This is a genomic window from Aliiroseovarius sp. B-4, from assembly GCF_056857795.1.
Genome location: NZ_JBSXNV010000026.1, coordinates 1 through 57,671 on the forward strand (window position 1 = coordinate 1; position 57,671 = coordinate 57,671).

Genomic DNA, 57,671 nt, shown 5'->3' on the forward strand with positions numbered 1-57,671 from the left:
ATAACTCAGATGCCGCAGATGATGCAGCGGCACAGGCAGCAGCAGAAGCGGCCGCTCAGGCAGCAGCAGAAGCAGCGGCTCAGGCAGCAGCAGAAGCGGCGGCTCAGGCAGCAGCAGAAGCGGCGGGTCAGGCAGCAGCAGAAGCAGCGGCTCAGGCAGCAGCAGAAGCGGCGGCTCAGGCAGAAGAAGAAGCGGCGGCTCAGGCAGCAGCAGAAGCGGCGGCTCAGGCAGAAGAAGAAGCGGCGGCTCAGGCAGAAGAAGAAGCCGAAGAAGATACCGGAGTTAACGAGGAAACCACCACTGAAGAAGAAGCCGAGCCGCAACCCGGATCGGATTCGGGATCGTCAGTTGATAGCTACACACTTGATTTTGCCGAGATCGCCGGGTCAGATGCCCTGCGCGACGACAGCTATATCTCTGAATCCGGCGGTGAAAGCGCACTTCGCTTGGACGGCGATGGTGACTATGTCGACCTTGGTCGCCTGACCGAGTTCGAAGAATCCAACACGATCGCGTTCTCGATCGACTACAGCCGGGATGAAGCTGACGGCAGCACGTCTCGCCTTGTTTGGAACCACATGAAGACCGGCCTGACGTTGAAAGACGATGGATTGGCCGTTCACGTTGCGACCGCTGATGGTTCGTTCAAGGGGTTCAAGGTCAAAGATCTTGGTCTGAATGATACTGATGAACACAATATCGTCGTCATGTTGGATGCCGACGAAGATCGTCTTCAGATCATCGTGGACGACACCGTCGTATTGGACGAAACCGACACCGATTTCGACATTGTCGGTGCTGGCGGAAACGAATGGGGCTGGAGCATCGGCAGTTCGACAAAACGCTGGTTTGACGGAGAGGTCACGGCATTCAGCGTCGATGACGATTTCACGTTTGTCGATGACGGTAGCCAATATGTGGATGACGCCCCGCTTCTGGGATGATCCATCCAACACATGAACAGATTAAAACCGGCGACAGTCTAGTCGCCGGTTTTTTCGTGCGTGGTCGGCACTGTTCACCCCGGTGCTTATTAGTTTGTGATAGACCCGCGCAGCACGCGGGCCTCGCGCAGGAGGTCTGAAAATGGGTTCGGTTTGTCGGAAAGGCCCTATATTCGACCGCCCAGACTTCTGCGTAACATTCCCAGGAAGTTTCGTAGGTTCCTGGTGACAGTATTTTGGCGACTCATCGCCATTAGATGCAGTCCCCGATAGCGTGGAATGGGCTTGCCCAATATCCAAAGGGCCGCCAACCGCGCAAGAAGGGCGCGGCGTCGGTTGGTCTGGCCCGGCTGCATATTCTCTAACTGGTTGCGGTCGAATGAACTGACTGCCAGCGCATCGTCGGATACGGCGTCTTGCAGCAGGTTTTCGCCCCTCTCGGTGCGGGTGACAATCAGGCTGATACCGTCTTGTTCCTCGAAAAGCGGATAGCCTTGCGCGTCACAACTCCAAGCATCCGCGCAAACCAAATCGGCTGCCACTCCCGTGCCATCTGCACAAATCTTGCACCGATGCTGCACATGAGAAGACAGGACCCCGCCCCAGGAGTCGTGGTAGCTCATCGACCGCGTGTTGCCGTCATGCAGCGTGGCCGTCGCGCGGCCCGGCCATCCGTTTCCGCGATATCGGAATGCGCGGACGTTATCGGGGTTTGTGCCAAGCGCTTCCAACACCTTTTCGCTTCCCAAGAGGGAGGGCACACCCGCACAGAAGAACGAGACCATGAAGGGGATCTGCGCATCTATGCGTGGATCGACCCTGGCCAATGCGCGCAATGCCACGATATCACATGGTTTCCCGACAAAGGCGAAGGACTTTCCTGTCGCCAGGTGACGATCCAGTTCCGCCAGCGGCGTCGACGGCGCATAGCGAGAGCCCGCTGCCGCCAGCACGTCGCTGCCCGTATCGCTGAGAATCGTGACGTTTGCTGTCGGAAGTTCGTTGCTGGGACCGATCTGGATGACATGATCAACCTGCCCGCTGTCCAGAAGATGGACCAGAACGGCGGACAAGGCACCGCCCGAAGACGCAGCAAACCGCAGGTCTTGATCGACCGCATGGCCGGTGCGCATCTTCAGGTAGGGGCCCCAGATCACATCGTCCACCCGGTTTTCGGCATCGACGGTTTGACCTATACCGGGGCAAATCAACGCAACGGTTTCTTCCTCGCGGGCAGACAGGGGTTCGCTGATCTGCGGTCGCAAAAACCCCGGGTCTTGCACTGCCATGGTGATTTTGGATGGCGCCACCGCGGCGCATCCGCCACAGCCTGAACAAAGGTTTCCCCGCGCAACACGCGCCAAGGTTCCTGATCGTTTCACGAGCTCATCGCGCGCTTGCCGCTTCATTATTGGTTCTCTCAATGATCTTTGCGTGTTAACGACGGCCCCAGTTAAATGAAGTATTCGCCCGAAAAAGGGTATGTTTGAAGTAAGACGTCAAATCAGCGGTTCCATACATTGCTAATTTATCACAAAATGCAGCGAATTCAGCGTTTGATGTGATTGGGATGAGCGACCTGTAATCCCTTGATTGTTTGAGATCAAACAAACTCAGTCAATGGTCAACCACCAAAGCATCCGGATGCCGCTTTGGAAACTGACATCAAAAAGGCCCAGAGCTTGAAATATCGCCGTGATCAGAAGCTACTATATCGACGCGAGTCTCCGGACAACCCTGATCGATCCGTTCCAGAAACACTTCTGCATGAGCCACCCAAGGGAAGTTCCAAATGGAATTCTCAAAGAGTCCTGGCAGAGGCGAAGCACGGGCTTCCGGTCATTCTTGCGTTGCTGTTTCTTGTCACCTTGCTGATCCCAGTACGGGTCCGGCTGGGACCCTTGCTCTTGTTCCCTTATCGGATGTGGCTGCTGTTGTTGTTCATTCCCCTTTTGATAGCGCTGCTCCGCGGAAGGGCGGGGCCGATCTTGATTGTGGACTGGTGCATGGTCGGGGCGGCGATCTGGGCGGTCATATCCTTGCTGGCCAACCATCCGGTTGGGCTGATCATCGAACCCGCTGGCGCACATACAATTGAGTTTCTGGGTGCATATCTGCTTGGACGCATCACGATTAGATCTGCGGATGATTTTCATCGTATTGTCAAAGTGTTCTTTATGATCGTGCTGATCATGTTGCCGTTCGCTCTGATGGAAAGCATCCTGCATCGCCCGATTCTTCTTCAGTTGATCGGGCAAAACAGCGTGGCGGTGGATATCGGCACGCGTATGGGCTTGCGGCGGGCGCAGACCGCTTTTGAACATCCGATCCTTTTTGGCGCGTTCGTCTCGGCTGGTCTGGGGCTGGTCTGGTATTCCTATGCTTTTGGCGGGTCTGCCCTGAAGCGCATATTCGGAACCTGCGTGATCGGCGTTTCGACCATGCTGTCGTTGTCTTCGGGTGCCTTGATGGCATTTGCGGTGCAGACCGTATTCATTGCGTGGGAATGGGCGCTGAAATCCTACAAGAGGCGGTGGGCTGTGTTCGGTTGGGGGGCGGCAGCGGCATATGTGCTGATCGACCTGTTTACGACGGCGTCACCGTTTCACGTCTTGGTCCGGTATGCGACCTTCAGTATGCAAAGCTCTTACAACCGCATTCTGATCTGGCAATATGGTATGCAGAATATCTGGGATAATCCGCTGTTCGGGTTGGGCTTGAACGACTGGGTTCGCCCCAGATGGATGAGCGCGAGCATCGACAATTTCTGGCTTTTGATTGCGATGCGCTACGGCTTGCCGTTCTTCATTCTTGTGGTATTTGCGCTGATTCTGCTAATCTGGCGCATCAGCAGGATGCCCATGCCCAATCCGTCGGACCGGGCGGCGCGGGCTGCATTTTTGACAACCTTTGGCGGCATTGCTCTTGCCGCCGGCACTGTGCATTATTGGAACGGAGTATTTTCTTTCATAATGTTTTTGATCGGATCGAGTGTCTGGATGATCAGCGGCGGCGTCTCGCACTCCAGCCAGTCAGATCAATTTACAAAGAACGACCAAGGGCCAGCGCGTCGCGCGCCAGGTTTGAAATCCGGAGATATTACGAATGCACGTTCTTATAACCGCCCCAAGGCTTAATGGTGAGGGGCTGGGCGAGGTTCGCAAGTCATTCCAACTGGTTGAGGCATTGGCACGGAAAATTCCGCTGACCGTATTGGCGTTTGAAAACGGCAGCGGAACGCCATTGGCGCAACAGCTACCCGATTGCGAGGTCATCACCTTCGACCCCCCCGCCTGGGTCAAGCGGCGCAACCGGTTGGCGGCGATGCTGAAGCCCGAGGTTTTCGTGTTCAATCACATGGTTCTGAATTGGCTTCGCAGCACGGGCCGGACGTTCGATCTGGCCCATCAGATGCTGCCCGCCGGTGCCCGATATCCGACCGTTCTGCGCAAGACGGGTATGCCATATATCATCGGGTCTGTCGGGGGAAGTCTCAGCACACCCGAGGCGTTTCGCGACGAAGTCAATTCCGAAAGCTGGTTCGCGCGGCTTCGCTTCTTGGACCAGTTTCGGTTCCGCCATGATCCGTGGTTGCGTGCCAGCTATGCCCAGGCCGAAATCGTTCTGGGCGTCGCACCTTACATGAAAGACATTCTGGCCGATCTCGAGATCGCGCGGTTTGAACCTTTCATGCGACAAGGCATCAGAAAGCTGGCCCCGGAAACGAAAAGGGACAGTGTCGAAGGTCAATTGAAGCTTCTTCACGTCGGGCGGGTGGTGCGAACCAAGGGCTTACGTGACTGCATCCGCGCCATGGCCCATTTGTCCGATCACCAAGGCATCACGTTGACCAGTGTCGGCGATGGCGAGGACTTGGAGGCTTGCAAGGCCGAAGCGAAAGAACTGGGTGTCGCCGATCGTGTCCGGTTCGAAGGCTTCCAGCCGCGCGAGCGTGTCGAGGAATATTATCGCAACAGCGACGCTTTGCTGTTTCCCAGTTTCCGGGAATCGATGGGCGGTGTGATCTTCGAGGCGATGAATTGGGGGCTTCCTGTGATTACCGTCGCACGGGGAGGGCCAGATTGGATTGTGAGCGAGGAATTCGGTCTGAAGGTCCCCGTCGAAACGCCCGAGCAAATGGCCAAGGACCTTGCCGCGGCCGTCCTGACCCTGGCCAAAGACCCCGAACTCAGAACGCGCATGGGCCATGAGGCACGGGAATACCTGAAGCGAGAGGCCACCTGGCCCGCAAAGGCGGATATCCTGATAAACCTGTATTCAGAAGTCCTTGCGGCCAGAAGTTGAAACTACACAGCGCCCGGTAACAGAAATCATCGCGAGGCACCCCATGAGCGCCACCCAATACAACGACCTTCTTCTGCATGTCGGGTATCCGAAAGCCGGGTCAACGTCGTTGCAAAGAAGGCTGTTCACCAACCCCTCATCCGGCTTTTGCAGCCCGTGGGGGCAACAGGCCCCGATCCTGATCGAGCATGTCCGTGTGACGGATACGTTTGTATTTGATGAAGCCGTGGATGAGCTGCGCGCCACCTATGACGAGGAAATCAAAGAGGCGCGGAGCAAGAACCTTACCCCGGTTCTGTCTTTCGAACACCTTTTGGTTGACCCGATGGGGGGGCAGGTTGACCGACGCGAGGGCATCCGGCGGATGTCCACACTGTTTCCCGGTGCCAAGGTTCTGCTGATCATCCGAGAGCAAAAATCCATCATCCTGTCCGCATACCTGGAACATCTGCGGCGCGGGTTTGCGACCAAGCTCGACCGGTTTCTGGGCATCGACAAACGCCGAGAGCCGGGCTTTGGCTGCACATGCCCATTGGATCTGTTCCTGTATGATAGGTTGATTTCCCATATGTTCGAGCATTTCGGGAAGGAAAACGTGCTGGTCCTACCGTTGGAGCAGCTTGGCAGCAGTGCTTTCCTCGAACAGATCTATAGTTTTGTCGGGCAGCCATTCCAACAAGACGCCGTGAAAAGGATGCAAAGCAAGCAGCGGCAGGCGCGCAAAAGCGATTTCGTCTTCCTCAGACCGCTTAACCGCATCGGGATGAGCAGATATATGACCCGCGACCGGGACAGTCTTTTGCGCAAGGCCGCTTATGGGTTGAATCTTGCGCTCAATCCATTGACGCCTGCAACCTTGTATAACCGCAACCGGCGCCTGATGAAGCAAAGGATCGCGGGGCATGTTGGTGACTATTTCGAGGATAGCAATCGTCGGACGTCTGAGTTGACCGGGATTGATCTTGCATCGCTCGGATATCCAGTTGGCAAACTACCAACCTCCAAAACCCGCAGTAAGAACAATGATCCGAAGACCTGAATTGATGCTCAGACAAGCCCTCCTGATTTTGGGTAGCAATATCTTCGGTGAGCTCAAGTTGGAATGATATTTAACGGCAAGTGGTCAGGAGAGTTTACAACGCCTGTCAGATCATTCTGAGGTGCTTTCTGAAGCCAGCGCTGGATGGACAGATTTGAGATTTGAAAAACGGCGTGTTTCCGGTTCGTCTTATCACTTGTCAGATCGATATGACGAAGAAGCCTCAGAGGTCGAAAGACGCCGCCGATAAGGTGGTCAGAATGTCGTTTCGGCAATCACGGCCTTCCGGGAAACAGCATTTATTCTGCAAATCCATTGACCCATTCCTGACGACGTTGCCAGACCTCATGCCAAACCCTGTGTGTTTCGCCTCGGCCGCGTCGGACCCAAACTCGGCCGAAAAGATATCGGGACAAAGGGTATGCGGCGAATAACAATCTGGCAACCGGCTGTTGCCAAACCGGAAAGTAGCGATTCATCAACTCGCCCTTGGCTCTTAAGACCTTTACCTGACGGTCTGCACGAACCGTTTCAGATATGCCACCGTAATGAATGATTGTCGCATCTGGTGTCACCATAGGTGCCGCACCCAGGCTACGCCGCGCTCTCAGACAAAGGTCGGCTTCTTCCCCGTACATGAAGAATGTCAGATCAAACCCGTTAAGGGTTTGCCAATCATCCGCTCTTATCAGAAAAAAACATCCACTCACGATGTCCACCTGCCGCTGGGTGCTGCGATCCCAACCACCATAAGCTTCGGCGTTAAATATAGGGCTGCGTGGGAATATCCCGGTTAAGCCGGTGGTTCGGCAAAACACACTCCAGAACGTGAACTGCCGCCAACAAGAGGACGGATTCAAAGACATGTCGTCGTAAAGAGTGCGTCCCCCCCAGATTCTTGCGCCCGGCTGTTGTTCTGCGAAGTTAAGCAACTTGTCGATTGCATGGTCCAAAACCACGGTATCTGGGTTGAGCAACAACAGATAATCACCCTTGGCGTGCTCGGCTGCCAAATTATTGGCCTTTGCGAATCCGTGATTTTCCGTTTCCGCCATTAACACACAATCGGAAAACTCCGCTGCAATTGCATCTGCTGACCCGTCGGTCGAAGCGTTGTCAACGACAATGAGCTCATAAGAAACGGTTGTTTCTTTTTTTATTGAACGCAGACATGCCAGAGTTTCGGCGCGCGTGTTGTAGCTGACGACAATAATTGACAGTTTCGGCATACGGTGGTTGTTCCTGCTCTCGGGCGGATAACCTCATTCGCTTGTTGGCGCGACAATGATAGCTGTTTGCAGAGGGCGCATACAGAGCCCTAGAGCGGCACAAACCTTGGCATACGCGGCAGCGATGTGTTCATGAAGTCGATCAGGCGTGCATCTGCGTCCGCTTCGGTTTCATCTGCACGGATGGGGGTGACATAACGCACCAATGCACCGTCTGTCCGGCCCATGGTGATGCTGTCGATGACGACGCCGATCTTCGCGGTGAAATCGTTGGTTTGGCGCTTACCGCGCTGTTCAAACCAGTAATAGACCAGTTGCTTGTTCATTTCTTTCTGAATGACCGCACGGTTGACGTTGAAGCTGCCATAGGCCGGAACGTTCGTGGTAACTTTGGTCGGTTCAAGGCTGAACACCTCCCACCCGCCGACGGGCAGGCAAACTTCGGGCGAATGGATCCCGCTGCCTTCGGTCTGTTTGTCATAGAAGGCCACGAACATGTTGACGAAATCGGGCGATCTCGGTGCGACATAGGTGATGTTCAGGTAATCACTTGCACCCAGCACCTGTTCAACCTCTGGCTCCAGCCGCTCTGACGTGCCTGACCAGTCGTCAAATTGGCGTGGGAACAGCGTGAAGGGTTCACGGTCCATTTTGATGGTTTCGCTTCCTTGCAGGGTCATCCAACCAACGGACACCGCCATCGTCAAAGCCGTGGCCGTGGCCATTGCCATGGATGGCTGGATGCCAAAAAAGCGTCCGGCCACACTCCCAAAACCCTGCGTGTCCAGGTCGATCGCTTCGCTGAGCGGTTTCGGGTCACGGGTCATGCGTTGCAAAGCGATGGCCATAAGAAACAGGATCAGGATGCAGATGACGAAAATGACCCAACCCTGGAAGAAATGCAGAAACCCTTCAGCTTGTTCAATGCCGTAACGGTCCACAACCACCCCGATGATCCCAATCCGCACCGAGTTCATGACCACGGTCAACGGGGCGGCCGACAGCAACAACACCGCCTTGTGCCAGATCGGACCGCGATAGAGGATCGCGAAAAGATACGAAAAGCTGAGGATGGGGAAAAGATAGCGCAGACCGGAACAGGCCTCGGCGACCTGCAATTTATAGACACCAAGGTCGATAATATTGCCTTCCAGAAAGACGGATACGCCGGCAAGGCTGACGAACCAGACGCCCAGTTCCGAGGAGATATACTGCAACAGAATGGTCATCTTCCAGTACAGAAACTGTGGCAGCGGAAGCATGAACACCAGGTGCACAACCGGCAACTGATGGGTTCGACCGCGTTTCCAGCCAAACACCACCAACACCACGCCGCCTGCCCATATGATCATGGCATAGGTGACGATGTCAGGAATGCGGGTCAGGTTGCCCAGAGTGGCAATCGCCAATGCCACCAGAATGACGGCAATTCCGGGCCAGCGGTCCCGCACAGTCAGATCGGGCAGGGGGGCTTTGCGCAATTCCCGTAAGAACAGGTAAAGCGAGATGATCGGGATCAGGGGGCCATGGCTGTATTCAGGTGTCGACCAGGCTTTCAACAGCGACAGAATACCGATCCAGAACACCGGAATCGAGCTGAGGATCAGGACGACAAACCAAAAGACCCCGGCAATGTTCAGGTTTGGAAATATTTGGGTGGGTTGATGTAGTTTGTCACTTGTAACGGACATGGATCCCGTTCCTCAATATCTTGGTCAGCAATTGGTCAAACAGAGTCTGTATAATATGGTAACGTTTTTAGCAGACTTTCCTGGGCCAAGCCTACTGAAAATCCATTTCTTCTTACAAAAAAGGGCATCCTTCACTGGAAAGTGAAAGAAGTGTTCGCAAACCGGAAACGATCGGGTAACCAGAACACGATTAATACGCCTGCCGGATCATTGCCGCCGGTCGGGGACGGTCTTGATCAATTTGCGGCCTCTGTTCTGGCTTCGTTCAACCGCGCCACCTCTGCGTCGATGGTGGCCGCGAACTCGGGCAGGTTCTCGGGGTTCAGCATGGCTTTGACTTTGTCGAACTGGGCCAGCGCCTCTTCCGTCCGGTTTACAGCGGCATACGCCATCGCCAGATGATATTGCACCGTCGTATTGGTTTCCAGCTTCTGAGCGGCGGGTTCCAGATATTCGATTGCCTCGTTGAAGTTTTGCAGGCGATAGGCAATCCAGCCGTAAGTATCCTGGAACGGGGCGACATCCGACCCGCGCAATCGGCGTGCGACAACATAGGCACGTTCAAGGCTATCCGTATCTTCGCGATGATCTGCCAAAAGGCTGGCAAGGTTGTTGGCAACGATCTGGTTGTTGCTGTCGGCAGCATAGAGTTGTTCATAGATCGCTATTGCACCATCAATGTCACCGGCCGTTTCAAGCTCTCCGGCCTCGATCCACATAAGCTCTGCGTTGTCGGGAAGTTTTGCGCGAGCGGCCTTCAAGGTCGCCATTGCCGCGTCCTGATCGCCATTGCCGCGATGCAGACGATACAAGGCGACCCAGACTTCTGGTCGTTGATCGTTTTCGTCCAGCAATCCGTCAAAGATGGACTGTGCCTCGGCCATGCGATTGCTTTGCACAAGAATGGACGCCCGCACAAACCGCAGAACCGGCGCGTCGGGAGTCACCCCAAGCAACCCATCGACGTGAGCCAGGGCTTGATCGGTGTCACCCTGTTCCAAAAGGCGACGAATGATCGCGATATCGGCGGAATCAACGCCCTCGGTGTCAGCCGAGACGGCTTCCAGAAACGCGTCAAGCTCGTCCTCGCGGTTCTGTGCAGACAGCATCTGGGCGGTCAGATTGTTGGCAATTTCCGTCGTCTGTTCGGTGTCCAGTCCCCGCAAGGTCCGTGCAACATGTTCGCTGCGCCCCCAATCCTGCATCTCGATATAAAGGCTGCCCAACGCTGCCAGAAGTCTGACGTGGTTTGGTTGCACGCGCAACGCACCTAACAGGGCATCCTCGGCGGGACGAAGCTTGCCCTGATTGACCAGATGCCGGGCATAGCGCAGACTTTCTTCGGAACCATTTCCGGAATTCTCGACGGCAAGTGCCAGCATTTCCGACATCAGTTCCTTGTTGCCGTCGCGTTCATGGGCACGTGCCATCAGGGTCATGATTTCGGGGTCGTTGGGGGTGTCGGCCAGCGCCGCGCGCAGCGACACAATGGCGTCGCCTGTCTGGTCGTCTTCGATCAACCATTCAGCCCGCCGCTTCAATGCTTCGGAATGTGTGGCGTCTCGTTCCAGCACCTCCTCGATCAACGCGCGCGCACCGACCGGGTTGCCTGTGATATCAAGCATGCGCGCCAAGCCAACCTTGACATTGTCCGTCGCGTCCGATGGTTCTTCGGTCTCAAGGATATTCTGCATCTCGGCGATCGCCTCATCCCGTGCGCCGATATCGAAATTGATCGAGGCGCGCAACGACCGATAGACGGGCTGAAGCCCTCCATCTTCAGCAATCAGCTTATCAAGTTCTGCCTTGGCGGCGTCGTTGCCGCGAAACTCGACCATAAAGCGGATCAGCGTCGCTCCGTCCTCGGGATTTTCATCTTGGGGGTCAACACGATCGCGGAGCAGAGCTTCAGCCTCATCCACGTTGCCGTGCGTAATGTGCCATTGCACCAGCGCCGCCAGGATCTGCCTGTCTTCCGGGAAAGTTTCAACCATTTGTGTCAGCTGATCTTTCACGGCAGTGGATGCGTTGGTTGTATACAGAATGCGAAGCCGTTTTTGCAGAAGTTCAAGGTTTTTGGGGTCTATTTCCAGCGCGTCGTCCACGGACGCCAAGGCGTTGTTCCAGTCCTTCATCCGGATATAATCGTCGATCAGCAATCGGCGCAGACCCAGATGTGTGGGATCTTGCTCCAGCAGGTCAGTGGCGGCGGATTTTGCTTCGATGCGGGCGGTTTCGTTTCCGGCGATCACCGCATCACGATAAGCAAGCGCCGCGACAGCAATTCGAACTTTCAGATCGTCGGGCGCAAGCGTGGCTGCATATTCTCCGTGGCGGCGCAACTCGTCCCAGTTTCCATTTTCCAAAGCCATTTCCGCCAGAGATATCCGGCCTTCCAGGTCATCAGGATATTGCTCGACGAGCCGAAGATACTGGCTATACGCCTCGGCGATTTCACCAGCGTCCCACTGCATCTTGGCATAGGTCAAACGTGCTTCGCGGTGTTTGCCGTTCAGGCTGAAAACGTTCTGGAACTCGACGCCCGCACGTGCAGTATCGCCGTTTTCAAGATGCTCAAGCGCTGCCTTGTAATGCTCTTCGGCGCGTTCTTCGGATGTTTGACAGCCTGCAAGAACGGTCAGGGTGAAAGCGAGGAAAATACCTGGAAGGAAACGAAGGGTCATGGATGTCACAAAGCTCTGATAATTAGGGCACGCGCGCGGCGTGCAATGCGTCAAATGTGTTTATAACACATCTCTATACAATGTCTTTTCACGAAAACAGGCAAGATCGGCGCAGACAATCGCTGTTCTGTCCGGCGTCATATTACTGTCAAAAGTGTTACAGAAATAAAAAAGGGCCGAGAAATCGGCCCTTTTTTCTGACGCATGATCGTGCTGATCAGGCGGCTTTTTTACGCTTGCGCGACAGTGCGCCAAGACCGGCCAGACCGCCAAGCAGCAGGAAGCCAGCAGCCGGCAGCGGAACTGGTGCGACCTTGAAGCTCTTGATGCGGAAGTTGTCGAAGATCCCGTCAGCAGCGACCGTAAACGACGTCGCAACCGGCTTCCCGAAGTAATAGGGGTTGCTGTTGGATTCATCGGCGACTTTAACGCCATTGACATAAATGTCAGCGTCATCGCTTCCGCTGAAATACGAGAATGTCACCGACACCAGGCGCACCGCACGGTCGAAGGTGAATGTAATGGCTTCATCAACAAGCCCATCCAATTGCGAATTGGAGTCGAGAAACCCGGTAACACCAAGACCCGCAGAAGTCTGAGTCAGATAGTCATTGGTTGGACCCCAACGCCACGGGTCGATATTGCCCGAAACCGTTCCCGACGAGAATGAGCCATACTGGCCCAGCGAAGTCACGTCGCCCCCGGTTCTTAGATCAACAACCGTTGCAGCACTGGCGGCGGTCGCCATCATGCCCACAACAGCTGTAGTTGCTAGAAGTTTTTTCATACTCTTACCCTTCTTATGAATTGCTCAAATAAACCCAAGCTCACTCGTTCAAAAAATACACCACCAAGGAAAAGCTATCATGTGATAAAGCCGGTGTCACTCAGAATTTAGGCAATTTTGTGCCGAATAAGGCAAGAATGAGACTTTTCAATTGTATAGTCGTGGCTTGTTCGGGCGGTAGGTTCAAACTGTATACGAAAACGAAACAATGAGTGCGTGATTACTGGGTTTGCTGGACAACCGTAGGCAGGCCATCAACGCCCTCGACAATTGGATAACGAGGCTGTTTTCCACCGGTTTTTCCTTCTGCATCAAAGCTCTGCTCTCCAAACTCGGACCGCCGCACCCAGCCCGTCAGTGATGTCCCATGATAAGTGAAATCATCAGCCCAGTCTGTTCTGGGAAACACAACAGGGTCAAAGATTTGACCGTCCCGAGCTGTGCGCACCAGTCTGGTGATTCGCATATCTGCCTCTGGCCCCGGTGAGTAGTAGCGCGTTTCATGATCGGGAAGCAGAACCGACAGGAATGCCGGTGCGCTGTCATAGACCCCGTTGTAAGCGATCACTGCAATATCGACCCGACTGGATGACACATCATCCGATCCGGCGACAATACTGGGCCCCTGCCAGCCAATCGTGATCCGCGCCGAGGTTCCGGTGTCGTCCAGTGGTGCGATAGTGACCTGCCTGCGGTCGCCGCGCAAAAGCACCCAATTGAAGGTCAGGGGGCGGCCATTGGGGTCGACGGTGTCTTTGGCGGACAAAACCATTTCGCGTTTGTAGCGATGACTGCGCCAAACACGCGCGATCGCTGAAGGCGTATCAAACAACCGTTCGGACAGACCATCGCCAAACACGTCGACCCCCGGTTGGTTCTCGGGTTCCTCCAGAACCGACAGTTGGACCATCGGCGGGATATTGTCAGGCAGTATGGCGTTGGCGAGGGCAACCAATCGTTCAAGGTTGATCCCCTCAGCCGGGAACGCCGTGGGGTGGGCGACAGCGGCCAGATAGGCCCCACGTTCGCGCACCTGATTGCGACTTCGACGAAACACCATCTGAACCGTCGATGCCAACAATCCCGTTTCCATCAATCGCGCCTTTGTATCGGGGCGAAATGCGGCAAGGATCATCGCCAAGGCTTCCAAATGCGGTTGATCCGAGCCGGACGACCCCTGAGAAATGATGTAATAGGGTGTATTGGCCGGAAGCATGTCCTTTCCGCCGGGTTCATGATCTCGATAGGACGGATAGACGTGGATCTGCCCGTTCACGTAATTCTGATATAGGGCCTCGGCCCCACCGGGCTGCATCCCTGTCAGAACCATTCGCGGCAGGGAGCGCGCAAACGGGCCAGCCGTCAAAGCGGTCGAGGAATTGCCGATCACCGGGACATCGAACAACAGTCCGACGGCGGCGCCATAATCTATATTCTGATCCCGCAACACCGGGTGATACAGCAACTCGGTCAGCTGTGGGTGAGCCTTCACATTCAATCGGGAATGGCCCCGATCGCGATTGTCGTACAGGTCGCCGCGATTGCCTGCCGCCTTGCCCTGCGCGACCAGTTGCGCAAGCAACTGATGGCCGCGTTTTTTCTTTTTGGGCCCAAGGACTGGGGCGTTGGTCAGGGTGGGAAATGTGACCCGGACGGTCGGGCGGTCGGTCAGCGGCGGTGGGGGCAGATGCACCGGCGCAAGATAGGCGACGCCGCCATTGACCACCACAGGGGCGGGATCGGTTTCGCCCAGGCTCCACGCCTCGTTCTGCGCCCAGGCTGGCGAAGCGACGGACAGAAACAGCCCTGCGACAAGGACCGGAACGGGGGATATTTCGCCAGCCGCCCACATGACATCACCGATCCAGCAGAGGGCGGTGGCCGCGCAATCGCCAGCCTTGCCCCACAGCCATAGTCATCAGGAATGGCCCCGTGATTTCATACACCCGCGAGGGCGCATCCAACGCGCCGCCATCGGCGACGTGAAACAGCTCGAACAACCCCAGCGCGGCAAGTCCCGACAGGGCCAACCAGATATCCGATAGCGATCCGCGCTGGCCGTTGATGATCCAGATCACCCAGCCGGGGGCGGTCGGGTCTCCGACCCGGGGGTGCCCGGACGATGTTGCACAGGTCAGATCGGTCGTCGGCGTGGCTGGCATAAGATGCGGCTTCTCAAATAAAATAGAACAGAATCACAAGGTAATGTGGTCATAATACTATAAACGCGGGCTTTTGCCTTGTGCCGACATGGCATCCGCCCGCCATCGACCACCACGGGGATAAGCCACGACCATGAACGCCTTGGATACTTATGACGTTGACACGGTGGTTGCGGGGGGTGGCGTGATCGGCATCGCGATTGCCCGCGCGCTGTCTCTGGCCGGGCGCGAGGTCTGGCTGCTTGAGAAGAACGCCCAGATCGGCGAAGAGACCAGCGCCCGCAATTCCGAAGTCATCCACGCAGGCATCTATTACGACCAAGGCTCGTTGAAAGCGCAGCATTGCGTGCGTGGCAAGGCGCTTTTGTATAGGTATTGTGCCGACAGAGGTGTGCCCCATCGACGTTGTGGCAAGCTGATTGTTGCAGCTTTGCAAGACGAGGTGCCGCGCCTTGCGGGCATCGCCGAGCGCGCCGCGATGAACGGCGTCAGGGACCTGCGACCCCTGAGTGCCGCCGAGGCGTTGGAGATGGAACCAGAGCTGAACGTGAAGGCGGCGCTGTGGTCGCCGTCGACCGGGATCGTGGACAGTCACGCCCTGATGCTGGCCCTGCTGGGCGAGGCCGAGGCACACGGCACCACGACCGCCCTGCGCGCACCCATCACCAGTGGGGCGTTGGGGTCGGATGGTCGGATCACCCTTGAAATCAATGGCGATGAACCTCTGCGGTTGCGTGCGCGGTCTTTCGTGAATGCCGCCGGGCTGTGGTCTTCGGAACTGATGCGCGCCATCGACGGCCTGCCGCCGCCGCCCGAACTGTCCCTTGTGAAAGGCAACTATTTTCGGCTGGGGCGCAAGCCACCGTTTTCGACCCTTATCTATCCGGTGCCACGTGATGGCGGGCTGGGCGTTCACCTGACGCTGGACATGGGGGGGCAGGCGAAATTCGGGCCGGACACAGAGTGGTTGGGGTCAAACGATCCCGCGCAGATCGACTATGCCGTCAGCACCGACCGGCGTGGTGCGTTTGCGGACGCGATCCGGCAATACTGGCCCGCGATCACCGATGCCGACCTTGTTCCCGGCTATTCCGGGGTTCGCCCCAAGTTAGCGGGTGCTGCGTATCCAGATTTCTGTATCAAGGGGCCAAACGATCACGGCCTTGGGCAGCATGTGTTTCTTTATGGGATTGAATCACCCGGCTTAACCTCTTGTCTTTCGATCGCACAACATGTCGCTGATCTGCTGACCGACGAGGGTTGACCGGGGCAGGTCGTTTGCATCCATCGACCACACATAATCAAGTTATACACGGGCAGCATTCAGAGGACATCGGTGACAAGATACTTGCCGAAAAGCTGTGAGGCGCTTATTAAAAAGAGATGCTCGGCGAAAAATTATTGTTGCCAGAGCACTGTTTAACAGCGCGAAATAGATTTTAGAACACTTTGTTGTCAACCCGAGGTCTTACCATGCATACATCCGGTGCCGTCAATCCGTCGAGAATTCAGCGAGCAATTGCGACCCGTGTAGCCTCGGTGATCCGGGGTGGTGCTCTCTAGCATGGGACAAGAGTCACATTCAGCGCGTATCGCATTGTTTTCACTAAGAAATAATGAGAACCACGTTTCCCGTTCACACGGCTATGAATTTGAAGATGCGATTGCTCGGGGCTTGGATGATGCGACGCTTTTCACTCCCGATCCCCTGCAAATGTCGTGGCCGCTTATCAAAGCCAAGCGATATCTGTCAGCACGCGTCGGGAAGGCGCTGCAATTGCCATCAGGGCTGAAGTCGGTCGAATTCTCGCAGGACTATGACCTTTTCTTTTACAGCATCGCACATCTGGAAGACCTTCATTTCCTGTCTTCCCTGAAAGGTTGGAGGACCCGGTCTTCCAAGGCGATTTGTTGGATACAAGAGCTTTGGCTACAGCGGCTGGACCAAATCCCCGCCCTTGTGGATCAACTGAATACGTTTGACCATGTGATCTGCTCGTTTGTCGAAACAGCACAGGTCTTGCGCGAGCGGTTGAACGTTCCGGTTCTGTATCTGCCGTGGGGCGTGGACATGATGCGCTTTTGCCCCTATCCCAATCCACCGCACCGCGCAATTGACATGCTGAGCATCGGCGTGGGCCATGCGAACACTCATAAAGCCCTGATTGATTTTGCGGACAAAACCGGGACGTTCTATTCGTATGAAACAATCTCTGGCCGTGCGATCATGCAGGACTATCGCGCGCACAGAGATAACTACATCGGACAGCTCAAAAGGGCGAAATACTTTTTCTCATACATCGCGAAAGTGGAACGGACCGAAGAGCGTGGCCGGCAGGTCGAGTTCGGACTGCGGTATCTGGAAGGCTTGGCGGCAGGTGCCGTTGTGTTGGGAAACCACATCGACAGCGATGCGTTCCGAAAGCATCTGGGTTGGGAAGACGCCGTGATCGAGACACCGTATGATTGCCCGAATATCGGCGACATCATCGCCGCGCTTGAGAAAGACCCAAAGCGGCTTGCCAAGATCCGACAGCGCAATATCACCCAATGCTTGAAGCACCACGATCATCTTAACCGATGGGAAAAGGTGTTGGAGCTTGCCGGGTTGCCCACGCACCCCAAATTGGAGGCTCGTCGTGCCGCGTTGGCAGAACGCGTCAAGATGGCAGAACAGACAAAAGAGAAGGCGACCACCTAAGTGATCGCCTGACCTGTCGGTCCTGTTTGACGGGTTGCTAACCGACGACGCGGAATTCTTCGTCCAGCCGTCCTTCGGCAACCAGCGCTTCCAATTGAGCCAATCGCTTGTATTTGCGGCCCTCGAAATCGTCGGTCACAAGACCATAGGACTTGACGGCGTCATACAACTGTTGTGCCCCGCGCTTGGCGTCCCAGATCGGTTCAAACCCCGGGATCAACCGTTCGATCTTCGCTGAACTGACGCGATATGATCGGTTGTCCGGTCCCGCATCAGACGCATAGTCGATCTCGGACCCATCGACGGTGTCGGCCACAATCTCGGCCAGTTCCTTGATCTGATAGTTGTTTTCCGTGCGGCAGACATTGAAGGCCTCGCCCCGGATCGCGTCGGCATCGGCATCAAGAGCAGCCAGGAAGGCGCGGGCCATATCCTCGACATGGATGATGGGCCGCCACGGCGTGCCATCCGACATCATCATGATCTTGCCGGTGGTGAACGCGTGCGCAATCAGGTTGTTCAATACAATATCGAACCGCATTCGCGGACTGACCCCATAGGCGGTGGCAAACCGCAGGAAGACCGGGCAGAAATCGTCATCTGCCAACGGTTTCAGATCGCGTTCTGCCAGCACCTTGGACACGCCGTAATCGGTCTGCGGGTTCAGCTTGCCGCCTTCGTCCACCAGGCCTTCGCCCGCCTTGCCATAGTTCGAACAGGACGAGGCAAAGACGAAGCGGGACACGCCTGCCTCTTTCGCGCAGCGTGCGACATGCACGGTGCCTTCGTGGTTGATCGCCTGGGTCAGACCGGGCCGCAACTGTCCCAACGGATCGTTGGACAGCGCGGCCAGATGCACGACTGCATCAAAACCCCGCAGATCATCGACCGTCAGGTCGCGAATGTCCTTGCCCAGATTGGGGATGTCGGGCAGATCGCCGCCCGGCGGAAAATCAGCCTGATCAAAGAGATTTATATCGCACCCAGTCACCTGGATTCCCGCCGCGGCCAATACCGGGGCGGTGACCGTCCCCACGTAGCCGAGATGCCCCGTTAGAAGAACCTTCCGTGTTTTCCCATGTTGCCCAGGGTCTGTTACCATTTTTCCACATCTCCTCAAGCCGGCGTTTGTCCGCCAGGTGATCCATACAATACCAGAAACCCGGATGGCGGTATGCCATCAATTCACCCATTTCCATGAGCTTGGGCAGCGGGCCTTCTTCCCACATGATTTCGTCGCCGTTCACATCTGCGACCGCTTGGAACACTTCTGGTTCCAGAACAAAGAAACCGCCATTGATCCAATCCACGGCAGTTTCCGGTTTTTCTTCGAACCCGTTGACCTGCCCGTCCTCTTCAACCGACAAATGTCCGAAAGTTGTCAGGGGACGCACCATGGTCATGGTGGCGAGTTTACCATGTGATTTGTGATACGCGACCAATGCGTCGATATCGACATTCGAGACGCCGTCACCATAGGTCAGCATGAATGTCTCGCCGCCCAGATAAGGCTCAAGCCGCGCAAGACGGCCGCCGGTCATGGTATCAATACCGGTATCAATCAGGTCGATGGTCCAGGGCGGAATGGGGGCTTGATCATGTCCGTTCCCCTCGGGTTCGCCAAACAGTTCTCGATTGGCAAAATCCACCCGCAGATTGCCGCTATACTGGCACAGATCAGACACGTATTTCTTGATCTGGTCGCCCATATAGCCAAGCGCCAGCACAAAATCATGATGCCCATAGGTCGAATAATGCTGCATGATGTGCCACAGGATCGGTCGGTTCGCGACCTCGACCAGCGGTTTTGGTCGGACGCGGGTTTCTTCGATCAATCTCGACCCTTTACCACCCGCAAAAATTACCGTTTTCAAAATTACCTCCTCAAGAAATCTTAACCAAATGAAACCTGACCGCCGCCGAAAATTTGCTTAAGTCGCTTGACTGTATCGACGTTCCAAACCGACAGCACAACTATTGGAGCGATAACCGTCTCTGGCAACGTTTTTTTGCCGTGAATGCTGTGCGTGTGACGCTTAAGCGTAAAATTCGTTGGGGGGGCGCGAAGGTCGGTTTTGTGCATGACTAAACGCTCAATTGTTTTTTCAGGTGATCGGCCAACCGGAGTGACAACTGAACGATTGTCAATGTTGGATTGGCAAAGCCGCCCGAGGCAAACACCGATGATCCGCCGATATAGAGGTTGTCCTGATCGTGAACCCTCAGGTTTGCGTCAACAACTCCGGTGGCAGGGTCGGCGCTCATCCGTGTGCCGCCCATGTGATGCCAACTTGCGATGACCCCGTCGGCGGGCAGCGGCAGGTTGTCGTCCAACACCCAGTCGAACAGGCGCACACGCCCGATATCCAGATCCGCAAACGCCTGCGCCAATGCCTGAACCGAGCGTGCGATGGTCTTTCGGTCGATCCCAGACCTTTGCCAATGAAGCACCACTTTTGGGATGCCAAGCGCGTCCTTTTCGTCGCCAAGCGCCACGCGATTGTCGGCGGTCGGTGCCTGTTCCCAATAACCCATGATGCGCGCACCGCAGACCAACTTCTTGTCGCCCATCAGCCGTTGGCCCAGCTTGGGCGCGATGCACAGAAGGTCTGCGATCAGGGCACGCGTGCCGGTATAGGCATTTGGGTTCACCTCGAACGAGGCATTGAGCACGCCGTTTTCCCGTTGCGCCGCGGGGCTGAGTGCGAAACGTGCCTGCCCCTCCTCGTCCGGTCCAAGCGCGTCTGCGTCGGCGATGACTTCGGCGACGCTCATGGTGAAATGCTCCATCCAATAGCGGCCTATCCCATCGTGGTTCCGGATGATCTTTCTGTCGTTCTGTTCGTTTATCCACAGAAGCAAACGCGAGTTTTCGATGCCCCCGGCGCAGAGCACGAAGTAGTCGGCTTCGATGGTCCAGCGTGTGCCTTGCATGGTCTGAACGGTTGCGCTTTGAATGCGGCCCGCATCCGATGTCAGGTTGGTCAGCGCCGTGTTCAGGACAACCCGCAGGTTTTCGCTGGAATCGGCATAGGGGCGGTATTTCTCGCCAAACCTGACGGGCGGGCTGTATTCGAACTTGGTGCGACGTAGAGTATCACCAAGAGCCTGATCGTTAAAAATTCCGGGAATTTCCAGAACCTCGGCGGCGGGTTTCAGGTAAGGTAGCAGAGCGTCCGACGCGATCGGCCAGCCGGTCCCGGGGGCCACGGGGTTTTCCTGAAAATCCGATGGATCAAGCGGACGGCAGATGCCACCCCAATGCCCCGACGTGCCGCCAAAATAGCGCAGCCGGGCGTATTCGAGGTCGAAATACTCGTCCCCTAGAACGGCGCCCTGATAAAGCGCCTGCGAGGCATCCTCGACCTCTTCCCCGCCTGCTTCGACCAGCAGGACATCAATGCCGGCCTCGGCCAGTTCATGTGCCAGTGTCATACCAGCAGGGCCAGATCCGAAAATGCAGACCCGCGCTGTTTCGATGTGGGTTCGGGGGAAATCTTTGGCATTGATAAACATCTGAAAACCCTCCCTCGGACTAAAATGGACGCCACGTTCGCTGTTCAGGCGTGCTTTGCTAAAATAATATTGTTATAAAACGACAAGTTGTGCTTTGTTTCCCTGGCGCCATCAAAATATCGGGCGTCCGGCTCTTCAATTAAAATTACCCTGGCCCACCAGCGTCCACTGTTGAAGGTGGCATTCTTTGGACCATGCGACCTTTAACGTAGCATACTCTTGCGGAAACAGGAAATTGCCAACATCCGCAATAGTATAGCGGTTGAACGAACACGCCAAACTGGTCCGAAACGCGCATCTACATCTTTTCAATCACCTGACGGGCACCGCGTTCGCCGGATTTGAACGCCTCGTCCGTCCACTGATAGCCCCATTCACCGAACCGACCGACATAGTTGATATCGACGCTGTTCAGCCAATCATGCACGATCGGCAGCGCGGTTTCGCGATCGAGGTCGAAGATGATGTTGGCGTGCGGAATCAGGCGGGCGTCGGTGTGCAGGATTTCTTCGTCCTCGCGGATCAGGCCGATCTTCACCAAATCGTCGATCACCGGCTGGATCAACTCGTCCGGGGTGACATCGACGGGGCGGTATTTGTGCGAATAATAGCACTCGGCCTGGATCGACCCGCAGCCCGGCGGGCACGTCTTGTGTGACATCTTGTGCGGGAAACTGAGGCGGGTGAAGCAGATATCTTCGTCATAGATATAGGTCCAGGTGGCCGGGGTGAAATCGTCGCGCGCCAGCCCGATATTGACGGTGATACAGGTGGTGCAGGCCAGTTTGGCCGCCGCCTCGCGCACGTGATCGGGTGCGCCTTTGACCATCGGGATCAGGTCGGGCAGGGGGATCGACGACACCAGGTGGTCGTAGCTTTCAACCACGCCATTGGCAAATTCGACGGTCCGCGCCTTGGGGTCGATCGCGATGACCTTATGTTCCAGCCGCATGTCGGTCTTTTCCATGAACGGCTTGAGGTATGAGATGAACCCGCCCTCGGTCGGATAGCGGAAGTCCGAGATATAATGCACATCCGGCGTTTCAGCAAAGACGGCGCCGCGGATGACCTCTTCCATCGAGGGGCGATACAGGCGCGGACCCATCCAGACGGTGCTCATCTGGTCGGCATCGACGGTGTGGTATTTCTTGCCGTAGACGGCGGGGAAATGGGTGGCGAAGGTCTCGCCAAACACTGAAATCAGCCATTCGAGGTAATTGGCAGGCTTCTCGACGACATCTTTTTTCGATGCTTCGATAAAGTCCAGGATGCACTGGGTCTTCAACTCGTCTGGCAGGTTGTGCAGGTTGGCCTGCGCAGGGTGCTTGACCCATGCGCCGTGATAATAATTGTTCACATAGGCGTTCAGCTTCTCGAACTTGCCGTCCACGTTGTCGGAAAACAGTTCTTGAAACCGTCCGTCCTTGGAAAACGAGATATGCGGGCCGTCATCGAAGATGAACCCGGTGTCATGCACGAAGGTCGCGGTGTGTCCGCCGGGATAGTCGTTCTTGTCATACATACGCGTTGAAATACCCGCGCCATGGAAATGATGGGCCGCGCCAAGACCGGCCATGCCCGACCCAAGAATGACAATGTTCTGATCGCTCATATCGCTTGTTCTTTCTTCAATTCGTGACGCCACCAGTCGATGGTATCGGCCACTCCTGTTTCCAAATCGAATGTCGGGGTCCAGCCCAGTTCGTCGTGCAGACGGGTGATGTCGGCTTCGACCAGAGGCGGGTCGCCAGGGCGGGCCTCGCGCGCGCCAAGACGGATCAGGTCGGCGGCGCCGGTTTGGCGGCCAATCTCGTTGATCAATGTCGCCAGGGGGATCGCCGCGCCGCTGCCGATATTCACCGGTCCGGTCAGATCGCTTTGCAGAAGGCGCACCATCGCGTCGGCCACGTCGTCCACATGCAGAAAATCGCGGGCCTGCTGGCCATGGGTGCACAGCGCCTCGCGCCCTTCAAGCAGGGAGACGACCACATCGGCCGCCAATCGTCGTGGGTTTTCGCCCGGCCCATACAAAAAGAACGGTCTGGCCCATGACCCGGACAAGTCAAGCGTGTCGCACATAGAGCCGAACGCCGAGAACAGTGCCGCCTTCGCCGCGCCATAGGGCGTGTCGGGGCGCAGGGGGGTGGTGCGCTCGTTCAGTGTGACGGGCTGGCTCCAGTCATATTCCATGCACGAACCGCAGAAGGTGACGCGCGTGCCGCCGGCGTCCGCAAAGGCCGCCAGCAGGTCGATTGAACGGCTGAGCCAGCGGAAGTTCTCGCGCGATTGCTGGTTGCCCGGCCCCATATACCACGCCAGCGCCAACAGATGGCTGGGTCGGTGTTGCGTCATCACCGCGTCAATATCGGCGGCGTCCGCCAGATCGGCCCGGATCCAAGTGACGCCATCGCGCGGGGCAGGGGGCGTGTCGCCGCGATAAGTGCCGATGACCGCAAACCCGGCATCGGTCAGTTTTGGCAGACACGCAGCCCCGATAAACCCGGTCGCCCCGGTGACGAGGACTGTCTGAGCATTGTTCAACTTCGAATCCATGAAAACCTAATTTGCTGCAAAATGGGGTTATTTAAGGGCTATTCAGCGATAAGCGGCCATTGCGCGTCTTTTTCGCTGACAACCTCGACGGGGATGGGCCAGTTGATCCCAAGGGCCGGGTCGTCATACCGCAACCCGCCCTCAACCCCCGGTGTATAGAACTCGCTTGCCGAATAATAGGCTTGCGCGCCATCTGTCAGGGCAAGATAGCCATGGGCGAACATCTCGGGCACATAGATCGCTGTGCGGTTTATGGCCGACAGTTCGATCCCGAAATGCTGGCGAAAAGTGGGGCTGTCGGGGCGCAGGTCAACGATCACGTCATAAAGAGCGCCCGAGATGCAGCGCAGGAACTTGGCCTCGGCCGCTGGCGGGGTCTGGTAATGCAGCCCGCGAATTGTGCCCTTCTTTTCGTTGAAAGACAGATTGATCTGGGCAATGTCGGGCTTCAGCCCGTGCGCTTTGAACTCGTCCGCGCAGAAAGCACGGGCGAAATGGCCGCGATCATCGGATATTTCTTCCAGATCGACGACAAACGCACCTTTAAGGGGGGTTTCGTGAAATTTCATGCACCTGTCCTGTGTTCAATAACTTTTCCCGCCAGTGCTAGGCTGGCACTTTTCCAAATTGCTTTTTCATCACCCGGCGACGAAACGCTTCGCTGGGACGATCAACGATACTGTAGAAGAAAACAGAAACGACCGCGACGGCCAATGGTAAAATCAATTTTTCGGTCGGTGTCAGCCCGCCGCCCATCAGCTTTGTGACCAATGCGATCACCGGGAAGTGCAACAGATAGACAGTGTAGGACAGGTTGCCGAAATGCGCGTCCAGCCATCCCGATTTCTGCCGCACGTTCCAAGCAACGAAGGGCAGCAGCAACAGCATCAAAGCCATTGTCATCCATTCTTCGTTGAACGGGCTGGGTCGGGTTTTGATGAAGAATGCGCGAAGCGTGTCATTGGCAAAAAACACCGCGATGACGATGATAAACACCAGCGTTGACAGGGTGACGAACCGTTTGCTGAAGGTGGTATCGCGGATTGCGAGCAGCATTCCAGCCGCAAACATCGGCAGGTAACACAGCACGGTTTTCAGGCCGATGGTCAGATACAGCCACCACCCAACAACCGCACCCAGCATTGACAAAGTGATCACCACCCAGGGCGACCAAACCCTGACCGCGACCAACGTGAACGGCAAAAACAGATAGAACTGAAGCTCGATATCCAGCGCCCACGATACGTTCAGCGCATCCAACCCGTGCGAGGCGACGCCAAACAGCGGAAGGCCCGCAAGGAGTTGATATGGCGTGTTGCCCGTCACCAGACCGGTGGCAAGAATGCTCAACACCACAGCCGCCGCGTAAGAGGGCCAGACGCGCAGAAAGCGTGACAGGTAAAAGACGCGTAAGGGCTGCGGGTGATGGGCATATTTGTTCAGATACATCAACGACACCCAATAACCGCTGAGCATGAAAAAGACGAAGACCGCAGGTTCGCCGACATTCAGGGCCGAGATGTGACTGAGCATTACGAACCCTGCCAACACGAGGCGAAAGAATCCGGGGCCGAAAGCGTTTGCCAAGGTCATCACTTGGGTCCTATCTGATAATCTTGTTCAGACCCTTCAGGCGCGGGTCAGATGTGCCGCCAACCGAAGCGACAACTGCACAATCGTCAGGGTCGGATTGGCGTAACCCCCCCCGGTCGGATACACTGATGATCCGCCAATATAGAGGTTCTCTAACCCGTGCACTTTCAGGTCTTTGTCCGTGATGCCGCGCGCGGGATTGCGGCTCATCCGAGTGCCCCCCATATGATGCCAGATCGCCATCATACCGTCATCCGGAATCGGGCCATCATCGACAATCCAATCGGCCAGACGCACACGGCCTTTGCCGGTTTGGGCCAGTTCATTGGCAAATATTCGTACTGTCTCTACGATTGTGGTCCGATCCGTTTCACTGCGGCGCCAATGAAGCTCCGGTCGTGGGATGCCGAACGCATCGCGGGCCGAGGACGCCAGCACCACGCGGTTTTCCGCGACCGGCGCCTGTTCCCACTGCCCCTGCAAACGCGCGCCGCAGACAAGCTTTTTCCCCAACGCTTCGAATAGGCGCGATCCAAGGGCCGGGGCGATGCAGGCGACATCTGCCACCAACTTTTTTGTGCGGCTGTAAGAATATCGCTCGACCTGAAGCGCAGCGTTGAAGACGCCGCTTTGATCCTGCCGGGCGCGGGTCAGCGAAAAGGTTGCCTCGTCATTATAGAAGAAATCCGGGGGCAGGTCTTCAAACAGCACTTCGCCCAGCTGTGCGTGGGGATGTTCGGTCCAGTAGCGCCCGATCAGATCGTGGTTGGGCACAAGGGCGTTGTTGTTCTGGGCGTTAAGCCAGAGCAGAAGACGTGAATTTTCGATCCCACCAGTGCAGAGCGCGAAGGTGCGGGCAGGCAGGCGAAACTCCTCGCCGCCGCGCCGCTGAAGCCGGGCTGCGGTCAATCGCTGCCCGTCGTGGTCAACCCCGACCAGCGTGCTGCCCAAATAAGTCGTCAAATTGGCGGATTGCGCGATATCGGCGTAATATTTCTCGTTGAACACGACTGGCGGGCTCCACTGAAACCGGGTCTTGCGGATCGTGTCGGTATAGGCCGCGTCTTGGAAATCATTGGGGATTTCAAGAATTTCACAGGCCTCGTCCAAAAAAGGAGAGATATCGCCGATGTCGATTGGCCAGCCTGTGTTGTCGTCAGCGCCCCGCGACAGGAAATCTTCGGGCTCCAACGGAATGCAATGGCCCGCCCAATGGTTCGATGACCCACCAAGCATCCGCAATCGCGCGTTATCAAGATCGTGGTAAGGATCCCCGACCACAGTGCCTTCGTACTGTTCCTGTGACCAGTCGTCATATTCCAGGCTGCCAGCCTCGACCAATGCGACGCGCTGGCCAGAGTCAGCCAACTTGATCGCCAGGGTCATTCCCGCCGGTCCAGACCCGATCACGCAAACGTCGACCGGATCAACCGAAGTCGATACTGGCGACGTTTCGGGAACAAACACTAGATGTCGTCCTTTCTGAGAACCCAACCATTTCGGGTGTTCAGCACAGCCCCACCCACCATCAGGCAGAGCGGTAAATGGATAGCGAGCCGAAGGAACGACCGGCGTTTGATGCTGGAAGCCAAGTTCTTTTTCTTCATGTCAAATAAATGTTTCAAGTTAATAACTGTATGAAGTCTATCCACCAATCCATTAGAAATCAAGATATTAGCGCGCGCAAGCCTGTTACATATATAACATAATCATCCTTATCAGCCATACATGATGTGGCAAATCCGATGAACAGCGGGTTCGGCTCTATGTATTTTCAGCCAACCGCCGCACAAATTTCTCGCCGGTATGTGCATTGAGATAGCGGCGCGCGGTTTTCAGATATCCACTGTCTTTCAGGTTACGGGCATTGCGGTAATGGATCGTATAGATCTCTAGATCTGTGGGCAAGGAACGCCCGCGCAGTTTGCCGCCCAAAATAAAATGCTGTTCCTCTGGCAGGATGTTCCAGTCAAGCCCCGCCCTGCGAATAGCGGCAGGCAGGGTCATCTGGTCAAGATACGGTCGGCGTTTTTCCAATGTCTCGACGCTGTCGACTATCTGCGCGGTGTCATACCAGACATCCGGGAAACGTCCCTGGCCCGTGTCGTGTTCGGGAAAGGCCACAAGACCTGCACTGAAATAAGGAATGACAGCCCCCTTGCTGCGGCGCATCAGCGGGTAACGCTCAGACGGGATCGGCATGTCAAGCGCGCCATAGATGACATCCCAGACCGACTGTTCTGCCCACAGCATCGAGGCGGCCATGGAACAGGACACGTGCCCCTGCTTGACGATATTCTCGGGCGTGTTGTCGCGGATAAACAACACATCCGAATCCACGAACATCGAGAAGGCGCTGTCGCGTTTTTCCAACGCGGCCAACATTTTGTTGCCATGCGGATAAGCAGGGTCAAAGCGATCTTTGGTTGAAAAGGTCCGCAGTTCTGCCCCCATCATTTCGTGGGCTCGATGCACTGCCGGGTGCAGGTCGTCATAACGGTGTTCAGGGCAGTAGCCCACGGCCTTCACCGTGGCCGGGAAATGAGTTCGGATCGAAGCCAGAAGGTTGCACGCCATGATCTCGTAATCCGGCGGTTCGACGATGTAGAAAATCGTCAGATCGTTGGTGTCCGGCACAGCCCCCACTCGTGAGATCCTATTTCAATGCCTGATTGGGGTCGATGCCGACCTGTTTGCACATCCGGTCCGCATAAGACCCTTCAAGCGGTGCATTCTTGCGCCACCACGGCTTTGTGCCGTTGGTATACAGGTGGACCGACAGGGTGTTGTCGGTGAAATGTCCCTCGACCCGGCCATAGGGGTCATAGAAGATGTCATTCAGCTGGAACGGCACCGGATACAGGTAATCCGGGCTGAGCGCCCGTTTATAATCGCCGGTCTGCTGGGCAAAGTAGGTGAAGGCCTGCGGACCAAAGGCCGTGCGTTCGGCCTTGTAAATCCGCACGGCAAGCGGGTCGGACGCAAACCGTTCCAGCTTGCGCTTCTGGTTCTTGTTGAACCAAGGCGGAGCCTCGGGCAGGTTCTCATAGTAATCCAGCAGCATGTCGATCAAATCGCCCTGCGCCGGGATAGAGACCACGCCGCAATTCAGCGCGCCGCGAAAGCCGTGACCGGCATAGATATGCTTCATGTCGTCAGGAAACGGTTTGTGGCAGAAAGCGTCGCAGTCAATCCAGATCGCGTCGGTCTTCTTGATCATCTTATAGCGAAAGACGTTGGACAGGAATGACGCGCTTGTCTGGTCGACGATGGACATATCAATATCCATAATCTCGGACGCGGGGCGAATTTCGACCCCTTCGGGCGCGTTTTGCACATCATCCGTGCAATAAAGCGTGGTTGGGTGCCCGGCCAGAATATGCGATTTCAGGCAAAGCTGATTCAGGTAATGCAGCTTGTCCCCGATCCAAAGCGATGCGACGGGGCGCCGGTTCAGTTCTGCCATGAAAAACTCCGCTTTGATTGGCCGCACCCATGCGCAGGCCCAGTCTCGTTCGGGTTTAGGAATGGCCATTTTCCCCTGAACTGTCCAGTGCCTTCGTGCCAAACTGCAGCCCGGATTGCAGGCGACGGCCTTGATTTCCCTACCATCCGTGATCTGTCCGTGGCAGGTTTGGCAGGTAAAACCCACCGGCTTGGCCCCAATCAAGCCAAAGCAACGAGCAAAAACAAACCGACATGACCAAGCCAGAAAGCGGCATATCAAAATTGAAGTCACAGGCAGTTGTTTCGGACATATTCGGGACGGTCGATTTTCCGCTGAAACCGAACAGAAGTCCGCATGGACGTGTGACCGCCGTGTCGATGATGAAGGACGAAGGGCCGTTCGTGCTGGAATGGATCGCCCATCATCTTGCGATCGGCTTTACCGATCTGGTGGTTTTTACCAACGACTGTTCAGACGGAACCGATGATATGCTGATCCGGCTTGAAGAGCTGGGTCTGGCCCATCACCGACGCAACGTGATCCCGGACGGCATCCGGCCTCAGCCCTCGGCGTTGAAACATGCTCAGTTGGATCCATTGGTGGGGGCCAGCGATTGGGTGCTGGTATTTGATGCCGATGAGTTCCTGTGTATCCGCCACGGCGATGGGTCGCTGGACGGGATGATTTCTGCCGCACAGGACGCGGGCGCGAACGGCATCGTCATCACCTGGCGCATCTATGGGTCCGGCGGCGTTCACGACTGGTCGCGCGCCCCTGTCACCGAACAATATGTGCACGCCGCCCCGCCGATGTGGAACAAGGGCTGGGGCGTCAAGACACTGTTCAAATTCGATCCAGACTACTGGAAACTTGGCATCCACCGCCCGAAGATCAAGAACAAGCATCTCAAGACCGATTTTCCGGACAGCGTGGTCTGGCTGAATGGCTCTGGCTTGCCGATGGAGGATTATTTCAAATTTCGTGGCTGGCGGTCGATCGTGCGCACAGTTGGCTATGACTGGGCACAGATGAACCACTATGCGGTCAAATCCATCGACAGCTACGCGATCCGCAAGTTTCGCGGCAACGTGAACCTGAAAAAGGACAAGTATAACGCGGACTACTGGGCGCTTCAGGATCGCAACGAAGTCGTGGACGAAAGCGCGCTGCGCCACGCCGGTCGCCGCCGCGACATCTTTGACACGCTGCTGACGGACCCGGTGCTTCACAAGTTGCATTTCGCCGCCCTGGAGCGGGCCGAAGCACGCCTGGCAGAGTTCAAGGGCACGGAGGCCTATGTTGATCTGGTCGCCGGGTTGAAAGAGGCGTCAAAAGTCCCGATCACCAAGATCGACGCCAAACCCCCCAAACCGCGCGACCCTGCCCGCATCGCCGCCCTGATGTCCGAGGTCGAAAAGAAGCGCAACACCAAGCCCAAATCCGAACGCCGTCACAGCGCGCACCCGGATTGGGGCAAAGCCAGCGATCTTTATGTGCGCGGGCCGATTGATCTGGACACCGACACACCGGTCGAGGTCTTCGAGAACCGCAAGCTGAAGATCCCCGCCGACCCGCGAGTGTTCACGCCCGCCACGATTCAGTTGATCATGGAGGGCAAGTTTGAACGCAACGCTGCGCGGCGTATCCCGAAATTGCTGAACCCCGGTGCCACTTATCTTGAAGTCGGCGCCGGTATCGGTTTTCTGCCCGCCGTGATCGCCCGTGAACAACCCGGCGTCACGGTGATCGCTCAGGAAGAGGTCCCTGCCCTTGCCCAAACCGCCGCGCGCATCTGGGACGTGAACGGGCTTTCGCAGGGGCCGGCGCTGACGCTGACCACCACACCGCTGATCCAGCCCGATGATGCCCCGGACGCGGCGTCAGGGCTCAAGGCGCTGCTTGAGGACCACAAATGCAGCGTTCTTGTCGTGAATGACCCGCGCATGACCCCTTTGATGTTGGAAGCTTCCTTGAAGGCGGTGCCTGACACGCCACCCAAAGCCATAATCCTTGGCGCGCGCGCATTGGGCGACCAGTTGAATGCAGATGACGCGACCTTGGTGCTGACCACGCAGGGCTATGGCGTTTTGAAAGAAAACCCTCTTGCCGCTGCGTTGTTGTTCTTGCACCGCTCGGCGGTGCCGGAACAAGACAGGACACGGTGATGCAAGATACAGACGGCCCGCAGGCGTTGGAGATCGCAAAGCTGACACAACAGCTTGAAAAGCTCATGCGGCGCCAAGCCAGAAACCAACGCGCCGCCCATGCCAAGGGGCTTTTGCAAGGCATCTGTTCGATGCTGAAACCCGGTGATGTCGTTCTGGACTGCGGCGCAAATATCGGCGAAGTCACCGTCCCGCTGGCAAAGACAGGCGCCCATATCCACGCGTTCGAACCTGACCCCTATGCGTTTGGCAAGCTGTCGGATGCGACCCGCGATTTGGACAACGTCACCCTTCATAACGCGGCTGTTGGAACGAAAACCGGCACGATCAACCTGATGCGGGCCGAGAATTTTGGTGACAACCCGCGCGGTGCGTCGGTCAAAAGCACAGTGATCAGTGGTGGGCGCAAGATTGACGAAACGACCGAAAACACTCTTGAAGTGCCGCTGATTTCACTTCCCGATTTCCTGGCCGATCTGACCGCAAAACATGGCCAGATCGCGTTTCTGAAAATGGATATCGAAGGGGCCGAGCTTGAAATTCTGGAAGCGATGCTGGCTGACGGGTTGTTTGACAAGATCACTCTGACCGTCGCTGAAACCCATGAAAACAAGTTCAAGGCGCTGCGCGACCGCTTCAGGGCGTTGCGCGCTGCCGTCGCGAAGGCACACCCACCGACGCGGGTCAATCTTGACTGGATCTAGTCGTTCAGAGGAACGCGGCGCATATCGCCGCGGTCCATCCCGGTCAGAATCGCGTCAATCTCGGACGGGTCGAGATTGCCGATCGGCGCGCTGTCGTCGGTGAAGCCTGCGGCGGTCAGTTGGCGTTGCAACAGGTTGAAATCCAGCTCTCCGATCGACCGGAAGTCGACCCGTTTTGCATCATGTGCCACCCAGCTTGCGCGCAGTGCGTCTAGACTGTGCACCTTTGCGTTTGCGAACAGTTCGATCTGGTTGGCCAAATCCGCCAACAAGCCCGCCCGCCGACGCAAGATCATTGCCACGCGCGCGCCCGGTTGCAACGCATAGGCCGCCATATGAAGCGCCGAGCCGTCCAAGCCGACCACGTAACGCGCGGCTCTGTAACGGGCCAATTGTTCCGCCATACTGTGCTGCTGGGGGTGAAACACGGTATAGCCATTGGCCCTTAGCAATGTCTCAATCCGGGTTTCAGCCAACACGCCGCCACGTTTGTCCATCAAGGCACTGCGAGAGATGTAAAGACGCTCTGGTCCTTCCGGTGAAATCGCGGCCACCTGAGCGCGGGTGTGCGCGCGGTAGCGCGGTGAGCCACTCATCCGGCCGTGATGTCCAAAGCCCGGATCGGGAACGAACAGCGTATCCACGCGCGTCGGCTCGCGCAGGATGCGGATGGGTTTCCCGCCGCTCAGAATATCCAGAAACGGCCCGTATTCCTTTCTGGCCCGCCCGACGCCGCCGCGCCTGAATGGCGTGAATACGATTCCGTCGATCTTGTCGGCCAGTTCATCCAGCGCCCAAAGCCGGGACGTGGATTCCAGCAGGAAATGCCCGAAATGGGCGCGCAGCCACCCACCGTAAAGAAAACAACCTTCAAGCCGGGGTAAATTATCCGAGCGTGGCATTTGTGGTTCTGTCGTCGCCCGGCGCGGTCCCATGACCCCACGCGAATATTCGCAGAACGTGCCATCTGCATCCAGAACGCCACAGGAATTATCCGCAATATGGGGAAACACAACCGCATCCTTTAGCGTTGCGTATTGATCCGAAAGACCACCATAGCGATTATGTTTCATGGTGTGTTTCCTTCAGCGACCAGTATGGGGGCGATTGCCGACGCCCCCGCCTGCGCAAGTTCCGTGCGCAGTTCCGTCGTCATGGTATCAGGGTGCAGGCCCAACAAATCGTCGCCAACCCGATAGACCGATAGCCCTCCGCGTGCCAAATGACGGGCAATGCCCTGTTCTTCATGGGCATTCTGACCATTGCACTCAACAATCGCCATTTTCAGATCCAACCTGGCAAGATCAACGCTGCTCAGCACCGATAATTCGTGGCCTTCCACATCAATCACCAGCAAATCGGCCTGATCCAGCCCAGCCTGCAACAACAACGCGTCAAGGCGCTGTGTCTGCACAACGGTCGAGGCGATGTCATCCTTGCGCATCTGGATCCCTTTGCGACGACTTCCGCGGGCCAGCGCATCCAACATCCGCCCCCGATCCAGCGATGCGCAGCCCCGAATACCACGCGGATAGCGATCACGCGCCGCTTCGTTCAGGTGAAACAGTTCGAATGACCTGACGTCTGACGACACGGCAGTGTTGAACAGCTTCAGTTCCGGTCGGTCCTTATGGCGGTCCTGCAAATCCGAAAAATAGGTGGGGTGAGGTTCGACCATCAAACCGCGCCAGTGTCCACGCGCAATGAACGGAAACACCGGGTCGGCCATCTTGCCGTCATTGGCACCAATCTGGATCAAGGTCACATTCTGGTTCAGGCTGTCGGCAAGAGTTTGAATGGCGGTCTGAAGCAGCGCGCGATCGACCTTCCATTGCGGGATTTCTGCCTGCCGCCGCGCCGCGTCTTTCTTCTGTGCGACCACATAGGTTGAATGGCGGCTGACGCTCTTGAAATAATACGCCATTTCTGCCGGGTCGACGGTATCGTTGCGCATCCATGGCCGGTGAATGGCCACAAAATCCGGGCGTCCCACGCGCAATGCGGGGATTCTGGGCTGTTTGTCCCCAAGGTCCACGAACCGCGCCGCCCCACCCTCTTGCGGGACATACAGGAAAAACGTCGTGTCGGTGGCGGCTCGATAGACCTGATCTTCGACTGAATCGCGCCAGTGTTTCAGTTCGACCTGCCCGACGGTGCGGGTGTTGTAAGTCACCAGATCCAAATCGACGATGTCTGGATCCACCGACAACGCAAGACCAACCTTGGCGAACCCGTGTTGCGTGCCGATCCGGTGCATCGCCTTCAACATGTCCGGCGCAGGTGCATCGGGCAGAAGCAAGTCGGGATCGGTAAATATGAACCCTTGATCAGTGACAGGATCTCGCGCGGCCAAGGTCAGCGCCTTGCGCGGGCCAAGATTGTCACCAAGCGCGTGCAGGCGAGCCTTTTCGCGAAAGGCATCGCTTTTAAGATAGTCCAACAGCGGCGGATAATCGGATTGATTGTCCAGCACGGTTACATTGCCGAACCCGTGCTTGGCAAACCAATTCACAGTATCGCGGAGGTATGTCAATTGATTGAAAGAATTTATGAAAACCGGAATATGCCGGCGAATTTCCGCCTCGGGCGCGGCCCAGTCGACGGGACGCGGCGCGTCGATCCCGACCGCCTGGCCCTGCCGCAATAATCTGCGGGCGTATTGCAGGCCATACTTTTTTGCAAACACCTCGCAGGTATGGCGAACGCAACGGGTGCTGCGTCGCTTGCGCAGGTCGTTCAGAAACGGCTTGGCCCATTTGGGATTTGCCCGCTTGTTTTTCAGCAGTTCGAAAAACCGGGCGTCAAGCTTTCCGGTCGCCGGATAAGTTGCCAGCAGATGATCGAACGCACCGGATTTTACCAGCACCCGTATCAAGGTATGTCCGGCATATGGAATCGCAAAATCTTTCAGGTTGGGCGTTCCCAACCGCTGCGCATGTTGTTTGTCTTCCGAAACTTTGGGATCATAAAAAATGTGCCCCGAAGCAATTTGGTCAACATGGTTTGCGGCATCCAGATAAGCAGGGCTTTCCCAATCAAACTTGCGGTAAGGATAGGGGTATCGGCGCTCGAAAGGAGCGATCTGGCGGTTCAGGGTCGATTGCGGGCTGAACGCAAGCACCCTCGCACCCGGAACCAACCCGGCATAACACAGGGCGGCAAATCCACCCATCGAAGTCCCGACAAAAAGGATGTGTTTGAAAGGTTTGAAAAAGCCGGAGTTTTGTAAATCTGACAACCGCTTTTCGGTATCTGGCTGGCGATACCAGTCTTTCTCGTGGGTCTGTATTCCAAGAATCGAGTAGTTCAATGCCTTGGCTCGTGATGCCAACCACGCAGGCCAGGGACGCTGTTCGGGTCGCTCGTCAATCGAGGCAAGATTGTCAAATGTCACCAGCAGGATGTCGGATCGCCGCACAAAGACCGCGTCGCAATGTTCACCATCCAACCAGAAATCGTCAGCCTTGCAAACTTGTTCAGTGCTGTCGGTTTCGCTCCAACTCTTCATGGATAACCCTTGCTGTATTCGATAAGAAGCGGTTCGGATCAAAGTCTCTGCTTGCCGGGCGAGTGTCAATGATCGTCGGAGCGAGATTCCCTCGACGCGACCGGATTCAACCCAGGAATGGACACAGCAATTTCCCGCCGATGCTGCAAAACCGGTGGAGGCTTCCAACGGTTCACGATAGGCTGGAACAGAACGACAACGCGATTTGGACAGGATGGGAGTTGGGGGTTGCGGTTCACCTCTGTTAAGGCACTGTTATTCCTGATTTTCACGTTTTGCGGGCTGTTGCAGCCCGCACTGGCGCAGGACGATGTAAATTTCACCGTGGCCGGTTCAGACAGCTCGCTTGAAGATGAGCTGAAAAGTGCCTCGCTCGTGTTGGCCGCCAAAGGTGACACCGAAAAGGATACCCGTGATATATTCGCCGCCGCACTGGCCGAATACGGGCAGCTGGTGCAGACACTTTACGCAAATGGGTATTATGCCGGTGTGGTGCGGGTGCGCGTGGATGGGCGCGAGGCCGCGCAAATTCCACCCTTCGATGTCCCCCAATCCATCCGCCGGATAGAGGTTTCGGTCGAACCGGGCAAGCAGTTCCGGTTTGGCACCGCCAAGGCTGCCCCACTGGCACCCAATACTGACATGCCGACCGAATTTCGCACGGGTGAAGTGGCGAAGAGTGTCACCGTTCAGCAGGCAGTGGACGCCGCTGTTCTGGGTTGGCGCGATGCTGGTCATGCCAAGGTTGCATTGGCCGGTCAGACGATCACCGCCAACCATGCCAGCGCGCAACTGTCCGCGTCTCTGGCGTTTGAGCCGGGACCGAAGGTGCGGTTTGGTAATCTGCGCCAAACCACCGAAAGTGCCGTGCGCGCCGACCGTATCGCGCGCATTGCGGGCTTTCCGGCGGGCCAGGTCTTCTCGCCTGACGATCTTGAAACCGTTGCCAAACGCCTGCGGCGCACCGGCGCGTTTTCTTCCGTTACGTTGACCGAAGCCGAAACGCTTGGGCCGGACAACACGCTGGATATCGGGTTGGCGCTGGTTGATGAGGAGCCCCGCCGCTTTGGCTTCGGGGCCGAACTCGCATCGCTTGAGGGGCTTCAACTGACCGCATTCTGGATGCACCGAAACATGTTTGGCGGGGCCGAGCGGCTTCGCGTGGACGGCGAAGTTTCGGGGATTGGCGGCCAGCATGGGGGCATTGACTATTATCTTGACGTGCGGCTGGACCAGCCCGCCACATTCGGACCGGACACGAACGCCTTTGTGTTCGGCAGCCTCGCCTATGAAGACGAGCCGGGCTATGTCTCGCGCAGTGCCAGTTTGGGCGGTGGGGTCAAACGCATCTTTTCGGACACGCTGGAAGGCGAACTGGGCGCGGCTCTGATGTATTCGGAAACAACCGATGTGCTTGGCGACCGCCGGTTCTTCCTGTTCGCGCTGCCGTCGTCGCTGACATGGGATCGACGCAACAATCAGCTTGACGCAACGCGCGGCACCTATCTGAAGGCCGAGGCGATCCCGTTCATCTCGGTCGATACGGGTGGCACGGGCGCGTGGCTTTACGGCGATGGGCGCGCCTATCGCGGGTTCGGGGCCGAGGATCGGTTTGTGCTGGCCGGACGGGTGCAGGTCGGATCGGTCCTGGCCGGGGACAGCGGCGATATTCCCCCCGACTATCTTTTCTATTCCGGCGGTGGTGGCACCGTGCGGGGCCAGCCCTATCAGTCATTGGGACTTGATGCGGGTGCGGGCGAGATCACAGGCGGGCAGTCCTTTGCCGTTCTGTCAGCCGAATTGCGCGCCCAGATCACCGACAAGATCGGCGTTGTCGGTTTTGTCGATGCGGGTCACGTGGCTGGAGGCAGTCTGTTCGAAGGTCAGGGCAATTGGCACACGGGCGGCGGCATTGGCGTCCGTTACAAAACGCCGATCGGCCCGTTGCGGCTGGACGTGGCTGGCCCGATATCCGGCGATACCGGCGACGGTGTGCAGATTTACATTGGGATCGGGCAAGCGTTTTGAGCCTTCTTTTCCGAACACTCTTTGCCTTGGCGGCGTTGTGCTGGGCTGGCCTTGCGGTGGCTCAGACCGAACAGGCCGAACAGGATGATCGCGGCTATCTTCAGGCCCTTTTGGAAGACAACCTGTCGGATGTGGGTCGCGACATCCGCATAATCGGGTTTCAGGGCGCATTCAGTTCGGAAGCCACGGTGGACCAGATCACAATCGCCGATGATGAAGGCATCTGGCTGACGCTGAATGACCTTGTCCTGTCCTGGACCCGGTCAAGCCTGTTGCGGGGCGCGATCAATATCGACCGGATTTCGGCGAAGGAAATCATCGTCGCGCGCAGACCCTTACCGGTGGGTGGTGCCGCCACGCCCGAGGCGTCGGGATTTTCGCTGCCTGAATTGCCGGTATCGGTCGAAATTGGCCTGATCAAGGCGGACCGTGTCGAGATTGCAGAACCGGTCATCGGTGAAGCTGCTGTGGTCCGTTTGGAAGGCGCCGCCAGCTTGTCGGGTGGCGAGGGCACAGCCAAGCTGAACATCATCCGCATCGACGGACCAAGCGGCGCGTTGCAGTTCGATGGCAGCTACAGCAATACCTCCGAAGTGCTGGATCTGGCCCTTGCGGTCGAAGAAGGGGCAGACGGCATCGCGGCCAACATGCTTGATCTGCCGGGTCGTCCATCCATCGGTTTGACCGTCGCGGGCACCGGACCGCTGTCCGATTTCATTGCCGAGATTGATCTGTCCACCGACGGCGCGCCGCGCCTGACCGGCCAAGTCACCTTGCAGGATGAGACCGACGCTGCCGCTTCGTCCCCGGGCAATCCGGTGACGCTGAAACGGTTCGCCGCGCAGCTGTCTGGCGACATCGCGCCGGTATTCCTGCCCGATTATCGCGACTTTTTCGGTGATAATATTTCGCTGACAGCGACGGGACGGCGATTTGCCGACGGTGCGCTGGACCTTGAAACGCTTGAATTGACGACGAAAGCCCTGACGCTTCAGGGTGATCTGGCCCTGTCTGCAGGCGGCTGGCCCGAACGGTTCAAGCTGCAAGGCAGGCTGGCCCACGAGGATGGCGCATCGGTCGTGTTGCCGGTCGGGGGCACCAAAACGCAGGTGCAAACGGCAGACATTGCCATTGGCTATGACGCAGAGAATGGCGAGGCTTGGCAGGCCGTTTTCGCACTGAACAACATGATCCGCGATGATCTGGCGCTTGATACCGCAAAAATTACCGCCACTGGGGCGCTGGTGCGCGGGGAAGGCACGGCGGTGGGGCGCATGGATGGTGACGTTGTGCTTGATGTGCTGGGAATCACGCCAACATCCGAAGACCTTGCCCGTGCGATCGGTCCCGCGCTGGCGGGCAAACTGTCGTTTGACTGGCGCGAAGATGCGCCTTTGCAAATCTTGAACATCGATCTGGCTGGAACCGACTATCAACTGACCGGCAGCCTGTCCGCCGATGATCTGGAAAACGGCATTACGGTCACAACCAACAAGGATTTTGCCCTGACGGCCCGCGATCTGTCGCAATTTGCCGGGATGGCGGGCGCGCCGTTGACCGGGGCGGCCACCGTGGCGGTGAAGGGGAATGTCAATCTGCTGGGCGGTGCCTTTGATCTGACGATCACCGGCGACGGCACCGACCTTGGCATCGGCCAGCCTCGCTTTGATCCCCTGATCGCCGGGGCAAGCAGGCTGGACGTGAAAGCCGTGCGCGATGAAACCGGCACGCGGCTTGAGCGGTTGAATATCACCACCGATCAAACCATCGCCGCGGTGACGGCTGATCTGAAAACCGATGCCTCAACCGTTCAGTTCGACCTGAGGATCGAAGACGTGGCGGTTATCGACTCCGGCCTTTCCGGTCCTGCGACCGCAAATGGGTCCGCCACCCAATCCAGGGACAGTTGGTCCGTGCGGGCCGATCTGACGGCGCCGGGTGGCGTGGCTGCATCGGTTGACGGAACCGTGCAAGTTACCAAGGACGGGCCGGGTCTGGTCAACGGCGACCTGACGGTCAAGGCGGCCTCGCTTGCGCCCTATGCGCAACTGGCGGGCCGCCCCATCTCGGGGGCGATCTTGGCATCGGCCACTGGCAGCTATGACCTTGCCACGGGCAATTTCGATGGCGAAGTTGACGGGTCGGCCACCGATCTTGGACTGGGCGTTGAGGTGCTGGATGGCCTGACCCGCGGGGCCAGCACCTTCAGTGCCCGTGCCAACGGCAACATCGACAAGGTGGTGTTCGTGGAGGCGTTGTCGATCAAAACGCCCCAAGTGACCGCACAGGCGACGGGGCAGGACATTGACGGCCGCAACACGCTGACATTTCAGGTCAACCTGCGCGATGTCGGTGTTGTAGCGGTTGGGATCAACGGACCCGGTTCGGCCAGCGGCACCGCAACGCTGGTGGAAGACAGCTGGCAGCTATCTGCCTCGGCCACTGGTCCGGGCGGCGCAACCGGCACTGTGAATGGCAGCGTGCGATCGGACGCCAGCAGCGCCGACCTGGCCATCAACGGCAACGCGCCGCTGGAACTGGCCAACCGATTTATCCAGCCCCGCCTGCTGACCGGTCAGGCCGCATATGACCTGACGCTGAGCGGTCCACTGAAACTGTCATCCTTGTCGGGCCAGGTGCAGACCAGTGGCGCGCGGCTGACCCTGCCCACGTTCCGGCAGGCGCTGGATATCACCAGCGCAACGGCTGTGTTGTCAAACGGGCGGGCCGATCTGAACATCACGACCTCCGTCGTCAATGGCGGGCAGGTCACGGCTCGTGGCAATGTCGGGTTGGAGAGACCCTATCAGGCCGATCTGGAGGTCGACGTCAATCAGGTGACGCTGACCGATGGAAACCTGTTCGACACCAATGTGAACGGCGCGGCCACCCTGCGCGGGCCGTTGATCGGCGGGGCGACATTGCGTGCCGATATGACGCTTGGGCGAACCGAAATCCGTATCTCGGACGTATCGGCCAGCACCGTGCCGATCATCGCCGAACTGGACCATATCAACGAGACCGCAGCCGCACGCCAAACCCGCGCTTTTGCCGGTCTGATCGTCGAAGCGGACCCTGCCTCGGCCGGCACCGCCCGCCCCTATCCCATCGACATCACCTTGCGCGCGCCCAGCCAGATTTTCGTGCGGGGCCGCGGGTTGGATGCCGAGCTGGGCGGCGAGTTGCGCCTGACCGGGACCAGCGCCGATGTGCAGCCTGTCGGCGAGTTCGATCTGATCCGGGGCCGGCTGGATATTCTTGGTAAACGCCTGACCCTGACCGAAGGTCGCGTCAGCCTGCGCGGTGCGTTCGATCCGTATCTGCGCTTTGCCGCCGTTTCCCAATCCGACGACATTACAGTGACCATCAACGTGATCGGCCCCGCCTCGGCACCCGAAGTCACCTTCACCTCAAGCCCGGCATTGCCCGAGGACGAGGTGCTGGCGCGGCTGCTGTTCGGGCGCAGCATTTCGGACATTTCCGCCTTGCAAGCCTTGCGCTTGGCGGCGGCGGTCAGAACACTGGCAGGTAAGGGCGGAGACGGGATCGTCGGCAATCTGCGCAAGAACTTCGGACTTGATGATCTGGATCTGACCACCAATGAAGATGGCGAAGCCTCGTTGAGTGTCGGAAAATATATCTCGGAAAATATCTATACCGATGTGAATGTCGGTGCCGATGGCGACACCGAGATCAACCTGAACCTGACCATCAGCCCTTCGGTAACGGCGCGTGGCACGGTCGGGTCGGACGGTGAAAGCACCATCGGGATCTATTTCGAACGGGATTATTGATCGGCGTCAGACGCTGGTCATGACCTCGATTTTTGCGTCGGGGAAGGCGGCGACGATCTTTTTGCCCGTCGCATCATCGACCAGACACAGGGCGGTCGACAAACCGTCGGCAATCATCGCCGTTGGGGCGGACACCGACACAAGGGCTTGCACCGGCGCACCGCCGGTCGGGGACAGGATATGGCCCTCGGTGTCGCCAATTTCCATGGCTGTCGGAACCGAAGTGGCAATCGCGCGGTCCGTGGCCGTCAGTCGATGCACCAGTGTCCCATCCGTCTTCGCAACACCGATGGACCACGGTCCGTTCGGCCCCTGCCCCAGTGCCGCGATTTCGCCCATGTCCACCAGCACATCCTGTAGGCCCTGGCCACGCAGAAGGGCGGCGATACGGTCGGTCACGGCCCCTTGGGCGATCCCGTTCAAGGTCAGCGCACCGCCTGTCGGCAAGCGGATCTGATTGGCGTCAAAGGTTACGTTGGACCAGCCCACAAGAGCTTTTGCCGCCGCGATAGTATCGTCATCCGCGTCGTTTGCGATGGCCAGCCACAGTGGCTGGACGGTCGGATCAAACTGCCCTTTGCTTGCCGCGTGCAGGCTGGCACAGGCGCTGAGCACATGCAGAAACTCGGCTGACGGATCGACAAGCGCGCCGAAACGGTTCAGGCGTGACAGCTCGGAATTGTCGCGATACAGGCTGAATATATCCTCAAGCCGGTCCAGTTCGGCTTCGACCCTGGTGAAAATCAGGTCGGCATCTGGCTGGGCCACGCCGACAAGCTGCATCGACACCGGCCCACCCAAGGCATAGCCGGTCCAGCGGGCGACGGGTGCAGAGGCAGCCACGCCGGTTGGAACTGCCAATGCTGTGGCCGAAATGGCCAGAAAACGCCGACGGTTCAGGATACTCATGAAGGTGTCTCCAACGTCTTGTTCAGATCGACGGCGCCAAGGGCTGCGTCGTCGGGAATGGTGTCCAGCCTGTGTGTTTCACCACCATATTGCGCAATGAACACAGCTGCGCTGTCGTCGTCTGCAAACGGCACGATCTCGGGGGCGCCCATGCCACCGGCCACGTTTGCGCCCACCACGTATATCGCATCTTCGGCGGCAATCCAGTTGCCTGTGCCGGGATCGGCCCAACTTTGCGCAACGCTCATGTTGCTGACATAGATCGCGGTGATCTCGGCCTCGCGTTCGGGGCTTTTCAGATAGGCCACCATGTCACGCACCTGCGCAAAGAAAAGCGGGGCGGGGAAGCCCTCCAGATGGATTTGCCCTTTCGGACCGCCATGTTCGGTAACATTCATCTGGCAGAAATAGCTTAACGCCTGCTCGGTCAATTCCGCGGGCGGCGGTGGGGCTTTCGCTTCTTCTTCATTGCAGGCAACCAGCGCCAGCAGGCTGAGCGCGATCAAGCGTTTCACGGCTCGACCCTCCGAAATGCAGCACGGGCCAATGCGAAAGCCAGAACCGGCCACAAGGCCAGCGACAGGGGTGCGGCCCAAGCGGGCAAAGCCTGCGCCGCACCAACCATACCGGAGGCCATTGCCACCCCGTCCGAGGCCGAGATGTTCCAGACCCGGAACGCATCCGCCGGGTTGGCAACCATCAGCCATGGAAATATTGTTCGTGTGAAATCGCCGCTGCCATCCATCACAACCGCGCCCAACAGCCCCAGATCGTAAAGGACGACGAAGACCAGCCACAGGCCCGCCGACAGGCCCGCCGCAGCAGTCGCGCTGCGCGATACGGCCGAAACCAGATAGCCAAGTGCCAGAAACACCGCGCCCAGCAGGATCGAGGTGCCGATCAGACGCGCCAGCGCCGTCAGGCTGTCCGCCCCTGCCCCGCCAAACCAGGCGGCAATCGCGCCGGCTGAGCCGAACCCGATCGTCATCGCAAAAGTCAGCGCGGCAAGATGTGCGACAAACTTGCCCAGAAGGATTTCACCGCGCCCTGCCGGATAGGATAACAGCAAGGACAGGCTGCCGCGCTCGGCCTCGCCCGCGATGGCGTCAAAGCTGATCATCAGCGCCAGAAGCGGGGCCAGATAGACCGACAGGGTGGTCATCGAGGTGACTGATACGGTCAACATATCAACGCCCACCGATCCGGTCGGCGCACTGCCCGCGAAGGTCAGCGCCAGCGCGAACAGCAGCATGATAACGGTCGCCGTTAACAGCCAGCGGTTGCGGCGCAGGATCAGCATTTCAGTCGATGCGATGGCAAGGAAACGGGTCATTGCGCGCCCTCTCTGGCGTAATGGCGATACAGGTCTTCAAGACGCGGCGGTGTCATTTCGATATCGGTGATCACCTCGCCCATAGCGGCGACACGGCGCAGCGCGTCCATCTTGCGGTCAGGCGTGCAGAGGATTTCGACCGCCACACCGTTGATGCGGGTGCCGCCGGTTGCCTCGGCGACCTGATCGGCGTTGTCACCACTGGCGCGAATACGCAGACGCGTCGGCAACCCGGCTTGTGCGGACAGGTTTTGCAGCGTGTCGTCGGCCACCTTTACGCCCTTGCGCAAAATGGCGATGCGGTCGGTCTGGGCTTCAACCTCGGTCAGGGCGTGGCTGGCGATCAACACGGCGGTGCCATTGGCGGCCAGTTCGTCGATAATCGCATAAAGGTCCTGGCGCGAAATCGGATCAAGCCCGCTGGTGGGTTCGTCCAAAAGCGCCACTTTGGGGTTGCCCAGAAGCACCTGCGCCAGCCCCAGCCGCTGTCGCATCCCTTTGGAATAGGCACCGATCCGGCGGTCCATCGCGTCGCGCAGACCAACACGGTCCAGCAATCCGGGCACGTCGGCCTTCTGCCCATCAAGGCGGGCAAACAGCTGCAACTGTTCGCGCCCTGTCAGCGCCGGATGAAAGCTGACCGCTTCCGGCAAATACGCGGTCGTGCGGCGGGCGACCGCACTTCCGGGCTTCGCATCACCGATGCGAATTTGACCATCCGTGAGTGGGGTAAGGCCAAGAATTGTTTTGATCAGGGTCGATTTGCCTGCCCCGTTGTGACCCAGCAGCGCGACCCGTTCGCCGGATGCCACACGCAGTGATACATTGTCCAGAACCGTGGTCATGCCCCGGTCCTTGCGCACATGTTCGATGGTCAAAGCACTATCCGTCATGGGGCACCTTTTGACTGGCCGCCGGTTTCACGGGGCGCATTAGTGGGTTGGAATCTATCACGCCACCGGGCAGAAGCGCCGGGAAGGCGGATTGCGACCAGCGCACCAGTTGCACCGCCGGCGATCCGAGAAGAAGTTTTGCAGCAGGTTGTGTCCACAGCACTTGGTCCATGCTGTCATTGGGGCGATAGGGGCTGTCGGCGATCCCGTCGCCATCGACGTCGAAGGCGGCAAAATCGCTCCAGTAGTTGCCGCGCCCGTCCTCGGACCATTCGACCCATTTGGTCGAGACATATTTCACCTGCGTGCGGTTGCCGACAAAACTGTTGCCGACGATGCGGTTGCGTTCCGAGCCCGCGGTGAAGTGGATTCCGATATCGCAGCCTTCAAACCAGTTATCGGTGAACACGTTCTTGTTGGCATTATAGAGGAATGTGCAGCGGTCAGAGGCGTTCTTGACATAATTGCCAATAAATTCGCTGTCATTGGCATAGTTCAGCATGACACCGTGATCGCGATCGTTCAGCGACACGTTGTTCAGAACCTTTACCTGGCTTGTGAACATGATCGCATAGCCAAGGTGGTTGCCGATCGAAACATTGTCGGACACTTCGCTGCGGTCTGCATACATGTAATGCACCGCGAAACGCAGGTCGCGCAACAGGTTGCCCTTGAACAGGTTGCGCTTGGATGTGTTGACGAAAATGCCGTCGCGCCCAAAGCGGATATCGTTGTCCAGCACCTGTGCGCCGGGGGCATTCCATACGTAAACGCCGTTGCCGCGCGAGTTCATGTTGCGGTCCTGGCGACCTTCGATGGTGTTGCCCCGCACGATGCTGTCATTCGCACCATGAATGTCCACACCGTAAAGATTGCCCAGAATTCTGTTGTTCTCGACAATAGCCCTGCGTGCGGTTTTGGTCAGTTGCACACCGCTGTCGATGGTTTCGTGGTTGCTGCCGGAACCGACAAGTTCCAACCCGCGCACCACTATATCTTCACCCGTTACGGTGATGACCGAACCCATGCCACCCGCGTCGATCACGGCTTTGCCACGCCCGTCCAGAGTGATGGGTTGATCCAGCGTCACGGGGCCGGCATGGCGACCCGGAGACAGGATCAGCACATCGCCGGGGGCAGCCCCGGCGATGGCGTTCGCAAGTGCCCCCTCTTCCGCCGGGACGATCAATTCGGCTGCCGACACCACAGATGTCGTCAGAAGGGTGAACAGCACCGTCAGAAGAGGAAGCAGGTTTCGCATGGTTTACGCTTTCGGTTTCACGAACATCCGGCCGCGCATCTCCATATGGAGTGCGTGGCAGAACCACTGGCAGTAATACCAGTAAACGCCAGGCTTTGCAGCGGTGAACGTCACCGAAGCTGTCGCCTGCGGCCCGATCTCCATCGCGACGCCGTGGTTGTTCATGGTGAAGCCGTGGGTCAGGTCATCAATGTCATCCAGGTTGGTGATGATCACAGTCACCTCGTCGCCTTCCGTGACCTCGAACGATTCAAGCGAGAAGGTCGGCGCCTGGCTTGACATGTAAACGCGGACCTTGTTGCCGTCGCGAATGATCGTGTCCATGTAGTCGTCGATATCGACACCGTCGGCTTCGGCTTGCTTGCGGGTTTCGGCCCACATCGGATCGTTGCGATCCCAGACCTCCACAGGGTTGACGATATCGCGGCGCACGATGATCGAGTCGTGCGGTTCGGCAAAGGTCGGGCCGTCATGCACAACTTTCATATCGTCGGTCGAGATGTCGATCAACTGTTCGTTCTCAGGCTTCAGGGGGCCGACATTAATGAAACGGTCTTTCGAGAACTTGTTCATCGAAATCAGCCATTTACCATCAGCTTCCTTGGTTTCGCCCATCGAGGTCGAGTTGTGGCCGGGCTGATAGTGCACGTCCACTTTCGAAATGATCGGATCAACATCGGCACCGTTATGGGCCTCAATCGCCTTCTCGATGTTCCATTTGACCACTTGGCTGTCCAGGAACAGCGTGGTGAACGCGTTGCCTTTACCGTCGTAAGCCGTGTGTAGCGGTCCAAGACCCAGTTCTGGTTCGGCCACCACGATGGAACGCGGATCAACATCGGATTCGAACAGCGCGTCCATTTTGGTCACGTCCAGCACCGAGCAGGTCGGCGACAGCTTGCCGTTGATGATGACGTGTTTCATGTCAGGCGCGGTGTTGATGCCGTGCGGGCTGTTCGGGATCGGAACATAGCGTGTGTATTTCTTGTTCTGACCTTTACGACCGTCGATCACCTTGACGCCGTTCATCTCGGTGAAATCACCTGCGGCGATGCCGGCTTCGATCTCGGCAAGGTTGAAGATGACAACGTGATCCATCTCGCTTTCCGTCATCTCGGCAAGGTTCATCCCCATTTCCGAGTTGTAGGAGGTCGAGTAGGCATATTTACCCTGATAATCACAGTCGGTGTTATCAAGGTTGCCCGAGACCATGACCTGCCATGCGATCTCCATCGTGTCGCCATCAAGGGCGGTGAAGAAGTTCACATATTTGTCCGGCTCGTCCAGGATCGACCCGTCATTGACGATCGGTGTTTCGTCTTCGCCGTTGGCAAATACATAGCCGGTGCGCGGGAATTTCTGTGGACGCAGGCCGTGGATGGCTTTTGCGTTCGGAATTTCCACGATCTTGTCGGTTTTCATCACGTCGCAACGCACACGCGCCACGCGGGTGTTGGCCTTGTCGTTCATGAACAGGTAACGACCGTCATAGGTGCCGTCGGTGAACGACATATGCGGGTGGTGAAGGTCGCCATTGTCATGCACGCGTTTGCCGTTGGCGGCCAGGAACGCCTTGGTCTCAGGCAGCATACCGTCTTCGAATATCTTGATGCTTTCGTTGGTCTGGCCCCAACCAGTGGCCGAGCAGCGGTTGAACACCGGAACCCGCATCAGCTCGCGCATCGACGGGAAGCCAAGGATGCGCAACTCGCCGGTCTGACCCGACGACCAGAAGCCGTAATATTCGTCCAGTTCACCAGGCTCGAGATTGACGTCCCCAGCCGCCCGGGCCGGGGTTGCCGTCATCATCGAGCCACCAATACCTGTGCCGGCAACAACCGCGCCAGTGGCGGCTGCCCCCAACATGCCCCTGCGGGTCAAGGAAAGGTTTTTGATTTCGTCAGTCATTATTTTTGCCTCCTTCAAGGATCTTATGACGTCTTGGCGTTCGGATGGTTCGCCGGTGGGTTACGAGGCGGAATTTTCAAGTCCGCCGACCCGATCTTTTCGCGCCGCTTCAGTTTGCGGATCACGACCGGGCATTTGTCGGCCGACTGATACAGAACCTGACAATGCAGGCAGTCGACACACTCGTTGGGATTGATCTCGCCTGTCGGGTGAATGGCCTGAACGGGACATTCATTTGCACAGGTCTGACAGGGGTTGCCGCATTCCTTGTAGCGTCGCAGCCAGTCGAACATGCGGATACGGGCCGGGATCGCCAGCGCGCCGCCCAGCGGACACAGATAGCGGCAATAGAACCGTTCGATGAACAGCCCGGCAAACAGAAGCACAAGCGCATAGACCACAAACGGCCAGTCTCGCACGAATTTCAGGATGATCGCGGTCTTGAACGGCTCGACCTCGGCATAGGTTTCGGCCATCGGGATCGACACCATGCTGACGCCGAACAGGCCGAAGAAGATCATGTATTTCAGCGGCCACAGGCGTTCATGCAGACCCCAGGGCAGCGTCCATTGCGGAAAGCGGAATGCGCGCGCGATTTTGTTGGTCAGCTCTTGCAGTGCACCAAAGGGGCACAGCCAGCCGCAATAAGCCCCCCGGCCCCAGAAGACCAGGGCAGCAGCGACCGCAAACCACTGGATGAACACCAGCGGGTCCATCAGGAACGCGTCCCAGGTAAAGCCCGACCGCAAACTGCCTGCCAGCGCCATCAGGTTCACCACAGACAGCTGCGCATTGGCATACCAGCCAAGGAAAAACAGCGTGAAGGTCAAGAACCCCATGCGGAACCAGAAGAACACCCGCGCGTTCGCCGTGGCCTGAAACTGGAAGAAGAATGTGCCGGTCAGCACCAGAAGCATGACGCCCAGAATACCTATTTCGACCGACTTGTCTTTCCAGATACGTTTCCACAATTGCGACTTGGCGGCCGCCTCGTCATCCGCGTTGTTCAGAACGGGCGCGGGTGCGGCCACTGGCAGCAAATAGCTTTGCGGCAGTTTGTAATCCAGATCGAAGGTCAGGAATGTCTTTTCAACGGCCCCCACTGCGCGCTGCACCAGAAGTTGCAGGCGGAACGGTTCGGCCGGGTCGAAATCTGCTTCGGCGGGGATCTTGAACAAATCCAACTCGGTGAAGCTGGGGCTGTCGGGCGTGCCAAGCGCCCCGATGCGGACGTGCTGCTTATCAAAGAAGCGCACCGATTTGTCGCCTTGAATCAAATGGATACGGTCAAAGATGCCCCCGCGCACGTAACCAGAGCCTTTGAAGCTGTAGGCCCCGCGACCCATTACAAGGATTGCGTGTTCGCCTTCGTCCAGCCACGCCAGCATGTTGCGGTATTCCGCATCGCCCAAGAGCGATTTCCCGATCGACGGCACGGACACCAGCGCCATCTGCATGTCGATGAACGTATCGTCAGGTGCACCTTTTTCCGGACGTTTGATGGCACGGGCGTCACCGGTTTCCTCGAACGCGGCGTTGATCTGCCCCACGTCCAGCGTCAACCGCCGCACCGATCCGTCACCGGACAGGGTCGACCAATCCGATATGGCCTCCTGTGTCATGTCCACTTCGCGACGGGGACCGGTGGGCTGGGCAGGTGACAGGCCGCCAAGGCCCAGACCGCGTGCCACTTTGATGCCTGCGCGCACAAGACTGTCGTCGATCACCATGATCGTTACGGTCGCGCCGGAAATAATGTCCAGATCATGCGCGGTGCCACCAGAGGCAACTTCGGCTTTCAGGTCAAGGCCGGTATAACCTTCCGTCACCTTGACCATCTTGGATTCCGGAATGCCGATCAGCACGATCGGTTCCGAGTGCTTGACCAGCTTCACGCCCGTCAGCACCGCATCCGCATCAATCGCCGCGACGACGTGGATGGGTTTGCCGGAATATCCCGTCGTGCCCACAAAATCCGAGGTCAGAAAAGCATAGGCGATGGTTTCGCCGCCCTTCAGAACGGGGGCAACCGGCAAATCCTGACGTATCGGGCCGAACGCATCGGCACCTTCGGCAAGTTCAGACGGTGTGATGTCAGGAAGAAAATTCGCAAGACTCTCGGCGTTTGCCTCGCCCGCCATGATCCCGGCAAGGATCACGACAATGGCACCGAGCCAGTTATAGATCGCGCGCTTCGCGGTCACAGCGCACCTCCGTTTTCTTGGATTGACGCCATGACCGCACGCGGGACGCAGTCATCAATTTTTGTGGTCGCGGCCGGTGGGCCACGGGTTTCGGGCCATGCTCGTTTGACCGCACCACCGATAATCTGTGTCACCGGATGCACCGCCGTTGCCGTGGCAGACAAAGGGTTGTTTTGCGCCTGGCTATTGTCAATCAGCGCGGTCATGGACGCGAGGCATATCGCACAGTCGACACAATCTTGACAGTTGTTGTTCTGGTCGGGCGCGGTCGGGTCTGACAGATCGACCTGCACATATTCCGTGCCGAAATCCGAACAGATTTCGATCCATGCCCCATCGGATGCAAAGCCCATGGACGACGTAAAAAGCTGCAACATCAACGCCAGCATCGAGCCAGCCAAAGAAGCTCGGCTGGCGATCCGGCGAACGGCCCCCACAACGATCTTTGACATCTGCCACGAACGGCGCATCGCCGAATCCTTCTACGCGTTTCAGCCAAGGTTGTGCGGGATAGAACACACCGCTTCCTTGATCTAAGTCATGACGAGAGAACTCGGAAAAATTTCCCATGATCTCCAACAGGTTGAACGAAGCAATCTGGGCCACTCATTTCAAGTGGAAAAAGGTGGTGTGCGAAGATCAGCTTGATGAAGGGGTAATCAATCGAAGGCATACGACCGACACACCATACTCAGCCATAGACGAACCTGCGCAGATAGGACTGCAACCGTGTCTTTTCCGGCGTATCGCGGAAGCTGGCAGGCGTCAGGTGCGGTGTCCGTAGCAGCGCCGCAAGCTGATTGCGGTCGTGGGCGATATAGACCCCCTCGTGCCCTTCCAGATGGCGCGCGGTGGCCAGTTGGTGTTCGTTGCGATGTTCGCCAAGTGATGCCTTGCGCGGCATCACGATCACCGGTTTTTCCACCCGCTTCGCGGTCAAAATCGTCCCGATCCCCGCATGCCCGACCAGAACGGCGGTGCGCGCGATGATGTCGTCATATTCATCCGGCGTAAGAAACGGCGCATGTTTGATGTGGGTATAGGTCGCGGTGGGGTCAGCCGTCTGGGCAAAGACCTCAAGCGACAGTTCTGCCGCCAGTTCGTCGATCATCGACACCATGCGGTCAAAGGGCAATTGCGTGCCAACGGTCACGAAGATCAAAGCAACGACCCCTCGTATCTGCCACCTTCCGACTGCGCGACGCTTTCCCATTGTGACAGCCAGAGCGTCGCGAACCGTTTCGCCAGCTTGCCCGAGGATGACGCCTCTTCCGCGTTGGCGATGCTGTCCACCCAGATGGTGCGGCGGCGGATCATCCAGCCCAAGACCAGCGCGATCACGCCGGGCAAGGCTCCTGTTGTGATGATCACATCCGGGCGCGTGCGCATCAGGATACCAGCCATCTGCATCGTGCAGATCAACGCTTTGAAAGGGGCGTTCTTGTTGCAGTCCTGCACCAGCGCAAACCGTGTGAAGCCTGATTTCTGCGGCAATCCATACAATGTGGTCACATAGGTCACATCCGCCGGGTCAAACGACGCGCAGATCTGCCCCAACTGGTGCCAATGCCCCCCCGCCGAAGCCACGGCCAGGATACGAGGGGCCGGCAGGGATGAAGTTGATGATGTCATGTAAGCAAGACCCGGACCAACAACGTAAAAAATTGAACAAACGATGCCCTCCATATAACAAATTTCAGCACGCATCACCAGCCGCCAGACGCATTTGAGGCTTGTGTATCGTCGGGCAAGAAGGCAATTCTGCATCATGCTTGCCCGCCCGCTTCTTAGCCCCCCCGCCAAGACCCTGATCCTTGGCCTGATTGCCCTGAATGTGGTGATCGAGGCTATACTGTTTGCCGCCGATCTGGGGCTTGTCGGCACCAGGCAGTGGCGTCCGCTGGCCTATCAGAATGCCGCGTTCTGGGCGGGGCTGTTGTACAATTGGCGACCGAACTATGATGTCCAGCCGTGGACGATGTTCTTCACCTATGCCTTTTTGCATGGCGGCGTGGCGCATGTGCTGGGCAACATGCTGACGCTATGGCTGATCGGTCCCATGGTGATCGTCCGCGCGGGGTTGAAAGGGTTTGTGCTGATCTATGTGCTGTCCGCCATCGGCGGTGGAGTGCTGTTTGGTGCCCTGACCCTGTCGGCGCGGCCTATGGTGGGCGCGTCGGGCGCGTTGTTCGGGCTGGTCGGCGCGATCCTGTATTGGCGATGGGCGGACCGGCGGCGGCGGCGGCTGGACCAATGGCCGGTGCTGAAGACCGTTCTGATACTCGGCGTTCTGAACCTGTTGCTGTGGCTGCTGATGGGGGGACTTCTGGCGTGGGAAACACATATGGGCGGCTTCATCGCCGGGTGGCTGACCGCCGCCGGACATGCATTTTTCAGAAAGAAACGCCGGGCGCGCAGATCGGCACGTTAGATATCCTGGCCCATCGCTTGCCGCAGCATCCAGATCATCCGTTGGAAGCGGAGACGGAACAAGGTGCCAACGGCGCGCAACCGCTCGACCCAGCCGCCCAGCTTGTCACTGCGTAACACCTTCGGCGTGTGCACGATGGCGCTGACCGGCATCGCCAAAGCCCGCAAGGCCCATTTCGCGCGGTCGCGCGGCGTGTTTCCGTTTACGCCAAACAGCTCTTGCGTCAGACGTCGCCATTTGTGGCGCAGCGCCGCCCAATCAGAGCGGGATGGGTGGCTGACCACCAGATCCTCTCGATAGATCAGCTTGTGTCCCTTGGATACGGCACGCGTGCTCCAATCCAGATCTTCCGAAACTCCGCCGCGAAACCCCCCAACGTCTTCAAAGACTTCACGGGTCGTGACCAGATTGCCCGAGCCAGTAAACCCCTGAACTTCAATGTAGTTCTGGAAGTTGAAGGCAAAGACCGCCTCGAACGCCTCGGCCCCGCTGCGCGGTGGTGGGGTTTCATCGAACACATCGACCCGACCTCCGATCAGATCGGCGCTCGGCGCAACCTCGTGCGCCTTGGCGACCCAGTCATCGGCCGCAACGCAATCGGCATCTATGAAGAACAACAGCGGTGCGTTGGTTTCTGCGACCCCACGATTGCGTGCGGCGGCGGCTCCCTTTTCGGGTTCGACCACAAATCGGACATCGGGAAAACGGGTCTGAACTTCGGTCAAAGGGTGTGGCGAGTTGTTGTCCACGACCAGAATTTCGACCCGCGACAGATCATTTCGCGTCAGAGCCGTCAGGCATCGTGTCAACCGTTCCGGGTCATTGTAGTGGGGAATGATAATGGCAGCGTCAGGCAGTGCCATATCCATATCCATATGCGCCGTCGCTGAAATGACTTTTGTTCAGAACAACGCCCATGACGGTGGTCAACTCGGACAGTTGGCGTTCGGCAATATCGACCTGCTCGACAGTCGTGCGCTCGGCCTCGGCCAGAAGCAGCGCACAATCGACATTTTGCAGAAAACCGAAATTGTCATCCGCCCCGATCAGGGGTGGCATGTCCAAAAGCATGATGTCCGGCTCGTAGTCGTCCTGAAGCTCGTCCAGGATGACCTTGGTCTGGTTGCTTTGCAGGATTTCCGAGGCATTCGAAACCTCGCCCCTGTTCAGCCCGACGGCAACGTTCTCGCCGAACCGGCGGCCATGCTCCGCAAAGCTCTTCTTGCCTTGCAGCACGTCGCCCATGTTGCCGTCACACTGCAACCCAAGCACCTTTGCCAACCCCTGCCGTCGCAAATCCAGATCCAGAACCATCGTCAACAGATCTGTTTGCCGGCCAAAGCTGAAAATCAGATTGGCCGCCGTCGTGGTTTTACCGCAGGCACTGTGCGGGGACACAAGCGCGATGCGCTTCCAGCCATTGTTGGTGGCCTGCTGCAAGATCCGGGTGCGCAACATGTCAAACGGACCAGCCGCAGCCCCGCCATTCAGCGATACAAGACGGTTCTTTTGCGCAAGCGATGCTGAAATATCAAACGGTTCCAGTTCTGCCCAGGCTTCGGGCATCGAGGCGGGCGGCTTCGATGATCGTTCCTGAGAGCGCCGCGCGCGCGGTTTGCCGTCGCGTTGTCTGCGTGCCTTTTCGATGGCGGCCTGAAGCTTTTCCATTGCGATCAGATCCTCTCTGAACAGTTCTGTTTTCGCGCCTTCACCAGCGCACGCCAATTTTGTCCATGATCCGATCGGCCAACAAATCCAGCGGCTGATAGAACACGTGAACCGCATAGACGGCGACGGGAATGCCCAGCAAAATTATGACCACCCCCAGAATGCGTAACTTGCGCCGATGCGAGTTTTCACCAACGGTGGTGATATAGGGGATGGTGGCCAAGGGTGCGATACCCAGCTTCGACACCAGATCCTCGGGTCGACGAATCGACCGGTTCAAGAACTCCAGAAGGACCACCAGGCCAAGTCCGGCCAGAATGCCAAACACGCTGCCGCCCGCGGCGATAAACGTACGGTTGGGCTTGCTGGGCCGGCTTGGGACGGCGGGCGGTTCAATCACAGAAATCCGCTGACCGCGCGACATGACTTCGATGCGTTCGCCGGTGCTGGCACGCGACAGACGATCAACGGCGGTGTTGTATTGCAGTTGAAGGTTCTCGTAATCCAATTGCAATTCATCGAGCCGGATGGCGTTTGTCGGGGTTCTTTCGATCGAGTCCGTTAGCCGCTCCAGCTGTCTCGTCGTGTTGATTTTTTCGTCGTTCAACGCGTCCTGACGCGCGGTGATCTCGGCCAGTTGAATGTCCAACAACGAATTTCCGGTCAAAGGTTGATCGCCTTCTTCCGGCGGCATGGTCTGCAAGGTCCGTTCGAGCGCGGCAATGCGAGCACGCAGCAATTTTACCCGTGGGTTGGATTCGGAATATACCGCAAGTGCATTGTTCAACGCCGCCCGCATTTCCTCCAATTGTTGCTGTTCCGGTGACAAAGCCGGACCGGCCAACCCGCCAACCTGACCGGTGGTTTCAAAAATGCGTACCAGACGCCTGCGTTGCTCTTGCAAGCTGACGGTCTCACGTTCCAACTGCGCCAAGCGTTCCTGTAACAGAGATTGCTGCCCCAACCGGTAATCAAGGCTTTCCGGCAGCGCATCGACATTTTCAGTCTTGAAGGCAAGAATTCGAGCACTGCGCTCGGCTAATTCCTGATTGAGCCGTGACACTTCCTGTTCAAAGAACTCAAGCGTTTGAGCGGCGCGCCCAGTGCGCGACTGCACGTCCTCTTTCTGGATCAGCGTCAGGTATTCGTTCAACACACCCGCCGCATTCTGCCCGGAGGGCGCTTCGAAGCTGATTGACATCAGGGCGGCCTGATCCCGCCCACCGGTGCTGCGGATCGAGGTGCGGGCCCGCATGGCTTGGGTAATCCGGTCCGGCGTCATCCCGTCCTGACCTTCCAGCACCTGAAACTTGTTCGCGATCTCAAGCAGGTTGGCACGTGTCATCAGTTTTTGTTCGACCACTTGCAATTGTTCCTGCGCCGGCGTGCGGGCGGTCGACGCCGCCAACTCATCCGGGATCTGAGGCGATTCCACGATCAAAGTCATCCGCGAGACATAGGATGGGGGCAACGTCATGGCCATGATGATCGACGCGGCAGCGATGACCGTCGCGACAACCAGAAAATACGGAAGGCGCCGCAAAAAGATTGATCGGTAAAACTGTAAGTTCGTTGTAGCCATTGGCGATTTAATCCTTACCCCAGGACCCACCGGTTCGCGCAATTCGCATCAGCAATCTGGTCGGGGATAGTAACATGCAATTAATTTCTGTCGAAGCTATCCGGTTTTCTTCTTGGGAATGTCAACCCGCCGCCCCTCACGCAGGAACAAGGGTTTGGATGTGTCTTCGTCCGTATCGACGTCTTTAGGCAGGCTTTCGTCGTCATCTGCCAGGTTGCTGGCAAAAAACACGCCGTCCTCCAGGACATTGCGAACAGCCTTCACCGATACGCGTTTGCTGCTGCTGCTCCAGGCATAAAGCAGGGACAACTCACACAATTGGTTGACCAGACGCGGGATGCCCTTGGTCGCCTTGAACACTTCGGCACACGCCAAAGGCGTGATTTCACTGCCCGTTCCGCCCGCCACCTTCAATCGGTGCTTGATATAGGCCCGCACAGTGGTTTCATCCATGCCTTCCAGATGAAAACTGGCTGCGACCCGCTGCGCCAACTGGCGCATTCCGGGGCTAAGCACGATATCTTTCAATTCGGGCTGCCCGACAAGGATCAGCTGGATCAATTCGTCCTTGTTGGCGTTGATATTGGTCAGCATCCGCATCTCTTCCAGCCCCTCGCTGGACAGATTCTGTGCTTCGTCAATGATCAGGACGACCCGGCGGCCTTCGGCATATTCGCTTACGATGCTTTCCTGAAACCGCTGAAACAGCGTCACATAGCTTTCCGAAGGTTCAAACGGGATGGACAGTGCGTTCATCACCCATTGCAGCAATTCGCCCCGGTCGCCCTGCACGTTCGACAACAGCCCGACGCGAACAGAATCATCCATCTGGCTCAGAAGTTTCTGCACCAATGTTGTCTTGCCCGATCCGATCTCGCCGGTGATCAGCGTGATCGGCGCGCGCGACAATATCCCAAACTCCAATACTGCATAGGCGCGCTTGTGCTGTTTGGACCAAAACAGAAAGCTCGGGTCCGGCACCAGAGTAAAGGGCCGTTCGGTCAAACCGAAATGCCCAGTATAGAGTTCGTTGGAATTCATAATCCTGTCTGACTTCCTGGTTTAATACCAAAACTGCTAATGCGAGGTTGTGGCGAAATAATGTCAACGCCTGAAGGCTTTTTGCACATAAAGGCCCTCACTTCAAATTTGAAACAGTATACCCACCTGCATTGTGGACTGAAAATATCGTCCCTGCCTGGTGAAAAGAATCATTCGCAAGTGAGAATCGAAAATTGTTGCAAATGACCGAAATCAAAAATCAATAAAAATAGAAAAGCGCCCTTTATTGTGTACACAAACAAAACAATATTCGATCAGTCGAGGCAACAGAATGCTTGTAAAATTATAAGTTTCCAACTACTTAATACGTCAATCCGCGAGGTGGGCGGAATTGTGCTACAAATTGGGCAATAATGTGTTAATGTCCCTGTGGGGTTAAGGAGAGCCGGAAGTTATTTTGACTTATCGGTTGGTTCGCAAGCTGCTGTGCCTGCAAGACATAGAGATTATTTCATCTCGAGGGTTTCCCGTGTCAGGCTGCCGCTTTTATTTTGAGGTGTAAGGAAAATGACGACCCATTTTAAAGACTTTTCTGATTCCAGCACCAAGCTGGTGAAACGACAAAATTTCTACATAGCTGATTCTTCTGTTCGTCCTTATCGTGATCGCTTCAAACGCCTGTTCGACATTGCCTTTGTCGTCGCGGCGGCACCGATTGCGATTCCGTTGATTGGCATCATGCTGCTGTTGGCTGCACTTGACGGCGGCAAGCCGTTCTATCGTCAACGCCGCATCGGCAAGGACGGTCGCATTTACAACATGGTCAAAATCCGCTCGATGGTGATGAATGCCGACCAACGGCTTGAGGCTTATCTGAACAGCAATCCGGACGCCCGCGCCGAATGGGACAGCACACAAAAGCTGAAAGACGATCCGCGGATCACCAAGGTCGGAAAATTCCTGCGCAAATCGTCGATGGATGAACTGCCGCAACTGTGGAATGTTCTTATGGGCGATATGTCCATCGTAGGCCCGCGCCCGATGATGGAAGATCAAAAGACCCTGTATCCGGGCGCCGCTTATTATGCCATGCGCCCCGGCATCACCGGACCCTGGCAGGTGTCGGACCGCAACGAGACAACATTCGCACAGCGCGCGACCTTCGACACGAAATACTATTACGAACTGTCGCTGAAGAAAGACCTTGAGATTCTTGGCAAAACCGTGGGTGTCGTTTTGCGCTGCACAGGTCACTGATCAGGCACCAATCACGCTGATGGCGCGCGGCATTATTGTCGGGCGCCATTTGCTTATAAAGCGCCGAGTTTCCAGTTGACCAACCGCCACCAACGCGGCATCGCAGTCCACCAACATCGTGGTAACTTGCTGAAAACGTGCAAAACAGCTACAATTCTGCTTAAACGAGCAAACTCAACGATATTAACCGTTTGAATACAAACCGGACCGGAGTATTCTAATCTATGCCTTTGGCAGATAGGGGATTCACCATGCTCAAAAATATTTTTACATTTCTAACCGCCTTTTTTGCACTGAATGTACTGATCGCTAGCAATGCGATGGCGCAGAACGGATACAAAATTCGTGCGGGTGACACCCTGAACATTGAGG

At 57.4% G+C, this 57,671-nt stretch carries 45 protein-coding genes and 1 pseudogene (1 of these 46 running past the window's edge); 13 read left to right on the top strand and 33 right to left on the bottom strand.

Annotated elements, in window-relative coordinates:
* Window positions 1–944: pseudogene (locus AC13C8_RS01800) on the top strand (hypothetical protein); the annotation flags it as partial.
* 167 nt (window positions 945–1,111) lie between these two features.
* Here the strand turns inward: AC13C8_RS01800 and AC13C8_RS01805 are convergent.
* Complete coding sequence (locus AC13C8_RS01805; RefSeq protein ID WP_482846230.1) at window positions 1,112–2,233, bottom strand: Coenzyme F420 hydrogenase/dehydrogenase, beta subunit C-terminal domain; 1,122 nt, start codon at window positions 2,231–2,233, stop codon at window positions 1,112–1,114.
* A 699-nt stretch (window positions 2,234–2,932) separates the two neighbouring features.
* Here AC13C8_RS01805 and AC13C8_RS01810 point away from each other — a divergent pair.
* From AC13C8_RS01810 to AC13C8_RS01820, 3 genes are read left to right on the top strand one after another with little or no spacing between them, the layout of a single operon-like run.
* Window positions 2,933–4,081, top strand: coding sequence for an O-antigen ligase family protein (locus tag AC13C8_RS01810; protein ID WP_482846231.1), 1,149 nt, complete (start codon window positions 2,933–2,935; stop codon window positions 4,079–4,081).
* Window positions 4,050–5,249 (top strand): glycosyltransferase family 4 protein, encoded by a 1,200-nt coding sequence (locus AC13C8_RS01815; RefSeq protein WP_091433281.1) that lies wholly within the window; start codon window positions 4,050–4,052, stop codon window positions 5,247–5,249. Before AC13C8_RS01810 ends, AC13C8_RS01815 begins: the two co-directional genes overlap by 32 nt.
* 43 nt (window positions 5,250–5,292) lie before the next feature.
* Window positions 5,293–6,288 carry a hypothetical protein gene (locus tag AC13C8_RS01820; protein WP_482846232.1) on the top strand — a complete coding sequence of 332 codons (996 nt, stop codon included), beginning with the start codon at window positions 5,293–5,295 and terminating at the stop codon, window positions 6,286–6,288.
* Between the two features lie 299 nt (window positions 6,289–6,587).
* Here AC13C8_RS01820 and AC13C8_RS01825 read toward each other — a convergent pair whose 3' ends face one another.
* From AC13C8_RS01825 to AC13C8_RS01850, 6 genes are all read right to left on the bottom strand, one after another.
* On the bottom strand, window positions 6,588–7,517 hold the full coding sequence (locus AC13C8_RS01825) for a glycosyltransferase family 2 protein (protein ID WP_482846233.1): 930 nt from the start codon (window positions 7,515–7,517) through the stop codon (window positions 6,588–6,590).
* Between the two features lie 89 nt (window positions 7,518–7,606).
* Window positions 7,607–9,208 (bottom strand): VPLPA-CTERM-specific exosortase XrtD, encoded by a 1,602-nt coding sequence (xrtD, locus tag AC13C8_RS01830; RefSeq protein ID WP_482846234.1) that lies wholly within the window; start codon window positions 9,206–9,208, stop codon window positions 7,607–7,609.
* Between the two features lie 236 nt (window positions 9,209–9,444).
* Window positions 9,445–11,892: a tetratricopeptide repeat protein gene (locus AC13C8_RS01835; RefSeq protein WP_482846235.1), complete on the bottom strand. Its 2,448-nt coding sequence runs from the start codon at window positions 11,890–11,892 to the stop codon at window positions 9,445–9,447.
* 217 nt (window positions 11,893–12,109) lie between these two features.
* Complete coding sequence (locus AC13C8_RS01840) at window positions 12,110–12,679, bottom strand: VPLPA-CTERM sorting domain-containing protein (protein ID WP_091433296.1); 570 nt, start codon at window positions 12,677–12,679, stop codon at window positions 12,110–12,112.
* A 220-nt stretch (window positions 12,680–12,899) separates the two neighbouring features.
* Window positions 12,900–14,531: a hypothetical protein gene (locus AC13C8_RS01845; protein WP_482846236.1), complete on the bottom strand. Its 1,632-nt coding sequence runs from the start codon at window positions 14,529–14,531 to the stop codon at window positions 12,900–12,902.
* A gap of 4 nt (window positions 14,532–14,535) precedes the next feature.
* Window positions 14,536–14,841, bottom strand: coding sequence for a hypothetical protein (locus tag AC13C8_RS01850; RefSeq protein ID WP_482846237.1), 306 nt, complete (start codon window positions 14,839–14,841; stop codon window positions 14,536–14,538).
* 133 nt (window positions 14,842–14,974) lie between these two features.
* Here AC13C8_RS01850 and AC13C8_RS01855 point away from each other — a divergent pair, with 133 nt between their 5' ends.
* Entirely contained in the window at window positions 14,975–16,105 is a 1,131-nt protein-coding gene (locus AC13C8_RS01855) for an NAD(P)/FAD-dependent oxidoreductase (RefSeq protein ID WP_482846238.1), read from the top strand.
* A gap of 450 nt (window positions 16,106–16,555) precedes the next feature.
* The gene (locus tag AC13C8_RS01860; protein ID WP_177179404.1) at window positions 16,556–17,542 is read left to right on the top strand and encodes a glycosyltransferase; all 987 of its coding nucleotides are present in this window, start codon (window positions 16,556–16,558) and stop codon (window positions 17,540–17,542) included.
* Window positions 17,543–17,579: 37 nt separating this feature from the next.
* Here the strand turns inward: AC13C8_RS01860 and AC13C8_RS01865 are convergent, their stop codons facing one another.
* The 10 genes from AC13C8_RS01865 to AC13C8_RS01910 all read right to left on the bottom strand — a co-directional run bounded on the left by AC13C8_RS01865 (window position 17,580) and on the right by AC13C8_RS01910 (window position 28,670).
* A complete protein-coding gene (locus AC13C8_RS01865) occupies window positions 17,580–18,578 on the bottom strand; it encodes an NAD-dependent epimerase/dehydratase family protein (RefSeq protein WP_218142263.1) in 999 nt (332 codons plus the stop codon).
* Window positions 18,505–19,416, bottom strand: coding sequence for a sugar phosphate nucleotidyltransferase (locus AC13C8_RS01870; RefSeq protein ID WP_218142264.1), 912 nt, complete (start codon window positions 19,414–19,416; stop codon window positions 18,505–18,507). The genes AC13C8_RS01865 and AC13C8_RS01870 overlap by 74 nt, the downstream gene beginning before the upstream one ends.
* Before the next feature lie 211 nt (window positions 19,417–19,627).
* On the bottom strand, window positions 19,628–21,058 hold the full coding sequence (locus AC13C8_RS01875; RefSeq protein WP_482846239.1) for a GMC oxidoreductase: 1,431 nt from the start codon (window positions 21,056–21,058) through the stop codon (window positions 19,628–19,630).
* 298 nt (window positions 21,059–21,356) lie between these two features.
* The gene (locus AC13C8_RS01880; RefSeq protein WP_091433317.1) at window positions 21,357–22,670 is read right to left on the bottom strand and encodes a protoporphyrinogen/coproporphyrinogen oxidase; all 1,314 of its coding nucleotides are present in this window, start codon (window positions 22,668–22,670) and stop codon (window positions 21,357–21,359) included.
* The gene (locus AC13C8_RS01885; RefSeq protein WP_482846240.1) at window positions 22,667–23,611 is read right to left on the bottom strand and encodes an NAD-dependent epimerase/dehydratase family protein; all 945 of its coding nucleotides are present in this window, start codon (window positions 23,609–23,611) and stop codon (window positions 22,667–22,669) included. The genes AC13C8_RS01880 and AC13C8_RS01885 overlap by 4 nt, the downstream gene beginning before the upstream one ends.
* A gap of 38 nt (window positions 23,612–23,649) precedes the next feature.
* Window positions 23,650–24,180 carry a dTDP-4-dehydrorhamnose 3,5-epimerase gene (gene rfbC, locus AC13C8_RS01890; protein ID WP_091433322.1) on the bottom strand — a complete coding sequence of 177 codons (531 nt, stop codon included), beginning with the start codon at window positions 24,178–24,180 and terminating at the stop codon, window positions 23,650–23,652.
* Between the two features lie 37 nt (window positions 24,181–24,217).
* Entirely contained in the window at window positions 24,218–25,204 is a 987-nt protein-coding gene (locus tag AC13C8_RS01895) for an acyltransferase family protein (protein WP_091433323.1), read from the bottom strand.
* A 36-nt stretch (window positions 25,205–25,240) separates the two neighbouring features.
* Window positions 25,241–26,671, bottom strand: a complete 1,431-nt coding sequence (locus tag AC13C8_RS01900; RefSeq protein WP_322787740.1) for a GMC oxidoreductase — start codon at window positions 26,669–26,671, stop codon at window positions 25,241–25,243.
* 297 nt (window positions 26,672–26,968) lie between these two features.
* Window positions 26,969–27,841, bottom strand: coding sequence for a hypothetical protein (locus tag AC13C8_RS01905; protein WP_482846241.1), 873 nt, complete (start codon window positions 27,839–27,841; stop codon window positions 26,969–26,971).
* 19 nt (window positions 27,842–27,860) lie between these two features.
* Window positions 27,861–28,670: a hypothetical protein gene (locus AC13C8_RS01910; RefSeq protein ID WP_091433732.1), complete on the bottom strand. Its 810-nt coding sequence runs from the start codon at window positions 28,668–28,670 to the stop codon at window positions 27,861–27,863.
* 233 nt (window positions 28,671–28,903) lie between these two features.
* Here AC13C8_RS01910 and AC13C8_RS01915 point away from each other — a divergent pair, with 233 nt between their 5' ends.
* Both AC13C8_RS01915 and AC13C8_RS01920 read left to right on the top strand, forming a co-directional pair.
* Window positions 28,904–30,817 carry a glycosyltransferase family 2 protein gene (locus AC13C8_RS01915; protein WP_482846242.1) on the top strand — a complete coding sequence of 638 codons (1,914 nt, stop codon included), beginning with the start codon at window positions 28,904–28,906 and terminating at the stop codon, window positions 30,815–30,817.
* Window positions 30,817–31,521: an FkbM family methyltransferase gene (locus AC13C8_RS01920; protein ID WP_091433737.1), complete on the top strand. Its 705-nt coding sequence runs from the start codon at window positions 30,817–30,819 to the stop codon at window positions 31,519–31,521. Before AC13C8_RS01915 ends, AC13C8_RS01920 begins: the two co-directional genes overlap by 1 nt.
* Here AC13C8_RS01920 and AC13C8_RS01925 read toward each other — a convergent pair.
* Both AC13C8_RS01925 and AC13C8_RS01930 read right to left on the bottom strand, forming a co-directional pair.
* Window positions 31,518–32,594, bottom strand: a complete 1,077-nt coding sequence (locus AC13C8_RS01925) for a glycosyltransferase family 61 protein (protein WP_482846243.1) — start codon at window positions 32,592–32,594, stop codon at window positions 31,518–31,520. The genes AC13C8_RS01920 and AC13C8_RS01925 overlap by 4 nt on opposite strands.
* Window positions 32,591–35,029 carry an FkbM family methyltransferase gene (locus tag AC13C8_RS01930; RefSeq protein ID WP_482846244.1) on the bottom strand — a complete coding sequence of 813 codons (2,439 nt, stop codon included), beginning with the start codon at window positions 35,027–35,029 and terminating at the stop codon, window positions 32,591–32,593. The genes AC13C8_RS01925 and AC13C8_RS01930 overlap by 4 nt, the downstream gene beginning before the upstream one ends.
* A gap of 228 nt (window positions 35,030–35,257) precedes the next feature.
* Here AC13C8_RS01930 and AC13C8_RS01935 point away from each other — a divergent pair, with 228 nt between their 5' ends.
* Entirely contained in the window at window positions 35,258–37,057 is a 1,800-nt protein-coding gene (locus AC13C8_RS01935; RefSeq protein WP_482846245.1) for an autotransporter assembly complex protein TamA, read from the top strand.
* Window positions 37,054–40,851: a translocation/assembly module TamB domain-containing protein gene (locus AC13C8_RS01940; RefSeq protein ID WP_482846246.1), complete on the top strand. Its 3,798-nt coding sequence runs from the start codon at window positions 37,054–37,056 to the stop codon at window positions 40,849–40,851. The genes AC13C8_RS01935 and AC13C8_RS01940 overlap by 4 nt, the downstream gene beginning before the upstream one ends.
* 6 nt (window positions 40,852–40,857) lie before the next feature.
* Here AC13C8_RS01940 and AC13C8_RS01945 read toward each other — a convergent pair whose 3' ends face one another.
* From AC13C8_RS01945 to AC13C8_RS01990, 10 genes are all read right to left on the bottom strand, one after another.
* A complete protein-coding gene (locus AC13C8_RS01945; protein WP_482846247.1) occupies window positions 40,858–41,760 on the bottom strand; it encodes an FAD:protein FMN transferase in 903 nt (300 codons plus the stop codon).
* Window positions 41,757–42,275, bottom strand: coding sequence for a nitrous oxide reductase accessory protein NosL (locus AC13C8_RS01950; RefSeq protein ID WP_482846248.1), 519 nt, complete (start codon window positions 42,273–42,275; stop codon window positions 41,757–41,759). Before AC13C8_RS01950 ends, AC13C8_RS01945 begins: the two co-directional genes overlap by 4 nt.
* Window positions 42,272–43,093 carry an ABC transporter permease gene (locus AC13C8_RS01955; RefSeq protein WP_091433343.1) on the bottom strand — a complete coding sequence of 274 codons (822 nt, stop codon included), beginning with the start codon at window positions 43,091–43,093 and terminating at the stop codon, window positions 42,272–42,274. The genes AC13C8_RS01950 and AC13C8_RS01955 overlap by 4 nt, the downstream gene beginning before the upstream one ends.
* A complete protein-coding gene (locus tag AC13C8_RS01960) occupies window positions 43,090–43,986 on the bottom strand; it encodes an ABC transporter ATP-binding protein (RefSeq protein ID WP_482846249.1) in 897 nt (298 codons plus the stop codon). Before AC13C8_RS01960 ends, AC13C8_RS01955 begins: the two co-directional genes overlap by 4 nt.
* A complete protein-coding gene (locus AC13C8_RS01965) occupies window positions 43,976–45,247 on the bottom strand; it encodes a nitrous oxide reductase family maturation protein NosD (protein ID WP_482846251.1) in 1,272 nt (423 codons plus the stop codon). The genes AC13C8_RS01960 and AC13C8_RS01965 overlap by 11 nt, the downstream gene beginning before the upstream one ends.
* Window positions 45,248–45,250: 3 nt before the next feature.
* Entirely contained in the window at window positions 45,251–47,155 is a 1,905-nt protein-coding gene (gene nosZ, locus AC13C8_RS01970; protein WP_482846252.1) for a TAT-dependent nitrous-oxide reductase, read from the bottom strand.
* Window positions 47,156–47,178: 23 nt separating this feature from the next.
* Window positions 47,179–49,296, bottom strand: coding sequence for a 4Fe-4S binding protein (locus AC13C8_RS01975; protein WP_482846319.1), 2,118 nt, complete (start codon window positions 49,294–49,296; stop codon window positions 47,179–47,181).
* Between the two features lie 59 nt (window positions 49,297–49,355).
* Window positions 49,356–49,829 (bottom strand): DUF2946 family protein, encoded by a 474-nt coding sequence (locus AC13C8_RS01980; protein WP_482846253.1) that lies wholly within the window; start codon window positions 49,827–49,829, stop codon window positions 49,356–49,358.
* 221 nt (window positions 49,830–50,050) lie between these two features.
* Window positions 50,051–50,512: a glycosyltransferase gene (locus AC13C8_RS01985; protein ID WP_245744809.1), complete on the bottom strand. Its 462-nt coding sequence runs from the start codon at window positions 50,510–50,512 to the stop codon at window positions 50,051–50,053.
* A 5-nt stretch (window positions 50,513–50,517) separates the two neighbouring features.
* Window positions 50,518–50,991, bottom strand: coding sequence for a UDP-N-acetylglucosamine--LPS N-acetylglucosamine transferase (locus tag AC13C8_RS01990; RefSeq protein WP_482846254.1), 474 nt, complete (start codon window positions 50,989–50,991; stop codon window positions 50,518–50,520).
* Window positions 50,992–51,127: 136 nt separating this feature from the next.
* Between AC13C8_RS01990 and AC13C8_RS01995 the strand changes: the two genes are divergently transcribed.
* The gene (locus AC13C8_RS01995; RefSeq protein WP_091433361.1) at window positions 51,128–51,790 is read left to right on the top strand and encodes a rhomboid family intramembrane serine protease; all 663 of its coding nucleotides are present in this window, start codon (window positions 51,128–51,130) and stop codon (window positions 51,788–51,790) included.
* On the opposite strand, the gene AC13C8_RS02000 is transcribed toward AC13C8_RS01995, so the two are convergent.
* The 4 genes from AC13C8_RS02000 to AC13C8_RS02015 all read right to left on the bottom strand — a co-directional run bounded on the left by AC13C8_RS02000 (window position 51,787) and on the right by AC13C8_RS02015 (window position 56,081).
* Entirely contained in the window at window positions 51,787–52,653 is an 867-nt protein-coding gene (locus AC13C8_RS02000) for a glycosyltransferase family 2 protein (protein WP_177179407.1), read from the bottom strand. The two genes, AC13C8_RS01995 and AC13C8_RS02000, sit on opposite strands and share 4 nt — an antisense overlap.
* Window positions 52,640–53,458, bottom strand: a complete 819-nt coding sequence (locus tag AC13C8_RS02005; RefSeq protein WP_143064360.1) for a CpsD/CapB family tyrosine-protein kinase — start codon at window positions 53,456–53,458, stop codon at window positions 52,640–52,642. The genes AC13C8_RS02000 and AC13C8_RS02005 overlap by 14 nt, the downstream gene beginning before the upstream one ends.
* Before the next feature lie 40 nt (window positions 53,459–53,498).
* Complete coding sequence (locus AC13C8_RS02010; RefSeq protein WP_143064361.1) at window positions 53,499–55,040, bottom strand: GumC family protein; 1,542 nt, start codon at window positions 55,038–55,040, stop codon at window positions 53,499–53,501.
* Window positions 55,041–55,136: 96 nt separating this feature from the next.
* Window positions 55,137–56,081, bottom strand: coding sequence for an ExeA family protein (locus AC13C8_RS02015; RefSeq protein WP_482846255.1), 945 nt, complete (start codon window positions 56,079–56,081; stop codon window positions 55,137–55,139).
* 528 nt (window positions 56,082–56,609) lie between these two features.
* On the opposite strand from AC13C8_RS02015, the gene AC13C8_RS02020 reads away from it, so the two are divergent.
* Both AC13C8_RS02020 and AC13C8_RS02025 read left to right on the top strand, forming a co-directional pair.
* On the top strand, window positions 56,610–57,299 hold the full coding sequence (locus tag AC13C8_RS02020) for a sugar transferase (protein WP_091433375.1): 690 nt from the start codon (window positions 56,610–56,612) through the stop codon (window positions 57,297–57,299).
* A 251-nt stretch (window positions 57,300–57,550) separates the two neighbouring features.
* Window positions 57,551–57,671, top strand: the 5' end (the start) of a protein-coding gene (locus tag AC13C8_RS02025) for a polysaccharide biosynthesis/export family protein (protein ID WP_482846256.1). 464 nt of this gene lie beyond the right edge of the window; 121 of the gene's 585 nt are visible here — the first part of the coding sequence; its start codon is at window positions 57,551–57,553; its stop codon lies off the right edge, out of view.

Coding starts and splice junctions, on each gene's coding strand:
- AC13C8_RS01805 (WP_482846230.1), bottom strand. CDS start 2,233: ATGGCAGTGCAAGACCCGGGGTTTTTGCGACCGCAGATCAGCGAACCC.
- AC13C8_RS01910 (WP_091433732.1), bottom strand. CDS start 28,670: ATGGCAGAACTGAACCGGCGCCCCGTCGCATCGCTTTGGATCGGGGAC.
- rfbC (WP_091433322.1), bottom strand. CDS start 24,180: ATGAAATTTCACGAAACCCCCCTTAAAGGTGCGTTTGTCGTCGATCTG.
- AC13C8_RS01920 (WP_091433737.1), top strand. CDS start 30,817: ATGCAAGATACAGACGGCCCGCAGGCGTTGGAGATCGCAAAGCTGACA.
- AC13C8_RS01955 (WP_091433343.1), bottom strand. CDS start 43,093: ATGACCCGTTTCCTTGCCATCGCATCGACTGAAATGCTGATCCTGCGC.
- AC13C8_RS01875 (WP_482846239.1), bottom strand. CDS start 21,058: ATGTTTATCAATGCCAAAGATTTCCCCCGAACCCACATCGAAACAGCG.
- AC13C8_RS01825 (WP_482846233.1), bottom strand. CDS start 7,517: ATGCCGAAACTGTCAATTATTGTCGTCAGCTACAACACGCGCGCCGAA.
- AC13C8_RS01980 (WP_482846253.1), bottom strand. CDS start 49,829: ATGCGCCGTTCGTGGCAGATGTCAAAGATCGTTGTGGGGGCCGTTCGC.
- AC13C8_RS01880 (WP_091433317.1), bottom strand. CDS start 22,670: ATGAGCGATCAGAACATTGTCATTCTTGGGTCGGGCATGGCCGGTCTT.
- AC13C8_RS01960 (WP_482846249.1), bottom strand. CDS start 43,986: ATGACGGATAGTGCTTTGACCATCGAACATGTGCGCAAGGACCGGGGC.
- AC13C8_RS02005 (WP_143064360.1), bottom strand. CDS start 53,458: ATGGAAAAGCTTCAGGCCGCCATCGAAAAGGCACGCAGACAACGCGAC.
- AC13C8_RS02010 (WP_143064361.1), bottom strand. CDS start 55,040: ATGGCTACAACGAACTTACAGTTTTACCGATCAATCTTTTTGCGGCGC.
- AC13C8_RS01855 (WP_482846238.1), top strand. CDS start 14,975: ATGAACGCCTTGGATACTTATGACGTTGACACGGTGGTTGCGGGGGGT.
- xrtD (WP_482846234.1), bottom strand. CDS start 9,208: ATGTCCGTTACAAGTGACAAACTACATCAACCCACCCAAATATTTCCA.
- AC13C8_RS01915 (WP_482846242.1), top strand. CDS start 28,904: ATGACCAAGCCAGAAAGCGGCATATCAAAATTGAAGTCACAGGCAGTT.
- AC13C8_RS02020 (WP_091433375.1), top strand. CDS start 56,610: ATGACGACCCATTTTAAAGACTTTTCTGATTCCAGCACCAAGCTGGTG.
- AC13C8_RS01850 (WP_482846237.1), bottom strand. CDS start 14,841: ATGCCAGCCACGCCGACGACCGATCTGACCTGTGCAACATCGTCCGGG.
- AC13C8_RS01840 (WP_091433296.1), bottom strand. CDS start 12,679: ATGAAAAAACTTCTAGCAACTACAGCTGTTGTGGGCATGATGGCGACC.
- AC13C8_RS01885 (WP_482846240.1), bottom strand. CDS start 23,611: ATGGATTCGAAGTTGAACAATGCTCAGACAGTCCTCGTCACCGGGGCG.
- AC13C8_RS02015 (WP_482846255.1), bottom strand. CDS start 56,081: ATGAATTCCAACGAACTCTATACTGGGCATTTCGGTTTGACCGAACGG.
- AC13C8_RS01820 (WP_482846232.1), top strand. CDS start 5,293: ATGAGCGCCACCCAATACAACGACCTTCTTCTGCATGTCGGGTATCCG.
- AC13C8_RS01995 (WP_091433361.1), top strand. CDS start 51,128: ATGCTTGCCCGCCCGCTTCTTAGCCCCCCCGCCAAGACCCTGATCCTT.
- AC13C8_RS01925 (WP_482846243.1), bottom strand. CDS start 32,594: ATGAAACATAATCGCTATGGTGGTCTTTCGGATCAATACGCAACGCTA.
- AC13C8_RS02000 (WP_177179407.1), bottom strand. CDS start 52,653: ATGGCACTGCCTGACGCTGCCATTATCATTCCCCACTACAATGACCCG.
- AC13C8_RS01845 (WP_482846236.1), bottom strand. CDS start 14,531: ATGTGGGCGGCTGGCGAAATATCCCCCGTTCCGGTCCTTGTCGCAGGG.
- AC13C8_RS01835 (WP_482846235.1), bottom strand. CDS start 11,892: ATGACCCTTCGTTTCCTTCCAGGTATTTTCCTCGCTTTCACCCTGACC.
- AC13C8_RS01965 (WP_482846251.1), bottom strand. CDS start 45,247: ATGCGAAACCTGCTTCCTCTTCTGACGGTGCTGTTCACCCTTCTGACG.
- AC13C8_RS01895 (WP_091433323.1), bottom strand. CDS start 25,204: ATGACCTTGGCAAACGCTTTCGGCCCCGGATTCTTTCGCCTCGTGTTG.
- AC13C8_RS01975 (WP_482846319.1), bottom strand. CDS start 49,296: ATGGCGGGCGAGGCAAACGCCGAGAGTCTTGCGAATTTTCTTCCTGAC.
- AC13C8_RS01930 (WP_482846244.1), bottom strand. CDS start 35,029: ATGAAGAGTTGGAGCGAAACCGACAGCACTGAACAAGTTTGCAAGGCT.
- nosZ (WP_482846252.1), bottom strand. CDS start 47,155: ATGACTGACGAAATCAAAAACCTTTCCTTGACCCGCAGGGGCATGTTG.
- AC13C8_RS01945 (WP_482846247.1), bottom strand. CDS start 41,760: ATGAGTATCCTGAACCGTCGGCGTTTTCTGGCCATTTCGGCCACAGCA.
- AC13C8_RS01815 (WP_091433281.1), top strand. CDS start 4,050: ATGCACGTTCTTATAACCGCCCCAAGGCTTAATGGTGAGGGGCTGGGC.
- AC13C8_RS01860 (WP_177179404.1), top strand. CDS start 16,556: ATGTCGTGGCCGCTTATCAAAGCCAAGCGATATCTGTCAGCACGCGTC.
- AC13C8_RS01990 (WP_482846254.1), bottom strand. CDS start 50,991: ATGACATCATCAACTTCATCCCTGCCGGCCCCTCGTATCCTGGCCGTG.